Origin of the sequence: Pseudoalteromonas sp. PAR1 (assembly GCF_947311895.1) — a bacterium.
Lineage (GTDB): Bacteria > Pseudomonadota > Gammaproteobacteria > Enterobacterales > Alteromonadaceae > Pseudoalteromonas > Pseudoalteromonas lipolytica_C.
Genome location: NZ_CAMZMY010000016.1, coordinates 57,672 through 115,342, shown reverse-complemented (window position 1 = coordinate 115,342; position 57,671 = coordinate 57,672). Strand labels below are relative to the sequence as shown.

Genomic DNA, 57,671 nt, shown 5'->3' with positions numbered 1-57,671 from the left:
CTGAGAAAACGCTTTATCGTAGCTTTCTTTGGCGCGGTCTAATTGCTTACCAACCCCTTCCATACTGGTTAGAAAACCATTGAGCTTGTTGTAAAAACGCTCTGCTCGGGCGGCTAGCTCTTTTGAGTATTTAGTTTGCTCTTCAAAACGCCACAGTTGTTTTACGATGTTCAAACTGGTTAATAACGTCGTTGGTGTTGCAACTAAGATATTTTTTTCGATAGCCTGCTGATAAATATCACTTTGGTATTTAAGTGCTTCAACAAAAGCCGACTCTATCGGTACAAACATGATCACCACTTCAGGTGAGTTAATACCGGGTAGCCTATCGTAGGCTTTGCTTGCTAACTCGTTAATACGTGATTGCACCGCCGCTACATGCTCTTTAAGCGCTTGCTGTGCTTCAAGCTCAGTATCGGCGTTTACATAGCGTGTATAAGCGTTTAAAGAGGTTTTAGCATCAATAACTAAATGGCGTTGCTGGGGTAAATACACCACAACATCTGGGCGTAGACGACCATCTTCAGTGTTAAACGACACTTCACGTTGATAATCTACACCTGCACGCAGCCCAGCGCTGTCGAGTACATTTTCAAGCATTAACTCTCCCCAATTACCTTGGGTTTTCTTTTGTCCTTGTAATGCAGTGCTCAGCCTATCTGCTTGCTCAGTAATAGCTTGGCTTTTAGCCTGTAAATGCAATAACTCAGTTTTTAGTGCTGCACGTTGTTTAAGATCTTCAACGTGGATCAATTCCATCTTATCGCGAAAGCCTTTTAGCTCACCCTGAACCGGTTTTAATAGTTGTTCGATGCTTTCTTGGTTTAGAGTTTTAAAACGCTGAGACTTCTCTTCAAGGATTTGGTTAGCGAGGTTTTCAAACTCTTTTTTGAGTTGCTCTTTGCTCTCTTTGATATGACTAAGCTGCTCTTTAAAGTGCAGCTCTTTTTGCTCTATCGTACTGCGTAAGGTACTTAATTCAACATCTCGCTGATTAAGAGCCGCTTTAGTTTCAGTGAGTTCGGCTTCAACTCTACGCCAAAATTGGTTGTATTGTTGCGCTTGTTTTTCTTGTTCTACAAAACGGGTTTTAAAATGTTGCGATTCATCACGCTGTTCAGCGTAATCTTGCTGTAACTGTGAATGCGAAAGTTGGCTTTCTTGCAGTTGCAGCTGCTTTTGCTCTAAATTGCTTTGCTGGATTTGATAGCTATTTTGCAGCTCGGTTAACTGATTTTTTAAGCGACTTTTTTGCAAGGCAAAAATAACACCACTTGCAACTGCACCTACAGCACCACCAAGTACCACACTTTGCCAATTAATCTGTGCAATTAGCTCTGTAATCATAACGAAAACTCAATAACTTGAAGACACATCATCATAACGAATTAGTACTCGGCAGAGTAGGGGAGCAGGCATAAAAAAAGCCAGCTCAAGGTGAGCTGGCTCTAACATTACTAAAATTTAGTAACCAAATGGGAAATCAACATAATGCTTATGTAAACTGCAATTTAACAACAAGCATAATAATAGACGCCCCAAAATTTGATTAGTTCAAAAAAACTTTAAAAAAATTTAATTTTTTATCAGAGCAAGCATTTGCTCTTCATCAAACTGAGTAAAACTCATTGATTTTTCGGTAAATAATGCATCAACAAGGGCTTGCTTATGCTGCTGCATTTTAAATACTTTTTGTTCAATTGAGTTAGCCATAATTAATTTATAAACAAACACAGGGTTAGTTTGACCAATACGGTAGGCACGATCTGTCGCTTGTTTCTCAACAGCAGGGTTCCACCAAGGATCAAAATGAATCACAGTATCGGCTTGAGTTAGGTTTAGCCCTGTACCACCGGCTTTAAGACTAATTAAGAATACGGATGTATCACCTTGAGTAAACTCTTCGATAACACGGTCCCGGTGTCTTGTTTGCCCGGTAAGCATACTAAAACTGATGCCTAATTCATTTAATCGCTCAGCAATGACATCAAGCGCCATGGTAAATTGACTAAATATAATCACCTTACGACCTTCACTGAGCATAATTGGTAAATGCTTAGACAACCAATCAAGCTTGGCGCTGCCAGCTTGAGAGCTTGGATCAATCAGTTTTGGATGACAACAAATCTGCCGTAATTTTAATAACGCATCTAAAAACGCAAGTTTACTCTTTTGCACACCTTGCTGAGCAAATAAATCGACAAGCTTTTGCTCAAGAGATTCTGTAATTCCTGTATAGAGTTCTTTTTGTTTTGCCTCAAACTCAAATTCTTTAATTAGCTCAGTTTTTTCTGGTAGCTCTTGAGTAACCTGTGCTTTAGTGCGGCGTAAGATGAATGGCATGATCAAAGACTTCAATTCATCAGCACGCTGTACATCGTTATCACGCTCAATCGGCGTCTGGAAATAATCTTTGTAATGAGCTTGTGAGCCAAGTAAAGAAGGCATGGCAAAATCAAGTAAGGACTTAAGCTCAAAGAGGTTGTTTTCGATAGGTGTGCCACTTAAACATAACTTAAAGTCAGCATTAAGCCGTTTAACTAAGCGCGAAACCTGCGCAGCATCATTTTTAATGTATTGCGCTTCATCAAGAATAATATTTTCAAAATACAGCGGTGAATAAAAAGCGATATCACGTTTAAGTAAAGGGTAGGTCGTTAAAATACAATCTGCCTGTGATAACTGCTGCAATTGCTCGCTACGAGCAGCACCAAACACGGTAGTAATTTTTAAGTTACTCGCAAACTTATTAATTTCACTTTGCCAGTTTCCAACCAAACTGGTAGGGCAAATAATTAAAGTTGGTCCTGCCTGAGGTAATTGCTTTGCGTTTGCCAAAAAGGCAATAACTTGAAGGGTTTTTCCTAGCCCCATGTCATCAGCTAAAATACCACCAAGCTGGTGACGTTTTAAAAAGTTAAGCCAATCAACACCATGTTGTTGATACTCACGCAATTGCACACCCTGGTTTAAGCCTTGAATATCGGACTTTTTAATTAACTGTTGCGAATGACTTAATTCCGCTAAATAGGCATCAAGCGTATCATCAACAATATTCACTTTAATGGCTGTCTGCTCTATTAATTGTGGTAAAAATGACAGCGGCATTAAAATTTCATCACGTGTTTTTATGTGTTCAAAACGTTCACGGTATTCATTTAGTTGCGCTATGGCAGCTTTATTAATAACAGCGAAACGCTTGCCTACATTAAAATAGAAGAACTGCTCACTTTGCCTGTTAAGCGATTGAAAGTTTTTATCATCAGTAGTGAAAAGCTGCTGTGTTTTAACACCAGAGATCACTATTTTACTAACTATTTGGTGACCTTTGCCGCGCTGTACTTGAAGTGAAAGTTGTTTTAAAGCTTTACCTACATTTAGATCGTCGTTAATTTTCCAACCGCGTTTTGACAAGTTTGGAATAATTTCAAACTTTAACCAGTGTTCATGTATAACTGATTGTTTATTAAATATAAAATCAGTTTGTAAAGCCCCTTTACAAAGCTCAAAACCAAGGTTAATTAATTCATTTACAACGGTATTCTCGAATGATTGATTAATAATCTCTGCAGGAGCTTGGCTTAAATCATACAAAGAACGTTGGTAATTAAACTTAAGTGATAACCGAATAGTTCCTTCATCATTATTTAAGCTAATGACAGGAAAAACACTACGCGCATTACAAATTTTATTCTCTTTGTACGCATGAGGGATTACCCCTTCACCAAAATTATCACTTAGCTGCTGATAGACTCGATCAAAGTTTTCACTATGTATTGCAGGCATATTTGCTAGTAAGGCAATTTCATCAGCAGTTAAAGGTGTTCTGATGCGACCAACTTTTAGCTTGTCAGGGTCAAGATAAGTAGGCGGTGTTGTTTTTAATAATAACCAATTATCTTGACCTGCGAGTGTCATACTCAATGAGGTTAGATCTTTATTTTGTTTCCAATCAAACTCTAGAGCTTGCATGGTATCTGCTTTAATAGCTTGGCGAGAACGACCTAAGAATAGACGCTGTGTGGCAATAAGTTGTTGCAGGGCCGCAAACCCCCATTGACCTTTAAGCTCTAACTTACCAAGGGCATTTTGCGAGCGGATCCAACTATAAAGTCGAAAATCAGACTCTAGTAAATCTGTTGGTGTAACAAAGCTATTTAATTGTTGTTCAGTAAGATTGCGGCCAAGGGTATAGTTATGCTCGGGATCGTAATTAGCTATTTTAGGCGTTAATGTTACAACCGATTTTTCAACATCTAAAACAAAAAGTAGAACTTGTTTGGCTGTATCATTCGATGCTTGCTTTAATGTTTTAAGCTCACTAAACCAATCATTAATAATATAATCTTCGCCATAGTTGCCTGAATGTTCAATTTTTAACTTAAGTAAAACTGCAGCGATGTGGCGGCATTTTGTTTTTGAACCACATGTACAGTGTGAATCGACCGAAAAACCAGTTGGTAATTTACTGATCTCGATATGCTGGGTAAATGTATTTCCTTCATTACCAAACATAGATGCATCTATAACACTAAAATCACTATTGTGTTCTAACCAGTTGATTTGACCGTTCTGATGATACTCTTTAGCTTTACTTAACACATGCGGCTTAAATAGCTGTTTGATGAATCGTTCAGAAAGAGGAAACTGGGTTTCTTGTTCTTGTTTGATTTCCTCAAAGATAGCTAATAAGTCATTTTTGGATAAGTTAGCAGACATAAAGTTTTTGGCAGTAAAAACAAAAAATAATTCTGCCAGTATATGATCTATCGGCGATGAGCTAAAGCACTAATAAGCCATTTTGGACTGGTTGGAGCTGATAAGTTGGTAAAAAAGTGTTTTATAAAACAGCAAATCGACTTAAAACACAAAAAGCTGATTTAACAAACAGCAATCGCACAATTTATGAACAACTTATAAACAACGAAGGGGCTTTACAGATCACTTTTTTACTAAGATATGAAAGGAAAACCAAAAAAGAGCTGTAAAGGGGTTATAAGTTAGTAAAATAGTGATCTGAGAGGGTGGGATCTTATGATTATTGCCAAATGAGATCATTATTTTACTAACTAGATAGGAGAACAGATCACGCTTTTACTAACATAAAAAGCGTGATAGATCTTTATTTTACTAACTAATTAAAGCTATTTAATAGCTTTGTTAATTGCTCTAAGCGTTTGTCAGTCATAACTTTATTATCTATTTTCACAGATAGATCACCGCTTTTAATGTTGCGCTGTACAACAACAAATTCACTATCAAGTATTGCTTCACGGCGACTGGCCGATACTGGCTCTGCCGTTAAACGTTTAGTGATAGCTAAAGCGCGTTTGTCATCACTGCTAATAGCCACAAGCTCAGCATCAGAACTGATTTCGTCAACAAGCTGAGTAAACGCTTGCTCGTCTCGCTCTTTAGCTGCTATGAGCTTTTTAGCGACCTCACGACCTACGTGATTTGCAGTAGGGTAAAGGCTTAAAACTGTTGCTGGAAGATTCTCATAAGCTTTGATTGCATCAGCAATTGCAGTGTGAGACACGCCTTCAATAGCAGCAATTTCACGATAAGAGCCTTTTTTACCTTCAGCAATAAGCTCATCACGGGTCTGTTGATATGCTTGACCAAGCTCCCATAAACTCGGGGCAATGTATTGATCTGAAGAAACGGCAAGAATTTTTGCATCTTGATCTGTAAAGTCGGCAGAGCTTAATACTAAGTAATCAGAATTACTTAAAATACAGGCTTTACGACGACGTGAGCCTGCTAATACAAGCATTTCGTCACCTTTATCCCAACATAGGGCAGGGTGCTGGTTACGACCGTCTTCAGCAATTGCAGGTAGAATATCGGCAACTGACTTTTCGTTTAGAAGTGATTGTACTCGGCGGTTTTTACCGTATACCTTTGTTTTAGCTTCAATTTCAGAGCTAGGGATCACTTTACATACCAACGTGATTTGACGGGTAGGATCACTAGGAGCAGGCATACTGATAACATCACCAGCAGATGCTTTTTCAAGCAATGCATCTAAACTGCTGCTTTCAATAGAGGTTGAAAAAGGATCTAAGCTGGTATCATTTTTACGTTTTTTAGCCATCTTTATTATTAACCTTACTTAGCTGTATTTAGTGTTGATTGAGTTGATTGCCAGTTAGATCTGATCAACATTTCAAGTTCATCAACCACATCTTTGATATTTTCTTGAGCACGTAATAGTGACTCGCGACTTGCTAAGCTGTCAGAAGTCTTTTGATCAAAAATGGTATTAAATGATGATGAGCTGGCTGTTATAGCAGAACTATGATTTATAGGGTAACTCATTACTTGACGACCGAAGGCACTACGTACATCTTTTACGATATCACGCTGTGAGTGATTGCCTTTCACATAGTTAGTAACTAAGAACTGCATAAAATCCCATCCCTCGTGACCAAGGGCTGCAACTGTATGGTATATCTCACCTAATCGTTTTAAATATTTATTGTTGGCATCAAAGTCTACTGCTTCTGGATGAACAGGAATAAGCATTGATGTAGAAGCCATTAATGCATTATAAAACATAAAGTTAAGAGAAGGAGCGGTGTCAATTAGAATGATATCAAATTGATCTTTTACTGGCTCAATAACTTTCTCTAATAACTTGTGGTAATGACGTGTTTTATCGTAGCTTGAGCTGTCTTTTAGTAAAGTGGCTGTTTCATGCTCAAAATAAAAGTCATCCATACCTGAAGGTAAGATACGGATATTAGGAATATGAGTAGGTAGAAATGCACTTGTAACTAATTCATCCCACGTTTCATTATCTTCAAGTTCAATACAATCACGCATTAAGTCACCTACAGTGATTGGATCAGGTTCACTTGGTGGGAAAAAGCTTGAAGATGAACCTTGTGGGTCAAGGTCAATGATACCAATGCGATAACGTTTAATATTGGTGGTAGCCAGAGCTGCGGCTATATTAACCATACTAGTTGTTTTACCACATCCACCCTTTAGTGAATTAATAACAATAACTTGTAATTTATCATCTAGATTTCGGTGATCTGGCTTGATATCCATGATATCTGCCATAGCAAAAATATTGACTAACGTATAAGCATAGTGACCATTTGCGCCACGTTTGATGTTCAATTCATCAAAGTCACCATTGTCATGGCGTCTTTTAAGGGTGCGATTATTACAACCTAGTAGATCAGCAGCGGCTTTTTGAGTGTAAGTGCGAAGTTCTTTTTCTTCAGACTTAAGATGGGCACGGTAATGTTGAATACGTCCTTCTAGCGATTTTTCAGCAACTTCTGCTGTCGCTTTTAGTAACCTATAAGTGGCTAGCGCATTATTATTGATAGACATACTTTCTTCCTCAAAGTTATGCTTTAAGTATAATGTCCATTCAAATTGCTGTAAACAAGTATTTAAGGCGACATGCCTTTTATTAATAAGACATTTAATAAAAATTTGTAACTTTACTTATGCTAAGTATAAATAAGTAAGTTTAATATCGGTTAAATATATAGGTATATAAGGTTAAGATGCTAAAATAGTGTAATATCTAGCTGATTTGATTGAATATTTTATAAAATAGCAGATCATAGTTTTACTTGGTTAAGATCAGATCTCTTATTACTCACAGATCAGCTTATTACTAAGTAAAAAATGGGCTTTTTAGTTATGCACAGCTTAATCACTAAATTACTCACAATTATGTCTGTGTAGATCAAAATTTTACTAACTAAATTAGAAAGTTATACACTGGTACCCAGGTAAATTTAAGCATTTAGTTAGTACGGATCTGATCTATAGTTGGTACAGATCAGATCTATGCTAACTTAAACTTGGTTTATCCACATGCGATTTAAAAAATAGAGATTTATGTCGTGTAAATAAGCCTTAAAAAGTAGATTCACCGGACATAAATTGAACTGAGTTAGTAAAATCGCCACCTATGAACTATGACTTAGTAAAAATCTGATCTGAAAATTAGCAATTACGAGAGAGTTAGTATAAATCTGATCCTAAGAAATTAATTGAGATCGGATCAAGTTTTTACTAACTTAAACATTTAACTTTTTAAGTTTTATGTGTTGTTATTAACTGTCGAAGAAAAATTGGAAATAAGAACAATGAGCCGAAAGGTCAACATCTCGGTAGATAACTTACCCGACACATTACGCGGGCAGATCCACGGGGTGGAAAGTGCAATAGATAATGAAAGTCTAGCACTATTTACAGACAACAAAGATGTGCGCGTTTCAATTGAAAATGCTGCTCATGGTTTGAGAGCTTACTCAAATACATTTAATCATTATGATTTATGGGGACGTTTTGTCCGTTCTGGTCATAAAAAGCTTCCGGTTGAAGAAGCACCAAAGAAAACAATCGTTACACGCAGAATCTCTGAAAAAGTAGACGGCATTCTTTATGATGGCGAAATAAAAATTACACCTGCGGTAGTAAGCACTCGTAAAGATGGTGAAGATGTTGAATATCTTGTTTGGCCATCTGACCGAGAAGAAAAAGTCGAGCGAGCTCTGATCCGTTTAGCTTCTAAAGGTAAAATTGTAAAAATTAATTTTAAATCGGGTATTCAATACGCGGTTGTTTTTTCAATGAATGAATTGGCGCAAGAGCTGAAAGCTGTTGGCCAGTCGATGCCATATCCTCAAATTAAAGAATCCTTAGAAGCATTACAAGGTTCTAAACTTTCATTTAGATACTCAGCAACCGACACCCGCAATTCTGATATTGATGATTCATTTTACGAATCGAATATGAACTTTTTATCGTCACTGCACTTTAGTGGCAAGAAAGGTCAAGGTGGTAACGTAAAATGTGTTGCATGTTTAAATGCGTTCGTACATAACATGATCGATAATCTTGAATATAAAGGTTATTACTTTAATAGTGCACAAGAATTAAAGCGTGGTTTATCACGTTGGATGATGCTGCGTTTGTATCATTTATGGCGTTATGCTGCACCGGGTAAAACCTACCATTTTCGACTTTTATCAATTATGGAAAAGTACGGCTCAATCTACTCGACAGATGAAATAACAGAAAACAAATTGAAAGCATTGCGTCGTGATATGACGACAACAATGAAAGATTTGATCGAGAAAGGTGCAATTTCAGAATATAACATTACCAACGTTAAAGATGATAAAACAGGTAATATTATTGATTACACTTACGAGATGCATCCGTCTGACCAATTTTGTGATGAGATTCTTACACTAAATAAGCATAATAAACGAATCGAAATACAAGGTGGCAAACGCATTGTTGAGAATGCTGTTTTAATTGATGAAGATAAAATTGAAGAAATAGTAGAAGACTAATTTTTTTAATACAACTACAAACAAAAGGCCACATAAGTGGCCTTTTTAACATAATCAATCTGTTACTTGTTCTAAGTAAAGTCTATCAACTAAGAAATCATATTCTCTTTTACGAGGGTGGCTTTGTGGTTTTTGATAATCAGATAACGTACCAAGCTTTACATCGGGTTCAGGGTTTATCAATATAAATGGTAGAGCAGCACTAACATGATATCTGTTCTGAGCCGTGTATCTCACATTAACTTGTGGGCTTACCCTTGTTGGTCTACGAATTCGTAATTTCTCTTTATCACCTAAACTTGCAACACGACTTTGTTCTTGTGCAACAAGTGCTTGCCAAGAATGTTGATCGATCATTCTTGGATTTGAATAACTTGCAGACTTTTCTAACATAGCGAGTGCCATTTTTTTCGTTAGTGTTTTAGTTGCATGTTTGTGCATCCAAGTAAAACGAACAGAGTAGGGGGACTCTGTTTCATAGTGAATTTTACGATAGGCAGCTAAAGTAATTAAGTTTGGCACAGCATTATGAACAGCTTCAAAGCGTGCATCATTATTATCGATAGCCAACACACAATTTTTAAAATCAGCTTTGGCTTTATTTATTTGATTGATTCTGGCTGTAATATTTTGTTTATCAACATCTTTAAGCACTAATAAGCCAGGATGTCTTTTAAGTACTCGACTACTTAAGCCCGTCTTTTTATAAAAATCACCAAACGAATTAATGATTTGTTTTTGTGCATCAGCACCTTCAACTTTTATGACAGGTATTGCCGAAGGGACTTTTTTCTCATCGTTTATATCAATATCAGGTAATTGATAATATGACGCTTTATGAAAATCAAGCTGTTTTAATTCATCACAAAATAGGTGGGTTAACTCATTAACTAAATCAAACTGACTGCGAATTTCAAGTTTAGTACTCATAGGAACACATCTTACATATAGATTCCCTAAGTTTAACCTTATCACTTGACCTTTTAAATATTTATTTCACTCAGACGTTGACCTTACATTCTCTTTTAATAAAGTATGATGTGTTCCTTATTTGTAGTGCTTAGCATGTATTTTTATTATTTCAACTTAGTGATAAAAAAGTGTTTTTAACTAGCGTAAAGCTGAGGTTACACTAGTGCTATCTACTAGTAAGATGTGTTCTTATATATTCTGTAATAGAAGTTCGCTATACACAGCAGGTAACTTACTGTTCTATAATGTTTAAATCGTTATTTTTTAATTATTCATAGCTAAAGTATTTATCAAATAACTAAATAATTACAAATAGCTGAATATTGTCCTTGAACTTAGTACCTGCAATAAGTTAGTTTTCGTTAACGGTCTATGTTAGGAATGAGGAAAGAACATGCAATCGTGGAACCCAGACAGCTGGAGAAAACTGCCGATACTTCAGCAGCCAGAGTACCCAGATCAAGAAGCCCTAAAATCAGTTGAGGGGCAATTAAAAAGTGCACCACCTTTAGTTTTTGCTGAAGAGACGCGTAGCTTATATAAACAACTAGAAGCTGTATGTGAGGGCAGAGCCTTCTTATTACAAGGTGGTGATTGTGCGGAGTCATTCAGTGACTTTAACGCAGCGAATATCCGCGACACTTTTAAAACACTTTTACAAATGGCCGTCGTTTTAACTTATGGTGGTAAATGCCCTGTTGTTAAAATTGCACGTATGGCTGGTCAGTATGCTAAGCCACGCTCATCAGATTACGAAACGATTGACGGTGTTTCATTGCCTTCATACCGTGGTGATATCATCAATAACTTTGAATTTACAGAGCAAGCGCGTATTCCAGATCCACAGCGCTTAATGACGGCGTACCATCACAGTGCAGCAACGTTAAATTTATTACGTGCATTTGCCCAAGGTGGATTAGCTGATTTACATCAAGTAAACCGTTGGAACATGGGTTTTGTTGCTGCAAATCCACTTAAAGAGAAATACCAACAGTTAGCAGACAGAATTCAAGATGCCCTTGAATTTATGGAAGTGTGCGGTATCGACTCAACAGTTGCACCAAGCTTAAAAGAAACAGACTTATTTACATCACACGAAGCATTATTATTAGGCTACGAAGAAGCATTAACACGTCGTGACCATCTATCAGGTGACTGGTACGATTGTTCTGCACACTTTGTTTGGATTGGTGAGCGTACACGTCAGTTAGATCACGCACATATCGAGTTCTTTAAAGGTATTAAAAACCCAATCGGTGTGAAAGTTGGCCCTGGTATGGACCCAGACGAGCTAATTAAACTTATAGATGCCGTTAACCCAGATAACATTCCTGGGCGCTTAACATTAATTACCAGAATGGGTGCTGATGTACTTCCAGAGAAACTGCCGGCACTGGTACGCAAAGTACAACAAGAAGGCCGTAAAGTAATTTGGAGCTCTGATCCAATGCATGGTAATACAGAAAAAGCGAGCTCAGGCTACAAAACAAGAAGCTTTAATAATATCCTTCGTGAAATTAGCCAGTTCTTCGCAGTTCATAAAGCTGAGGGTTCATACCCAGGCGGTGTTCACCTTGAAATGACTGGCCAACACGTAACTGAATGTACCGGTGGTGCGTATGGTTTATCTGATGAAGACTTAGCACAACGTTATCGCACACAGTGCGACCCGCGTTTAAATGCTGACCAAGTATTAGAACTTGGTTTCTTAGTCGCAGATTTATTAAAAGACGCACGTAAGTAACTTATAAGTTATACAAAAAAGGCTGCTATTTGCAGCCTTTTTTAATGTCCGATACTAAAGAAAGTTAGTACTTACGTCTTTCAAGACCTGTATCAGATATAATCTTTGCAGATATTTCTTCAACCGAATGATGTGTTGAATTTAAATATTGAATCTTTTGTTTTTTATAAAGCATTTCTACTTCACGAACTTCAATTCGACACTGTTTTAAAGACGCATATTTAGAGTTCGCCATACGACGTTGGCGAATATCAGCAAGGCGAACAGGATCAATTGTTAAACCAAATAGCTTATGTTTGTAGGCCTTTAAACATTCAGGAAGGGTGCCACGCTCTAAATCATCTTCTGTAAGTGGATAGTTGGCTGCTTTTATGCCGTACTGCAAAGCTAGATATAAACTAGTCGGTGTTTTACCACTTCGGCTAACGCCGACAAGAATAATGTCTGCCTCAGAATAATTTTTTATATTAGCGCCATCATCATTGGTCAACGCATAGTTCACCGCATCAATTCTAAAGTCATAGCTTTTCTCATGCATTGAATGTGTTCTATGTACTTTTGGTACAGGGGCAACATTGAGTTCTTGAGCGATTTTATCACTGTATTGCGATAAAAAGTCATAACATACCGCACATGACGATTTTATAATTTCACTTAATTCATGGTTCACAAAAGTGAAAAATACCAAAGGTTGCTCACCATCTCGTTGAGCTGTTGAGTTAATTAAGTTCCTAACTTCGTTTGCTTTTTTTTCTGTTTCAACAAAAGGAATTGTTTTGTGATTAAACTCCACAGGAAACATAGATAAGGTCGCATGACCAAAGACTTCGGAGGTGATAGCTGTTCCATCAGAGATATAAAATGCAGTTCTCATATTTAACCTTTTTATTACCTTTATCTGCAAAATAGGGGCTTCACGGTTTACGTGAGGTCTGTTGCCAGTGTAGAATGACTACGACCTTTTTAGAAGGTTTTCTTTCTTAACTCTCACAGTTAGTACTACAATTTGTTTATGGAGAAAGATCCGTGCAAGAATACGTTCTCTGGTATCAAGAGCTTGGTATGCAAGATGTTCCACGTGTTGGCGGTAAAAACGCTTCACTGGGTGAAATGATCTCAAACCTAGCTAACGCTGGTGTTCAAGTGCCAGGTGGTTTCGCTACAACCGCTGATGCATTCAATGAGTTTCTAGAGCAATCTGGTTTAAACTCAAAAATCCACGATATTTTAGACACATTGGATGTGGATGATGTAAATACACTCGCTAAAGTCGGTGCCGAAATCCGCCAATGGATTATCGACACACCATTCCAACCTAACCTAGACCAAGCCATTCGCGACGCATACAGCCAATTACATGGCGACGCATCTCAAGATGTATCATTTGCAGTTCGCTCATCTGCAACAGCAGAAGACATGCCAGACGCTTCATTTGCAGGACAACAAGAAACGTTTTTAAACGTACGTGGTATTGATTCAGTTATGACTGCAATCAAACACGTGTTTGCCTCACTATTTAATGACCGCGCTATTTCTTACCGTGTTCACCAAGGTTATGATCACCGTGGTGTTGCATTATCAGCTGGTATCCAACGCATGGTTCGTTCAGATAAAGCAGCTTCAGGTGTTATGTTCAGTATTGATACTGAATCTGGCTTTGAAGATGTAGTATTTGTAACGTCAAGCTATGGTCTTGGGGAAATGGTTGTACAGGGTGCTGTAAACCCAGATGAATTCTATGTTCACAAACCAACACTTGCTAACGGTAAACCTGCTGTAGTTCGCCGTAACATTGGTTCTAAAGCAATCCAAATGATTTACTCTGCAGATGAATCACACGGCAAGCAAGTTGAAATTGTTGATGTAGATTCTGCACTATCAAACAAATTCTCAATCACAGACGCTGAAGTTCAAGAACTTGCAAAGCAAGCTGTGATCATTGAAAAACACTACGGTCGTCCAATGGACATCGAGTGGGCAAAAGATGGTAACGACGGCAAGCTTTATATTGTTCAAGCACGCCCAGAAACTGTTCGTTCAAATGAAGACGCTAACGTTATGGAGCGTTTCCAATTAAATGGTACAAGCACAGTTGTTGCTGAAGGCCGTGCAATTGGTCACAAGATTGGTTCAGGTACTGTACGCGTACTCGATTCAATTGATGAAATGGACAAAGTACAACAAGGCGACATTCTAGTTACTGACATGACTGACCCAGACTGGGAGCCAATCATGAAACGTGCCGCTGCGATTGTTACAAACCGTGGTGGACGTACTTGTCACGCGGCAATCATTGCTCGTGAATTAGGTATTCCTGCAGTTGTTGGTTGTGGTAATGCAACTGATTTAATTAAAGCAGGTCAGGATGTAACAGTATCGTGTGCCGAAGGTGACACAGGTTATATCTACGAAGGTATTTTAGATTACGAAGTACTTACTTCACGTGTTGATGAAATGCCAGAATTACCAATGAAAATTATGATGAACGTGGGTAACCCAGATCGTGCATTCGACTTCGCGCGTTTACCACATGCTGGTGTTGGTCTTGCTCGTGTAGAATTCGTAATCAACCGTATGATCGGTGTTCATCCTAAAGCACTTCTTAACTTTGATGCGCAATCTGATGAGCTTAAAGCTGAAATTTCAGAAATGATGGCAGGTTATGAATCGCCAGTTGAATTCTATATTTCTAAGCTTGTGGAAGGTATTGCAACACTAGGTTGTGCATTTGCACCTGAGCGTGTAATCGTTCGTATGTCTGACTTTAAGTCTAACGAATATGCAAACCTTGTTGGCGGCCAGCAATATGAGCCGGAAGAAGAAAACCCAATGATTGGTTTCCGTGGTGCAGCGCGTTATATCTCTGAAGATTTCCGTGACTGTTTCGCGTTAGAGTGTGAAGCAATTAAACGTGTTCGCAACGAAATGGGAATGACTAACATCGAAATCATGATCCCATTTGTCCGTACACTTGAAGAAGGTAAACGCGTTATTGAATTACTTGAAGAGCACGGTCTTAAACGTGGCGAAAATGGTCTTAAAGTAATCATGATGTGTGAATTACCATCAAACGCTTTACTAGCAGATGAGTTCTTAGAGTATTTCGATGGTTTCTCTATCGGTTCAAACGACTTAACTCAGTTAACATTAGGTCTTGACCGTGATTCAGGTTTAATTGCACATCTATTTGATGAGCGTAACCCTGCAATCAAGAAACTATTATCAATGGCTATTCAAACAGCTAAAGCAAAAGGCAAATACGTAGGTATTTGTGGTCAAGGTCCTTCAGATCATGAAGACTTTGCAGCTTGGTTAGTTGAGCAGGGCATTGATTCTGTTTCTCTAAACCCAGATACAGTATTAGAAACTTGGTTATATCTTGCTAAGAAATTAGCCGACTAAGTACTTTATTTAATTAAAATAAAGATTCTGATATAAAAAATGCCAGCACTTAGCTGGCATTTTTGTTACTCAATTAGAAATCAGCGAGCAAGTTTTTTATCAATATAGGCACATGACTTAGTCAGAGCCTTTTGGCACATGGTTAAATAATCACGCGCTTTAGGATAATAAAAAGATAAACAGAAAAGTCCTGCAATAAAGAATATCAGCGACGGTCCGGGAATAATGACAAAAACTAAACCCAATAACATGCACAAGGCACCTAAACTGATTAATGCAATTTTTTTCATCTGACTATCTCATTTGCTGCTTTAATACACAGTATAAAAGTATTACCCCCGAAATCGATAAAAAGAGTGTTACAAACTGTAAAATCTTCAATTTAACTTAGCTACTAGCATGATATAATCTGCAAAATGTCTTAATTTGTCACCGTCATGATAGCAACAATAAGTCAACAACAAGTCGCATCTGAATTAGTCGCTAATTATTTAGAAACGATTAAAAAGCAAGGTTTTAACGGCGATACTGATGCAAGTTTCTCAACGCGTTTGAGCTTATCGACCGATAACAGCGTGTATCAACAAGTACCGCAGGGTGTTATCTTTCCAAAGTCAGCGAAAGATATACAACTGGCTATGCAAATTGCCTCTCGTGATCCTTTTTTATCACTGACTTTTGGCCCGCGTGGCGGTGGTACAGGTACCAATGGTCAATCACTAACTCCTGGCATTGTTGTTGATTTATCACGATACATGCGTGAAATATTAGAAATCAATGTCGAAGAAAACTGGGTTAGAGTACAAACAGGTGTAATAAAAGATCAACTAAACGACTTTTTACGACCTTATGGTTTTTTCTTTGCGCCCGATTTATCTACTAGTAACCGCGCAACAATCGGCGGAATGATAAATACAGATGCATCAGGTCAGGGCTCTTTGGTTTATGGCAAGACCAGTGATCATGTTTTAGGTCTTACAACTTATCTTGTTGATGGCACTGAAATGTCAACAACCCCTATGCCTATAGAAAAAGCTAAAGTAATTGCTGAACAAAACACCACGGTAGGTAAATTATATAAAACAGTTATCGATATTGGCCTTGATAATCGAGACGCTATTTTAGAAAAGTTTCCACGTTTAAATCGCTTTTTAACCGGTTATGATTTAGAACATATTTTTTCTGATGATTTACAGACCTTTGATATGAGCCGATTAATTACTGGTTCTGAAGGTTCGTTAGGTATAGTTACCGAGGCAAAATTAAACATTACACCAATTGCTGAATTTAAGACATTAATCAACATTAAATACGATAGCTTTGATTCTGCTCTTCGTCATTCGCCATTCTTAGTCGCAGCAAATGCGACTTCTGTAGAAACAGTCGATAGCAAAGTACTGAATCTTGCTCGAGAAGATATTATTTGGCATTCAGTATCGGACTTAATAACCGATGTTGAAAACAAAGATATGCAAGGCCTCAACATGGTTGAGTTCAATGCGGTTTCACCAGAAGATATTAAAGATAAAGTTGAGTCCCTATGTAAGTTACTTGATAAATGTGTCGAAGAGCAAACTAATGGGGTGATCGGTTATCAGTTAACCAATGATAAAGCTGATATTTTAAAAATTTATGCAATGCGTAAGAAATCAGTGGGACTTTTAGGCAATGTAAAAGGCAGTCAAAAACCGTTAGCTTTTGCCGAAGATACCGCTGTACCACCTGAAAACTTAGCCGATTTTATTGTAGAGTTTCGCGAACTACTTGATTGCCATAATTTGCAATATGGTATGTTTGGTCATGTTGATGCTGGCGTACTACACGTACGACCGGCACTTGATATGTGTGATCCTGAACAAGAAAAATTGCTTCGCCATATTTCAGATGAAGTAGTTAAACTGACTGCCAAATATGGCGGCTTAATGTGGGGCGAGCACGGTAAAGGATATCGTAGTGAGTATGGCCCTGAATTTTTCGGCGAGCATTTATTTACACAACTAAGAAAAATCAAAGCGGCATTTGATCCAAATAACAGAATAAACCCAGGAAAAATATGTACGCCAATTGAAAGTAAAGACTCACTAGTTTCTGTTGACGATCAAAAACGTGCCTGGTTCGACAAAGAAATTTCTATCGATGTTAAAACAGAATTTAATAACGCTATGACCTGTAACGGTAATGGCCTGTGTTTTAATTACGATGAAAAATCACCAATGTGTCCATCTTATAAAGTAACAGGTGACCGCCGTTATTCTCCAAAAGGTCGCGCAAGTTTAATGCGCGAATGGTTACGACTGCAAGAGTCTGAAAATATTGATTTACTCAATGTTGAAAAAGAATTGATGAATGGTGAAGTAATCACTTGGTGGGAGCGCTATCAACATAGTCGCGATAAGAAAAAAGGCGTTTATGATTTCTCTCACGAAGTGAAAGAATCAATGGACGAATGCTTAGCTTGTAAAGCATGTACTACTGCGTGTCCTATCAAAGTTGATGTTCCAACATTTCGTTCACGCTTTTTAAATTTCTACCATAGTTATTATGCACGTCCTGCAAAAGATTACCTTGTTGCGGGTATCGAACAAACAGCACCGGTTATGGCAAAGTTTGCAAAAGTTATTAATCCGATAGTAAATAGCAAACTTGTATCTGGACTAATTAAAAATTCCATCGGTTATGTTGATACGCCAAGTTTAAGCGTACCGCAACTTACAAAACGTATTTCAAAAGATCAGCAATTCAATTTTGAATTACTAAATTCGCTCACAAAAGAACAACAAGCCGAATATGTACTGATAGTACAAGATCCATTTACTAGTTTTTACGAAGCAGAATTAGTCGAAAGCTTTATTAAAGTAATTAAAGCGTTAGGCAAAAAACCGATGCTATTACCCTTTAAGCCAAATGGTAAAGCACAGCATGTTAAAGGTTTTCTAAATGAATTTAAAACGACAGCAAAAAATGCAGCAGAGTTTTTAAATTCACTCAGTGAAACTAATGCGCCACTTGTCGGACTCGATGCGTCTTTAGTTATGTGTTACCGAGATGAGTATGTATCAATTTTAAAAGAAGACCGTGGTGATTTTAAAGTTGAGCTTGCACATGAATGGCTTCAAACACAAAACTTCAATCAGCTTTCACTTACCACTAAGTCGAATTCTACTTATAAATTATTAAGTCATTGTACTGAAACAACAGCAATGCCAAATGCGTCTAAAGTTTGGCAAACAATTTTTGCTGATTTAAATTTACATCTAGACACAACGAGTACGGGTTGTTGTGGTATGGCTGGAACGTATGGCCACGAAAAACAAAACCAAGAAAATTCACGCGCACTTTATGAAATGAGTTGGCAACCAATTATTTCTAATAATGAGCCTGAAACTATTTTAGCAACAGGTTTCTCATGCCGTAGCCAAGTTAAGCGGTATGAAAAATTCAAACCAAAGCATCCATTGCAATTAATTGCAGAGCTACTTTAAAAAATAGATTTTAATTTAAAGTAAAAAAATTAAAGGCGCTTAATGCGCCTTTATTATTGGTAACTTTTTGCGATGGGCTTGGTGCTCATACCATGAATGAACACGCTAAATAAAATTGTTGTTAAAGTTACTGTAGCAATTTGCTCTTTGTTCGCAATTGCAGTGTCCATCACCATTAAAGTGAATACGATAGATGCTAATCCTCGCGGACCAAACCAAGCAAACGTGAACTTGTCTTTTAAATTTAAATTAGTAAACATCAGCGAAAGTAATACCGGCACAATTCTAAAAACTGTCACACTTAATAATGCATAAAATACAATTGGCCAAGTAATATCATTCACAATTAAGTGACCACAAACAAAACCGAATAAACACCATATAAGTAATGCTACAAATTCAGCGATATGTTCAGAATCTTTAACTAATGTTGAACGAATTTTTTTAGGTGCTAAGTAATCAAATAAAAGCCCCGCTACAAATACGGCTATAAACCCACTGCCATGCAGGTTTTGTGTCAAAGAAAAAATGGCCATGACCAAGCCAATTAATAAAAATGGGCTGCTATTATTTGCAAAATAATGACGTGCTAATGCTATTTTTAATAATGGAATAAATATGGCCATCGACACGCCGGCAATAACAAGCGCCACGCCTAACTCTCGTGTAAAAACAAATAGAGTATCAAGCGTTGTTACAGCACTTTCTGGATTTTGAGCTAACAAAAGAAGAACTAAAAATATTGGAACACAAAGCCCGTCGTTTAAACCGCTTTCTGTATTTATTCCTTCTCGAACTTTTTCAGGTACAGAAGTACATTCTAAAATGCCTTTACTAAGCGCCGCATCAGTGGGCGTTAAAATAATAGCGATCAAGGCAGATTGAAAAAGTGACAACTCAGAAAAGAAAAATAATCCGCCAGCAACACCCAATATTAGTGTCATTGGTAAAGCAACAAACAGTAATAGGCTAGGGTATTGAAAGCTATGTTTCAATACAGGCAATTTTGATTTCGCAGCATCGGTAAATAAAAAAATACTTAGGGTTAATTCAACCAAAGGCAAGATGTCACTAAGTCCTGCTTCTCCTAACTTAAATTCGCTCGGCAAAAAATAAGTCATTGCGATACCAACAAAAACAAAAAACATTGGACCAGTAATTTCAGTTCGCTCTAGCTGACGAATTGTCAGAGAATAAAATAACAGGGCTAAACCAACAATCGCTAGTATTGTATATTCCATTAAACTTTCCTTTTTATTCCAGACTTTGCGCGTTCTTTTATATTTGTTTGAATATAAATTTGGTCTGTTGTGGCAATTTTGGCATGGCCTAAATCTTCAGATAAATGTTTAAGCGGCCTTGTTTGTGCATCGTGTGTTGCACCGGTATGCCGTAACCAGTGTGCCGTCGCTGCTTCAAGTTGCTCAGCATCATCTTTAAAGCCATCATCTAATAAAGATTGTTTTGCTAAATCAAAACTTTGTTGAACTAAACGACGAATTTGCCGAACAGTCATACCACCTTTACCACGAATTTTATGAACTAATGGCTCCGATTCATCAACTCGGGGCAGGGCAGGTAAACCACGGTAAAGCCTATAACGTTTTAAATAAGTGATAAAATCTTCACTTAAAGTTACATCACGTAATTTATTACCTTTACCCATAATTCTTAAAAACCAAAAGCCGTCATTGTCTTGCCAAAAATGCGACATAACCGGCGACCACTGTGGCCTTTCTGATAACTCAGAAATTCGTAAATACAATCCTTTTAAGCAAGCGAGTGTGAATAAATTTCTTTCTAAATCAGGTTGTTGTTCACATAAATCTCGGGTAACACCAAATACATACTCCCATTGAATATCACTGAGCGTATCTGGAATTTTAATTTGTGATTGCACAACTAAGTAAGGGCTATTCTTTTTAACAACCGGTACAAAATTAGCAAAGGTTTTTTCTTCTAAAATTGCAAACTTATAAAAAACATTGAGTGCTGTAAACATAGCGGCGAGTGTTTGTTGGCTAGCTATATTTTCTTTATTTATGAAGGGGCGCCAATTTGAATTTAATCGCCTAATACCTTGCTCATCTTTATAACGCCATTGCACCGAATCTGATAACCAAGCAGAGTCGGGATCAACCATAAAATCTACATAAGCTTCGATATCATCTCGTTTCAGATCAAATACTGATTTTTCAGCAACTAACCATGACCATAAACAAAAACGTTCAAGCTCATTTCGAAAGCGATTAAACGTTGCTTCAGATTTCCTGCCATAAACGTATAAGAATTGATAAACGAAACTTAAGTCATTTTTTGATTCAGCAACAGTCAATCCAACCTGATGTATAAATGTATCAAGTTCAGGATATTCTGTTGCGAGAGTATCATCTTCAAGATGGGCGATTTGGTAGCGAAGTTGTTTGAGTGTATCAACGAGAGCAACGAGCATAATATATAAATATCTTGTAAAATAACTAGTTATAAGATTACCATAAAGTCCGATACTGTCTAGTATTGGACTTAACATATCTGAAAATTAGTCTATTATATAGGTATCATTTTGCCATACGAGTATTCAAGGAATTAAGTATGAAAAAGTTATTAATCATTACCTCTGTTATTTTAACAACGCTTTTAACGGGTTGTGCAACAACAGGTAGTGCATCACCACAAGAAAAACGTGCATTAGTTCAAAGCATGAGAACTAATACACTTAACAAATTATATGCAGAAAAACCTGATGTTAAACAACAAATTGCAAATTCTGCGGGTTATGCTGTTTTTGATAACGCAAATGTAAATGTTGTTTTAGCGAGTTTCGGTGGCGGCTATGGTGTTGTAAAAAATAACCTAACAGGCCAATCAACTTACATGAATATGGGCGAAGCTGGTTTAGGTCTTGGTTTAGGAGTAAAAGACTTTAATGTAGTAATGGTCTTTCATAACCAGTCTGCATTAAATCGCTTCATTGAACATGGCTGGACCTTTGGTGGTAACGCTGATGCAGCCGCAAAATATGAAGATAAAGGTGGAGCATTAGTTGCGGAAGCTATTGCTGATCAAGTTACTGTCTATTCATTAACCGAAAATGGCCTTGCTTTGCAAGCTGTACTAAAAGGCACAAAATTTTGGGTAGATTCTGAACTGAATTAACTAAGTAAAGACCCTTCTAAAAGTGGGCTAGTTAGTAACCTAACGTCCACTTTTTATAATTCTAGCTTATTTAACATAACGTAATTTATGGGCTATCTACGATACCGCAAAGGCGGGGTCGCTACTTGACCAGTAAGACTCGCAGCTGCAAGGATTCCCGCAATACACGCAGCGCTAATCTTTTTTACAATATCAGACCAGATCTTACCTTCTTCCTTCGATTTTGATTTTTCGATAGCAAGTTTTAGTAAAGCTTCTTTTTGATCCATACCAACAGCATTGGCCATTGCGATGCACTGGTTCGCAGTTAAATGACGGTTACCTTTTTTAATTTGAGACATATTACCTGAGTTAAATTCAGTAAAATCTGAAATAACTTGTTTATCCTGAGTGTAACCTTTAACTTCTTTATATTTTTCAATTAGTTCGTAACTAAAATTCATAGCGTTCTCCTCACTTACTTAATTATAACTGTCATTCTTGATAAATAAAAAGTTGACGACTGTCAAAAGTGAATGTTAGATTTACCAACATTCAAGATTGACAGTTTGTCATTTTAACAAGGAATACGGATATGAGTTTCACAAAATCACAATTCATCTCAGTTTTGGGGATCTTTGCCGTATATTTCCTTTCTTTGGATTTCACTTCATTTGAAATCATCAATACTTTTTCATTTATTTTATTAGTTATCTCTATTTGTTTTGTAGTTGTTTGGCAATTACTAAAGTTTTGGGTAAATAAAACTTCAAAGATCGGAGATAAAAAGTAATGAAATTCTATCTCCAATACATTGCTGGCATTGAGGAATACGCGTTAGGTTTCAATAAAATTGAACACCCGCTTATGTATTCGTCACGTGCTGAAGCTATGGCTTTTTGCATAGACTATGCAAGTGGAGAACCTTTCGAAATCATCGATGTTGATGATTCAAACTGGCAAGAACTGTTCGACTCTGGAGCATTTGACTATGACCCAGACTTCTAAACAGTTAACCAAAATCGACTATTTAACCGTTGTTTTTTGCCCTGACGAAATTGCCCGTCTTCGCTTTGACGCCAAAATTGCGTTTGGAAAAGGTGACTTTGCCTCCTACAAAGAAGCCTATAACGCAATGCTTTGTGCTGAATTATTTGACCAACAAGCCACTGATGATTTAGACGTAGAAGTTAACGAATCGGTTGTTTATGACTCTGATTATTACTATGACCAGCTGTTCGAAAACAACCCTCGTTACCGTAATTACGACTCTGTTGATGCTATTCCAAGTGAAGAACGGGCGCACTTTTTCAAGAACGTTGTACGTAAAACCAAACGTTACAAAACACTTAACTCATTGATTGAAGGTGATATTACCAAATTTATGCACCTTCTAAATACTGAGGTTGCCACAGCTGCTGACCGCTTAACATCGGATGATTTAAGCTGGTCTTATCGCCACAACTCAGGTGGCATGTTCACCTATGAAAAGTCAGCCACCCTTTACCGTCATGATGTAAATTCGGGCGTTGTTGCTTGGGGTGCAAACAATGGCGGCGTGATGGTTTCATTCTCGGGTGCCGGCTGTGCGGGTCTCGATATTCCAAAACTTCACGCCATGCTTAAGAAAATGCCGAACGTAAAAATCACCCGCTTAGACATTGCCTATGATGACTATGACGGCGAAAAATCCGTTCTAAATTACTTCCAAAATCTAGAAGAAGGCGGCTTCTGTAAAACCAATCAAGCGCCCTCTTTCTCATGGATTCAAACTGGCGAACTGCAAAAATTATCTAATGAGCAACAAGCGCTCTGGAAGAAAAAACACGGCTGGCAAAAGCGTTATGACTGCGTGGCCAATGGCGGTAACACCCTTTACGTAGGAAGTCGCAAAAATGGAAAAATGGCGCGTATTTATGAAAAAGGCAAGCAAATGCAAAGTCAGTCTCAACCTAATTGGGTGCGTGCTGAGCTTGAGCTTAGGTCTATTGACCGTGTTATCTCCTTGGATGCACTTCTCAATACCGATGCCGTTTTTGCTGCTGCATACCCTGCTTTTGAGTTTGTTAGCGCTAAACGTCTTGAGATTAAAACCACTACACGTAAACCAAAAGTAAGTGGGATTTTTGTTGCTGAACGACTTGAACGTTATTGCGCACAGTCTTACGGCAAGTACTTAAATTTCTTACGTCACGTTAAAGAACTGACTGATAACGAAATCATTAACCAATTAACCAAAGGCCTTAACCCGTGGGATATCCCCGACTCTATCAATCAGGCCTGTATATCACCACCTAATCAAACGGAGTTAGCCCCATGAAAGTAACCCTATTATCTGCCGCAAACGGTAAAGGTATTTCTCAAAAAACTGGCGCACCTAAGCACTATGCGTTTTCGTCTATCAGTTACTTAGTACCTGAAAAAGACTTTATCCAAGGTGACCATCAAATTCAGAAATGCGGCTTTGAACCAAAGTCTTTAAACATCCTTGATGAACAGTCTTTGTATCAAAAGTTTAAAAACATCTTAGACCAGCACGGTATTTGTGAGGTTGATTTAACACTTCAACCTGACCCTGAAAACATGTCTCGTAACGTTGTATCAGATGTTAAATTTGCAGGCTAATCATGGGTGAAAACAAATACATTGCTATTTGTCCCGTTGCGCCTGTAGAGAAACAGTGTCCGGTGGAATTGGAAGTTGTGGAAACACCTCTTCCCGTTCCACTTGATTGGGACACCTTCAAAACTGAAGTTGCCCCGTCAATCATCGTCGTTCTTCTCACTGCTTATGGTTGGAAGAAATTAAACAAAATGGTTTGGAATAGATAAGGAACTTAACCATGAAAAACATCTTTAAAAATAGACTTTTAAAAGCGGGTGTTATCACTTCGCTTGTCGCTGCATCTGGCTCAGCCTTTGCTGAAGCTGCACCTGAAGTAACAGCTGCAACAACTCAGTTTCAAACTTTCTTCACTGATAACGCAAACTTAATCGGCGGTGTATTTCTTACTGCTGGTTTCGTAGCTATCGGCTGGAAGTGGTTGAAAGGCACAATCTTTAGCTAATGTTCATCACATTAGACACAGTGCTAATCGTCTCTGGACTTTTAGCACTTTATATCCTTTTCGATGATTAAAAATTAAGGCGCAATGATGCGAATACTAATATTTATATTGGCGCTAATGAGCGCCTTTTTTGTTTCTGCTGACGATTTAGACTTAGTTCCTGCAAAGTCTATATATATAAAAGGTTCCTGTACTTACAATTATAAGCTTATAGGTCAGGATGTTTCTCTTTCTGAATGTGGCGATTTGGTTATCCCTTATGTAAATTTTGATATATTTGTGTATTCAAATCCATCACTTGATGCAAGCAATTCATTGACATTTGATAGGACAAATACCAACACTGGAGAAACTACATCAGGACATAGTACTGCTGGTCGGTATAATCCATCTGAAACAGATTATGTGTGCCCTCCTGATGGGAATCCGCTTTATACCCAGAAAGTTGGCGAGAACCAATGCGGAAAACCTCGAGACTGCCCAGCGGGTTATCACTCTAAAAAAGTATCCCAGCAACTTGGTTCCTCTGAATGCGTACCAAAAGAATGTCCTCCAGCTGGTAGTAGTGAAAGTTTATTTTCTTCACCAACAATTGGTGGTGCGCCTTTCGATGGTGGTGGTCTTTATTGCAATGATGGCTGCGCTTATAACGTTAACGCATCACAAATTTCATTAGCTAAATTTGCAATGGGTGTCAGTCAAGGTGTGGCCTGTGGTGATAAACCTTATGACAATAAAAAATTAGCAGATGATGCTGATGCAGATAAATGCACTACTTCTACAGATGGAAGTGTGAACGTTTTACAATGTCCTGACCATCATCAACCAGACCCTGAAGATGACCCTTTAGATAATTCAGATTCTAAAGTAGATGATTCAAAAACCCCTGATAAATCTAAAGAAACATGTGCCGAAGGTGACACCAGTTGTAACCTTAAAAATGTAGAAACTGAAATCGAAAACAGTATTAACAACCTGATTGATAATGACAAAGAACTACATAACAAAAAAATAGATGCTGATACAAAAAATGCTAAAGCCTTTTTAAATGTTATGGAAAGTATCGATACAGCCATTCTCCTACAAACCAGCCAAGATGAACGTTTACATGCTGTAACGGTCGGTAAATTCAATGAGTTAATTGATGCTGTTAATGGTATTGAAACTGGCGGTGGCGGCGGTGGTGGTAATGGTACTGGTAACGGCAATATAGGCGGTCAAGATTGTGAAGGTACTATAGAAGAATGTGCGGGTATTGGCTCTGGTGATGGTGTCGAACTTCCCCAAGAAACAAGAAACTTAGAGCAGTATGCACAGAAATATAATAACTGGCTACCAAGTGCTGAGTTACCACCTGAAAAATGTATCACACTAACGAACGGTAAATCGCTGTGTTTTAGTTTTGAGTATTTCATTGTTTTCTTCCAAGCAATCTCTGGGTTAATCGTACTTAGCTCTTTAATTCATAGCGCTTCAATAATTGTGAGGTCAGTATAATGCCGTTTCTAATTCAAGCTTTTTTTACCGCACTTGCAACCCTACTCCCTAGCCTCGTTTCTAAGGTTCTTGTTGGTCTTGGCTTTGGATATGTTACCTACGAGCTAGGCTCTTTTGGCATCGATTACATATTTAATTTGATAGTAACTAATGCGGCCACCTTACCAATTGAAGTAATTGCCGTTTTTAACTATGCAAAATTAGATCAAGCAATCGGCTTTATGCTTGGTGCTTATGCAGCTGCACTCACTATTCGTGGTTTAACGTCGGGCGGCTCAGTAACTAAGATGAAATTAGGAGCACCTAACCAATGATTTATTTACGAACAGGTGTGCCAGGTGCAGGCAAAACGTTAAATACACTTAAAGAAATTTGCCAAGACCCTTCTGTAACGCAAAAAGAAAAATTCTATAACAACATTAAGTGTTTTCTGCTTGATTTAGATTTTTTGAATAGTTTTGCAGGTTGGTTCTATGGTTCGTTCTATCCAACAGTCCAACAAACCAAAAAAGGATCGCGTTATTCTAAGATAATTAAAAAAGCCCATGAGCAAGATAGATTAATCGAGTTAACTGACGTTCCTTGGTTAGCACCGTCTTTTAAACAATATGATGAGCAGGCTGCAATTTCTCTTTTCGTTAATTGGTGTCGTCGTTGTTACCCAAAACAAAACTTATCAGGGCTAAACACTTATATAGAAGAAGCTGAACAACCAACTATTGAATCGATAAAACTACTTAACTACCACTGGACGAAAGTAGACGACCCGACCCAATGGTATGATTTACCTAATGGCTCGATTAGTGTGTTTGATGAATGTCAGGATTACTTTTCACCAATGGCCAATAGTGCAAAGCGCCCTATTCACTACACGAAGTTTCAAACGCATAGACATTCAGGTGTTGATATTCACCTAATAACCCAGCATTACACATTTTTAGATAACGTTATCCAGAAGTGCACTAACTCACACATTCATTATTTTAGGCCAATGGGCGGGTCTGCAATTACGCGCTTTCAAAGAGATAAACAATTCAATACCGATTACAAAGGCGATTTAGATAAATGTGCATCTAAGCTAATGCGCCGTGATGCTAACTTTTACGGTGTCTATTGGTCTGCTGATGAACACACAGCAAAGTTTAAACTACCGCCGAAGGCGGGTTTATTTCTTCTTGCTATACCATTATTTATTTATGTCTTTTATAGCTTGCTCGGCAGTCTAGGACTTACTGACTCTGACGAACCTGACACGGCCAGTACACCAGAAGCAAAAACAGTCGAAGTAAAACAACAACCAATAGTAAAACCAAAATTAGATTTAACGTATAAGCCACAGAAGTTTGAACATCCATTAAATGAAATATGTGATGACTATGAATATGGTGGATATGTTCTAAAGAAAAAAAACGGTGTAGTGACTGTAGAGCATTACATTAACTGCGTTACTGGTAAGAACGTTGAAAGACAAAACACAACTATTTTAGGTAATGATGAAAATCAAACCGAGAAATCAGAAGTTATTAATGAGCCTGAAGTAATAACACTTAGCTCGAACTACTTAGAAAAAATCGGTTACTCAATTTACCTAACAGAAGATTTACCAATCTTAAAATTTTCTGACAAAAACATTTTCCTAAGACAGTTTTAACTAAGCAACACAAAGGCAGAAAGGCGAGCTTCGAGCCTCTGCCTTGTGTGCTTAAAACAATGCATTATTTCATTCACGTTAAAACAACCCATTTCCCCTGCTTCTTCATTTCTCTGAGGATGGCGTAGCCATGTTATACATTCCAGAAAATCAACATTTCATCGAGAATCCGTTTCCATTTTACATACAGTTTATTAGGGTCGGGTATCAATTCAGTGAGAAAGCCAATCGCACTCACTGCCCTAGTCTGTTTTCAATAAAAGTTGATTGCCTTCTGATAAACCTAGCTGAGTTAAGGACGGCACAGCAGCCAAGGGAAACACCCTCCCCCCATATACTAATAGGGGGGGAGCGAAACCACTTACACCGATACCGAGTGTGCATTGTGATTTTTAATAAAGGAGTAAATCACAATGGGCAACTTTAAATTGCAGTTCGTTACGCTATTCGGATATGACTATGCAAAAGGAGCTAAAGAACTCGGAGTAAGTGAACGTCAAGTAAGGAGATATGTAAAAGCGAATAAAGCCAGCAAACCTGTCGAAAAACTGATTTGGATAATGTATCGCGGCTACTTACCAGATACTGGCCCGTGGGCAGAATGCAGTATTTCATATCACAACAACGTTATGACTACACCGTGGGGTAAGGTAAAACCATCTGACGTACAATTTGTGCATCGTTACAAATGGTCAGCTAAGGAACATGAGAGTATGTACAAAAAACTTAAATCTGAAACAAAAGTCCAAGACAAATATTTATTTGATCTTCAGGAACAATTATTAGATATTGTAGGTGAAATATCGAGAAAAACAGCTACTTAAACCAATACATGCTTACTTAATCCTCAGATAGAGCCTATGCCAATTTTTAACTTCAAAAATGAATACGATGATGTATTAGAGTATATGAAATCAAATGATTTTTATTTTGAGAATGTTACTTTTCTTGAATCGTTTGATTTTATTCCTAGCAACTTAGAACAAAATTTAACTTTTAAAAATTGTTCATTTAAAACTAAAGAGTTAGATTTGGGTGATGAAGAAAAAATCTCATCTGAATTTAAAAGAAGAGATATATATTTTAATACTTGTTCTTTTCGTTCTGTTCGTTTCAGAGACTTATCAAAAATAAATGATGTTACTTTTTCATCATCTAAAATTATAGAGTTAAATATAGGGTATGGCTCTAAACTGCCATCCACACTTGATATCGTGGGAGATAATGCAGTAGTGAACACTTTACGCATTATTGACACACATTTAAATACGAAAATTATTTTGAGGCTTCAACGTTTAGACTACCTAGAAATTTCTCGTGTTCATAACTCAGGTTTTTTAAGTGTCGTTTCCTATACTGGAACTAGAATTTTATACATAGAAGAATTTCTCAATTTTGATTATTTTGAGATGGATGGAATGAAAAATAAATCTAAGCTATCTGGTCGATTCTATATGGGTCACAATAGTTTTGGAAATGCTAACTTTAACGAATCAGATTTTTCATCTTATAATAGGTTTATTTATCTGAATAATAACATTTCAGAGCTAACCTGTACCGACTCAAAATGGAAATCTAATAACCTAAACATGACAAACAGTGAGGTATTAGAGTATTTTAGAGATATAAAGAATCTTCTTACTAATGGTTCTGCAGAATATCAAAAGTTTAACAGGTCATTTTTAGACAGTTTATTTAAGTACTCGAATTACCAAGATAAGATGATCTTAATATTTAGTAAGCTCATTTCAAATCATTGCACTAGTTGGTTGTTACCTATAATTTGGCTCTTTATTATAAATGTACTAACAATTCATTTCATGAATTTGTCACTTTCTAATAAATTAGTAACCTTTCAAGACATTACTGTATTGTTGAACCCCTTACATCTCAATAAGCATTATTCTTTATGGGGACAACTGGAGAGTCAGATAACGAATCAATTTGTATTAATAGACATCATATCAAGAGCTTTCAATGCTGCTGTAATTTACCATTTAGTTAAAACCTTTAGAAGATTTCATACAAGCTAACGTCAAACTGTCAAACCTGACAATCACGTTAAACACTTAATAAAAAAGGGCTTTTAGCCCTTTTCTTCATTGTTACGTACCGTAATTTATGGGATGTTATTGATGTTTTAATTTTTAAGTATAATTATTCCATCAACCAAGCAATCAACATCATCTACATTTTTAATGTGTTGATCATTTCATCTGTGTTCATAGATGAAATATCTATGTTTTTATCAACCCTTTAAAAACTAAATTTTAAGCAATCTATTATCTCGCATAAGTTAAGGTAAGAATGCCTTTGCTGTTTATTACACTGTATTGAGTTTTTTAAAGCAATACAGCTTTAAAAATGCTACAAAAATAGCGCTAAATGTCAGCGACGCTTTCAAGATTTCACCAATCCTTTTAAATGATTTCTTATAAAAATCATGATAGCAATGTATAAACAAAGATCAAATCCAAAATAAATACTATAAGAAAGTTCATATTTTATAAATTTCCAAACTTTTATATTTCTGATTTATCACCCTGCTTTTAAAGTTTTATTGATTTTAATACTTGCTATAAATAAAAGTATATATATGCGATTTCTAAGATATTTCAGATTTTCTAATTTTCAGCGAATACCCATTAAAAACTCAGCCTTTTGCTTTTAATATGTATTACAACCTTAATCTCGATTTTATAAATATTACTATCCATTTTTTAGTATTTTCAACAGGAGCTCATATGAGAAAAATTTTCTTACTAATTCTAATTGCTTTTGGAGCTTGGGCATTCTATGCAAATAATTACGGGGAAACTTCTGCTGTCGACACAATACAGCAGCAAATCATTGAGCCAATTCAAAATAAATATACGCATAAAAGACAAACTGATATTTCACAAGAACCTATCTATGCATGTGATGGAAGGAAATACTGCAGTCAAATGAACTCTCTAGAAGAAGCTGTTTTTTTTATGCGTAACTGCCCTGATACAAATTTAGATAAAAATTTTGATGGCATTCCATGTCAGGATGAACCAAGGTTACATAACCGCTAGTATTTAAATATAATTAATCTTGCTACACCAACGGCTCTTGTTGGTGTAGTTAAATAACCATCTCCGAGCATTTAAATTCTAGTCATTTAATCTACCAAAAATTCCAGAATCCAATGTTAAATAAAGCTAAAATTTACTTAAACACGCTTGACACCTTTGATTTAAGTAAATCACTTTTCAATTTGTAATTTTTTTAATGTTGTGTGATTTATATTAATCTAAATAATTCAACAAATGAGAAATTTCCTACTTCTTTCGAATCAATTTACCGCTACATTATGTAATTAAATTCAACAACTTGCTTTAAATTGAGTTTTTAGTAATTAATTAAAATCTCAAATCTTAGTGTAGTTTCTTGTACAAATACCTCCTCTATTTCTGATTTGGGTAATTTAAACGTGAAAATTGATAAAACAAACAATAAAGAAGTTAAATTTTCAGATTCTGACATTTTGCTTTCAACTACCGATTTAGATAGTTACATAACATATGCAAACCAAGAGTTTTGTAATATTTCAGGTTTTACATTAGCTGAAATGGTTAATCAGCCCCATAACCTAGTACGCCACAGCGACATGCCTAAACTTGCATTTGCTGATTTATGGCAACACCTACATAACGGTAGATCTTGGATGGGCCCTGTTAAGAATCGCTGTAAAGATGGTAATTACTATTGGGTTAATGCATTTGTTACCCCCATCAAAGACGCGAGCGGCCAAACTGTAGAATACCAATCTGTACGTACAAAACTTAATGATGATGTTTTAGCTAGAGCAACTGAAGAATACGAAAAGATTAATAAGGTTTCTAACTCAAAAGCACTGAAACAGCCTTTTGATTCAACTTTATATTTATCATGGTCTTTATTTTTAACTTTAATTCTTTCTTTTGTGCTTTTATTTACAAGTGGGTTTTCTGCAGTATCTTTATTATTACTTTGCAGTTTAGTTTCAATAAATCTAGGTTTGTTTTTTTGGCGAATGAAATATAAAGCGCTCATACAAAAAGCAAAAAGTATTTACGATAACCCTCTCATGGCTTATTTATATTCTGGTAGTAATGATGAAATTGGTTTTTTACACTTAGCTCTTGAAATGCAACAAGCAAAGTTAAAAGCTGTTGTTGGTCGAGTTAACGATGTGACCATGGGTGTAAATAACAATGCCCAGCAATGCGCTGATTCTGGGTTAGCTGTAACAGAACTTTTGACCAAACAAACTGATGAAGTTGCGCAAATTGTTGTTGCTACAGAGCAAATGACTGCTTCAATCAATGAACTTTCATCGAGTACTTCAGCGTCTACTCAAGCTGCGAAGCATCTAAAAAATCAACAGAACAAGGAGTAACTTCTGTTCACCAAACTATTGATTCAATTAGTGAATTAGACAAAAAATTACACATTGCAAGTGAACAAGTGGTCGACCTTATTGAGGGAAATAAACATATTGTTGCAATTTTGAATGAGATTAATGCAATTGCTGATCAAACAAATTTATTAGCACTTAATGCAGCAATAGAAGCAGCAAGAGCAGGTGAACATGGACGCGGGTTTGCTGTTGTCGCAGGTGAAGTACGTGCCCTTGCCTATCGGACTCAACAATCAACAGAAGAAATTAAAACTGTCCTCAATCATTTAACTGAGGCTTCGCAACAAGCACAGCATGCGATGTCTGATGGCCTTGCTTTGTCAGCTAAAAGTGTTGAACTTGCTCATCAAAGTGGTGAGAGCTTAGAGCATATCAAAGCACAATCAGTGAAACTGAGTGAACTTAACAGCATTATTGCACACGCAATGACTGAGCAACTAACAGCAAGTCAGCTGATTGCAACAAACATAACCTCAGCACAAGAATTTACTCTTGAATGCACTGAGCTTGGCCATACTTCGCAACAACTCTGTGCAGCATTATTGAACAAGGTTAATGAACAAACAGCGCTAGTTAATCAGTTTAAGTAATAATTTGAATTTTTGGCTCTATAGGGTGCTCACAAAGCTTAACGAAGGCTTCGCCAAGGCGCTCTGTTTCGCTGAGCACTTGTCGCCAGTATTTAATACGTGTGTCAGCATCGAGTTCGGTGAAGTCAGTTCTATCGGGGATCTTGCCATAAGGTAATGACGCAATAAACTCAGCTGATGGGGTGATCATAACTACTTTGTCATAGTTTTTTGGTGTAATTCCGCGCTTTAAACTTTTATCAAACCACCCTGCTTTTGGTTTGTTATTAAAGTGCGGATACAAGATAAGCCCATCATTATGAATATTTAAATCAAAGTGATAATCGATGATACCACCATCACGATACATCCCTGGTGGTGTTCCTGTTATATTTTTAATACCTTGCATCACTAACGGAATAGAGCCTGAAGCAAGTAAAGCATCTGCTAAATTATCTTCGTTTAGCTCAATAGTATGGGTATTGAAGGTATTGTTATCTGAAAATGATAACTGGCTATCTGAAGGTTGAAACACATAACGCTCATACTGTTTGTTTAAAAAGCGTCTGTTTAACCTATTTGCTAAGTAACTTTTAGATAAACCCATTAACTGCATCAGTTTGTTTTCTGAGGCTACAAACCCATTCGATTTTGCAACAATAAAGTGGGCTTTAAAAACGGGGTTATCTATGATTTCTTGAATGCCGTTTTCAGCAAAAACAGTGCTTAATAACTCTCGTGCTTTTGTCGTTATTTCTTCAGGCTTTGCTTTATTTGATGAATAACGTGTTTCAGAGTATGACTTTGCTAATCGCGATATTGCTGCAACGGGGTCATTTTGAGCAAAACACGCAGCTCTAAATGCGCCAGCGCTTGACCCTAATAAGTTTAATGTTGTGTTTCGCTCTTTAAAAAACTCACCAAACAAATATTTATCAAGACCAAATAATGTAAACCATTTTGGACCACCACTCGCCCCTAAAAATGTGCTAAATAGGTCTGGTGTCATTCCTTGTTCTTTAATCGCTTTTGCTGCGCTTGGGCCTACGTAAATATCTATCATGTGCAACTGCTTTTTGGTTATTGTTATCGGTTATTTTCGCCAAATGCCCAGTTCCGTTTGTCCTTGTACTTTTACTTTATCAGAATCAAAACTAGGCTCTTGTCCTGCTTCTCGTTGACTATGGTAGTCTTTAGTAACAGATAAGATAGTTGGCGTTAAGCGTATGATAGCGATAACGTTCACCACTGTCATTAGGCCAAGTGCTATATCAGCGAGATCCCATACTTGTTTAATGGTCGCCGAGGCGCCCCAAATCATCATTGATAAATATAAACTGGTATAAATACCTCGACCAAGTTTATTATCTAGCTTAAATAAATGCAGGTTACTCTCTGCATAGGCATAGTTTGCAACCACTGAAGTAAACGCAAATAAACAAATCGCAGCCGCTACAAAGTAAATGCCACCAGCGGCCATGTGTGCTGTCATCGCAGATTGAGTTAAACGTATTCCTTCCATTTCGCCGCTTATATCAATATCAGCTAATAGAATAATGACGGCTGTACAACTACACAGCACAATAGTGTCGAAAAACACCCCTAGCATTTGAATGTAGCCTTGAGTGACCGGGTGATTGGGTACTGGTGATGCACAGCCTGATGCGTGTGGCACACTACCGGCACCCGCTTCATTCGAATAAAGCCCGCGCTGAATACCGTTTTTAATTGCTGCGCCCATAGCTCCTGCGCCTGCTTCTTGTAAGCCAAAAGCCGACAGTAAAATATCTTCAATCATGGCAGGGACTTTGCCGATATTTAGTAAAGTAATTATGATGGCGGCTAGAACAAATAAAATCCCCATCACTGGCACGATACGTTCAGCAAAACGGGCTATAGCTTTAAAGCCACCTAAAATAATTGAGCCTGCCAGTATTGTGATCACAATACCTGAATACAATGTTGGAATTTCGAATGCGTAATTGAGGGCATCAGTTATGGTATTTGTTTGCATGGCACTAAAGGTAAAGCCATAACCAAGAAACAGGCAAAAAGCAAAACACACCGCCAGTGCTCTGCTGCCTAGCCCTTGCTGGATATAATAAGCAGGCCCACCCCTAAACTCACCGTTGGCATCCCTGACTTTATACACTTGCCCGAGTACGCTTTCTGCAAAGCCAGTAGCCATGCCCAAAATGGCAATGACCCACATCCAAAATATTGCGCCACTGCCACCTAACGAAATTGCTACGGCAACGCCTGCAAGGTTTCCTGTGCCTACTCGTGCAGAAAGGCCAGTACATAAAGCTTGAAATGAACTGATTGAGTTTTTATCGGTGCTGCTACTCGACTTTAACAAGCTAAACATATGGCGAAACTTAACCAATTGAATTGCTTTTAAGCGTACCGAAAACCAAATTCCAGCAAACAGTAGAATATAAATAAGAATTTGGCCTTCTCCCCAGAGAAGACCATTTATTGTCGATACCGCAGTGTTAAACATGGCAAGCCTTTATTGTTCTTTTAGATAAAAAATCACAAAAAGTGAATAGCTAACCACTTTAACTTTATTTACGAATATCTCAAGTAGGCAATGGGATTAATTAACTGTGCATGCTACCGACTAATTTAGCAGTTGCTGCTGTAAAAAGGCACGACCTGCCGCTAAGCCTAATTTGTGATCAAAGCGCAGATCTGAATCTGTACTACCCAGCAACTTACTGCGTAGTTTATCACCTGCAAAAATTTGCGTGATCCGCGCATCACTTGGTGGGTTAGCGATAAAGTCGAGTTCGTCTTGATAAGCTTGTTCATGCTGAACTAAGTAATCGATTGTTTTAGGGCAATAGCCAGAAACGCGAACAAATGATTTAAATTTATTCACCCACTCCGACTGAATTTGAAAATCTTGGTCAACGGTACGAATTACTACAATGTCCCGTGCACCACGATTATAAGCTTCTTTAACTGGCAAAGGTGCTGCTAAGCCGCCATCTAAATACATATCATGAACTAAATCAGTATTCGAACTTTGAATAATAGCATCATTAGCCGCTTTGGTTGTCATCCAAGGCGTTAAGTTCACACCATCTTTATACAAAAACGGTAAAGCGCTTGATGCCTTTAACAGTGCTAACCATTGCGTATCTTCTCCATTTGGGCTCAAGTAATACGGTTTACGATCTGCTGCATTTGTGGTTGTGATCAATAGTTCGCGATTACCTAAACTTTGAGTCGCGGTTTTAAAATCAAGGGCACGGTTTACTTCTTTGGTTTTTTCAAAATACCAATCAAGATCAACGATGCTTTTTCCGATAAGACCTCGGCCAAGTTGAAAGAAACGCTTATGGCGCGAAAGACCTCTAATTAAACGCTTTGCGTAGCCCTTTTGACGCGCTAAATAACTCGTTAAATTTTGTGAACCAGCTGATGTACCAATGAATAAATCGAATGGATCGTAATTATTTTCTAACCATGCATCGAGTACACCTGCGGTAAAAATCCCACGTTGCCCACCACCCTCAGCGATTAATGCTGTTTTTGTTTGTGGCTCTACTGCGGCAATTGTTTGAGATTTCACGGTGCACCTTCCTAGGGTTATGATTAATAAATGTATTGTATTAAGTTAAATTCAATCCTTAAAACGGAATAATTAAATTACTTCAATCTAAAAAACCGTTTATTAAATAAGTAACAAGTTTTTTAAAGGCGCGTAATCGACTAATCACGCGCTCAAGTAGTGCAATAGCTGTTTATTTCATAATACTTGCTAGTATTTCCAGCGCATGCTGCCTGTCACTCAATTCATACAGGTCATTAGTAAAAATGAACTCATCAACCTGTAGCGTTTGTTTAATCATACTCAACTTATGCTTAACGCTCGCTTGACCGCCAACAACTGAAAGCCCTAAAAAGCTCTCTACTTGCATTTTTTCTTGTGCTGTCCATAACCCTTCCATAGTTTGAACTGGCTCTTTTAGCCAAAGTGGCTTGCCACGCATAAGTGCCAAAATACGTTGTTTTGCTGTGGTTGCTAAAAACTGTGCTTGTTCGTCTGTGTCTGCTGCAACAACAGGTAAGCCAAGCATCACATATGGCTTATCTAACACGTCAGATGGTTGAAATTCTCTGCGATATAATGCAATGGCATCTTCAACAAAGCGCGGTGCAAAATGCCCTGCAAATGCATATGGCAAGCCTTTTTTAGCTGCAAGCTGTGCACTATAAAGGCTTGAGCCTAGTAACCAGATTGGTACATTAGTGTCTTCACCTGGGATTGCGCGTACTGGAGAGTCACCTTTATATGGGCCAAGTAAACCTTGCAGCTCTGTCACTTCATTTGCAAAGTGTTCTGCCCTTTGCTCGTCTCTGCGCAGTGCGCGGCTGGTAATTGGATCACTACCAGGAGCACGGCCTAGACCTAAATCAATCCTTCCCGGATATAAGCTTTCAAGGGTGCCAAATTGCTCAGCAACCACCAGCGGTGGATGGTTAGGTAGCATCACCCCACCCGCACCTACGCGGATATTCTGAGTTTTACCTGCTATATGGCCGATCAGTACTGAGGTGGCTGCACACACAATACCACGCATATTATGGTGCTCTGCCATCCAAAACCGATTAAAGCCAAGCTTATCAGCTGTTTGCGCATAGGTAACACTGTTAGCGAGTGTTTGCGAAACTGTTTCGTGCTCTTTCATTGGGCTTAATTCAAGCAATGAAAAAGGTGTATTTGTAAGGTCTGACATTCGCTCTCCAAAATTTAACTCTTTATAATTAGTTAATGAGAGCGAATGGCTATTTTTCAAATGCTAATTAGGCACGGCTTTGTTGCTGTTTTTCCACCTTTAGGCCATCAGCATCAATACCATGCTTCCAATAGGCCGATGCAACAATGTGTTCATGGTCAATCGCAAAACTGCTTGTTACTAAACGGCGAATTGCTTTTACCAAGTTTGCTTCTAGTGCCATAAACACCATAGGTTGCGTGTTATAGCCAGCACATAAGCGTGTTACTTGGTCGAGTAGATCGGTTTCTGGCTCATCTGTAACTAGCCATTCAACACTATGTTGGCTGTGTGCTTTAATTTGCTCAAGTTCAATGATGTCGGCTTTATCCGCAACATGAATAATGACATCGACAGTGGCATCTTGCGGCAGCGCTTGTAAATAGCCATTGATTGCATTTACAGAGGTTAAATCTGCCAGCATTAAATAATGTGTTTGCGTGAAGTCTGTGAGTTTTTTAGGGCCCGGGCCTGCTATACCTACCTCGTCGCCAACTCTCGCATTTTGTGCCCAGTTAGTTGCCACACCTTGATGTTGGTTAACCACAAAGTCGAGGGTAATTGCACCGTTAGCAGGGTTAATTTCGCGAATCGTGTAAGAGCGCATTAATGCTGGGTGTTCAGCGTGTAAATCAAGTTCAACCTTAGATTCACCGGCATGAGGAAGTAGTACCTTTACGTACGCACCTTTTGCGTCTTGTGGAAAATCGGCAAACTCGTCTGAGCCAACGACAATTCTTTGTAGATGCGGGGAAATACGTGTAGTACTTATTACGTTTGCACGACGAACTTTTCTAGCCATGTTGGTCTCCTAGCTGGTTAAATTGCACAACGCCCCAATAGTTGATATAGTCAACTATACGCTTTTGATTGACTTTGTCAACTAACTCCGCCAACTGAACTTAGGTGAACCATGCCACAAACCTCGCTTTCTTCTGCTTTATTTACACTGGCACAAAGTTATCGCGTCACTGTACGCGAAGCCATTAACGCCAACGAGCTTGGTCTTAATGCGCTGCATGTACGCTGTTTACATATCATTTCCGAAACACAGCACTGTACCGCGAATGATATTGTTACCAAAACAGGACGTGATAAAGCACAAATAGCACGCTTAGTAAAAGAGCTTATAAAACTTGAACTGGTTTCTAAATGTGCTGACGAAAATGATAAGCGCTGTTTAATTTTATCGTTTACTGAACAAGGTAACGTTCTGTTCTCGCGCTTAGAAGTCGCTGAGCAAGAGGTTGATGCCAAACTTTGCCAAGGCTTAACTGATCAGCAAGTACGTGATTTTATCGCTATTGCCACAACCATGATCGAAAATATCAATCACAACACGCCGTGATCTTATTGGCAAGATAACCACAAACCACTATACTGTACAAACATACAGTATAGTGGTTTTGTTATGCGCGTTATTCCTATTTATATCGAAGCTGGCGTGTGTGGTTTTGAATCACCAGCAGCACAATACAAAGAGCTTGGCCTATCATTAGATCAGCTGTTGATTAAACACCCTGATGCAACCTTTATTGGTATTGCCTCTGGCGAATCAATGCAAGGTGTGGGGATTTTTGATGGTGACTTATTACTGGTTGATCGCGCCGAAGACGTTAAAAATGGCGATGTCATCGTGGCGAATCTAAATGGTTTATTTGTTTGTAAACTACTAGATAAACACAATGCACAGTTATTATCAGCCTCGCCTAAATACCCTGCAGTGCAACTACGTCAATCTGATGAATTTCAATTAGAAGGCGTGGTCACCCGCTCAATTCGCTTACATCGCAGTAGTAAAGAGCTATTAGCATGTACGCCTTAGTCGATGCGGTGGCCTTTTATGCCAGTGCCGAAAAAGTATTTGATCCAGCTATTCGCAGTAAACCTGTAGTGGTACTCACCAACAATGATGGCTGTATTTGTGCTGTGTGTCCTATTGCACGAAAGCTAGCTATTCCAAAGTTTCAGCCCTATTTTCAGGTAAAACAATTACTCGAAGATAACCAAGTGGTGATCCGCTCATCTAACTATGAGCTGTATGCGGATTTAAGCGAACGGATGATGAACGTGATTGGCCGCTTTTGCGATAATCAGCACATATACTCTATTGATGAGTCGTTTTTAAACTTTACAGGTTTCAACAAGCTTGTTAATGATTGGCATAGTTATGGTCATCATATTCGCCGTACCGTATGGCGCGAAACAAAACTGCCTGTTGGAGTGGGTTTTGGCCCAACGGCAACCCTTGCTAAAGCCGCCAATCATGCAGCAAAAAAACTATCGGGCTTTGATGGCGTAGCAGTGATTGATTCAGAAGCGTCACGAATAGCCATTTTAAAAGCCATGGATGTACAAGATGTTTGGGGGGTTGGTCGACGCTTAGCTAAAAAGCTCAAAGCGATGAATATCAATACTGCTTTTGATTTAGCCGAACAAGAGCCTCGAAAAATGAAACGCCTGTTCAGTATTGTACTCGAGCGTACAGTAAACGAGTTACGTGGTAAAAGCTGTTTAGCATGGGATGACGTGCGCCAAGATAAAAAAGAGATATTTTCGACCCGTAGTTTTGGGGAACGTATCACCGATGCCACAGCGCTAAAAACCGCACTTATTAATCACGCCGTTATTGTTGCCCGTAAGTTACGCACACAAGGGTCACTCACACAACGTTTATTAATGTTTGTCGCCAGCTCACCTCATCAAGATGGCTATTATAAAAAGTCCTATATTTATGAGTTTAGTGTTGCCACAGCCGACAGCCGTGTATTTGCTAACGCTATCAGCGAAGTCTTTAAACACTTATATAAACCCGGCGTACCCTTTTACAAATGTGGTATCGGTGCGCTAGAGTTATCGAGCCAAATGTTTCAGCAGCCTGATTTATTTCAAGCACCTATCGATAACCCAAGCCTAATGAAATGTTTAGACAAAATAAATGCTCGTTACGGTGTTGGGACGCTTGCCCTTGCAAGCGAAACCACAACCACTCGTTGGCATATGAAGCGAGAGTATTTATCACCGCACTACACTACTCGCTGGCATAACCTACCAAAAATACACTGCTAAAAGTAATGGAAAAGCTGCAATTTAAATTGCTGTTCAGAACGCTGCCAATCTTGATAAATAGCTGAGCTTCTAAGCCCCCAATTCTGAGCCAACGCTATTTGCCAATGAGCAGAAAACGTTAGCTGATAATCAACACTTGGTTCATTCATCAGCCAAAAAGCCTGACCACTCAAAGCAAGCTTTTGTGAATCGGTAACTTGCCAAATAACACCTGCTTCGCTTCCTAGCCCAAACGACACAGAATCTATCAAATCACCTGATTGAACAACTGATGAGCCAAGCAAATAGCTTTGCAAGTGTGATGCATCACCAAAAGACTTGCCATAGCCCCCTTGTAAAAACAAACGACCTTCTCGCTTCGTCTGTGTTGGTTGACGGTCAAACCCAGCACGAACATTCCATGACCAAGAATTAAATAAGCCATTGTCAGGTGCTAATGACATTGCATCAATTAAAAGCAAACGCTCGAGATGAAGATTCTCGTTACTATCTTGGTTTACCTCTAAGTCAAAAAAACTAATTTGCGCACCAGGAATAAAACCACCGGGATTATCAAGTAAATCATGATAAGCAACACGATATGTTAAACCGAACCGACTAGCGGTATGCTCATAATCATTAAATATTACACCAACACGACTAGAGCCATGACCATTATCAGGACTCACTCGAGGCTTTGGCGCAGGCTTGAAAGGCGAAACTACATGGAATTGACTGCGTTGATGCAACAGCTTTGTTAATCGAGGAGCAATTGCATCACGTGCTAATCCTTGATCATAGTATTGGTAATTTAACCACTCATACGCCATCTCAAGGACAGGCACAGCCTGCTCAGGTGCGAGCGATAATTCATCTAACGCTACTCCATCACGCAGTAAACGAGCAAGGTAAACCTGCTGCTCTGTGAGTTGGCTTTCATAATTGATCAATTTCGTGCCCGATGCAGCACGGTATCGAGGCGGCTGTAATAATCCATGTTGCTTAAGAGCTGCAACCGTATCTGATGGGATCGCATGCGAAGAAAATGGAGCAGTTAAAGATAAATTATCTCGTGCAAGTTGCAGTAATGCTAACAGCTGATACGAGCAGTTTTCATCAACAAAAAAATAATCAAACGTGGCCCACTGCATTTCCCATAAATGTAATAACACACGCTGAATTTCTTGATCAGATAATGAGAGTTTATATTCCCATATATCACGAGATTCTAAGTCATTATATTCACGGACTTTGCGATAATACGGCATTAAAGTGAACTTACCTGGATATTGACCAATAATACCTTTTAAAGCATATAAAGCGGCATTATCAGTAACATCAGGCTCTGCAGCAAAGTTAACAGCAAAAGCGATGAGCTCTCTACTGCGGGTTTGGTCCTTCGCATCAATACGTAATAGAGTATGACCAAACATCGAGGACGGATCATTCATAAACGCGGTCGGGAAGACTAGAGTCATACCTTTTGGGTTGATAAGCTGTTGCCATGTTTCAATTTCAGGGCAAGAAAGTGCAGGCCAATTTGTAAAGAAATGTTCTTTTAGCCAGTTATAGCGAGCAGGAAAACGGCACTTTGCTTGGTTATCATCATCGCTTTTAAACGCCGCTATGGTCGCTAAAAGCTCTGCATGAGGGTCTGTTTTTCCCACCTCAGAAAAGAAAAATTCTGAGCTATCCACTTCACTTTCATACATAGAAAAAAAAGGCTGATTATAATGACCCAGCTTAAGCCAATAAGGATGGTGAGCTATTTCGAGTGTCGGTGTTGTTGAATATGCTAAACAGCTGAATAACAAACAAGAAGAAAGTAAAATACCACGCATAATAGAATAAAAGCCCATTAAGGGCTTTATATTTAAAAAGTACACGCTAGATTAAGATAGTGTGTAAGTAGCAAGTTGCGCATCGCTAGCAACAAGCGTATTAAGGTTCTCTAAAACTAATTGAGATGTCACATTTTCTGATGTGAATACGTTAGTAAACTGTGTCTGTACTAACTTATTAAATGCTGCTTTATCTTGCGCTTGAACGCCCCATACTTCAGCCAGCGTATCAAGTGTTTCACCTTCGCCACGTGACATATCACGTGCAAGTTGTTCCATATTGCCATCAATGAATGTCGCAACCTTAGTTGAAGCTGTCACTGTACCATTACCGTTACAGCCTAAAGTACCAAATGTAATACCAAATGTTTGGTTACCTGAAATACCATTTGTCGTTGCACCAAGAACTTTAACAACTTTACCTTGTTGACCAGCAAATAACATTGAACCTAAACCACAACCGATGTCTTGATCAGCCATTGCATTTGAAAGTGGAAGTAGAGAAAGTGCAGAAATAGCAATAATTTTTTTCATATCCTGAATCCTTTAAGATAAATCGTTATTCGAATTAATAACGCATTATTAGCTTAGCTAGATTCAGATTAAGGACAAACTCTTTTTTAAAAAAAAGTAAAATTAGTTACATTAAATGTTCAAAAATCAACCAATCTAGCATTTAATAGACTACACAAGTCATGGGGCTTAAGCGCAATTTCAAGGCCTCGCTTACCGGCTGAGACATAGATAGTATCGAAATTTATTGCAGATTGATGAATAAAAGTAGGTAAACGCTTCTTTTGGCCAAGCGGACTGACTCCCCCCAAAATATAACCAGTTGTGTTTTCTACTTTCTGCTGAGGGGCCATAGTTACTTTCTTTACTTTTGCTGCCTTAGCAAGCATCTTCATATTTACCTGTTGACTCACAGGGACTACTGCAACCAAAAGCTGTTGTTCGGCATTTTCAAGGACTAAAGTTTTAAACACTTGCTCAGCGGGCAAGTTAAGCTTTTCAACCGCTTCAAGGCCAAATTGGGTATGTGCAGGATCGTGATGATAACTCAGCACATCATAAAAAATACCTTTGTTTTTTAATAAATTGATTGCAGGTGTCATTAAAAGTTCCTTTAACAATAAAGCGCCTGAACTTTATCAAAGCTTTGGGCACTTGGCATAGTAAGAAAATACAGGCTTTGCATAGTAAATATCCCGAAAAACCACACTGATAAGCTACACTTAAAGTATGAGCAATTGATAAAGCGTGGCAACTATGTCAAAACACATTAGTCTCTATTTGGCGAAACAATGTTTTATCATCATCACACTCTTGTATTCAATTAATTTTGTTTGCAATGAATACATAGCATGGACCGCGTTTATAGATTGCCAAAGTAAATGCAAAACACTAGGAATAGAAAAAGGTCAGATCCAAGAAACAACCTTTAAGGACGATGTCATATTATGCCGATGCCTAGCTGAAAATGATTACTACGTAGTACTAAACTGAATCTGAAAATACCCACTAGGAATTAAAAAAATATAACGTATTATGAATTCAGTATTAGTTAAGGAAAGGAAACTACATGTTTTTAGACTACTTTGCACTAGCCATGCTAGTGTTTGTGACCGTCGTAATATTTTATGGTGTGATAGCCATTCACGATATTCCCTACGAAATTGCCAAAAAACGTAATCACCCCCACCAAGATGCCATCCATTATGCAGGCTGGGTTAGCCTATTTACCCTACACGTACTATGGCCATTTTTATGGGTTTGGGCCACCTTGTGGCGTGATGACCGCGGCTGGGGTTTTAACCAAATTCAAAAGGAACAAGAAGACTTAGCTGAGAAAGTGGCTAGCCTGACAGCCACAGTGGCAGCACTACAAGCACAAATTAATGCTCAATCGAATAATAAAGAGAAATAGAATATGGATTTGTTATTAATACTTACATATACAGCATTGTGCATTGGCATCTTCAAACTCTTTAAAATCCCCCTTAACAAATGGACAGTACCAACCGCTGTTCTTGGTGGTGTAGTACTGATCGGCGCATTAATTCTATTAATGAACTATAACCACCCACATTCAAATATGGCGAGTAGTGCGTATGTTACAACGCCGATTGTGCCAAATGTGCGTGGTACAGTAGAAGAAGTTGCGGTAAAGCCGAATCAACCAGTTAAAAAGGGCGACTTATTGTTTCGCCTAGACGACACCTTATATCGAGCAAAACTAAATCAAGCTATTGCAGCTTTACAAGATGCAAAACAATCGGTACTTGGTTTAGAAGCTGCCTATAAATCAGCACAAGCCAGTGCGCTGATGGCTAAAGCTGAATATGACCGTAGTAAGAAAGAATACGAACGCTATGAAAAAGGCGCAAAAAGCGGCGCCTATTCAAAAGGTCAAGTTGATAATAAATTAGGGGTGTATTTAGCGGCAAAAGCAAGTTACGAAGCAGCACAAGCCGAAGAGTTACGTCAGAAACTAGCATTTGAGTCAGAAATTAACGGCGAACAAACAAAAATAGCCGCCGCTCGCGCTAATTTAGAGCAAGCCCAATTTAACTTAGACAGCACTAGTGTGCATGCACCCACCGACGGCTATGTCACACAACTGACATTACGTCCGGGGATGATTGCCGTGCCTATGCCACTGCGACCAGTAATGACCTTTGTGCATAAAGAAGACACTGTTTATGTTGCGGCATTTCGACAAAATTCATTATTAAGACTCGAACCTGGTTATAAAGCTGACTTTATCTTTAAAGCAATTCCAGGCAAAACCTTCGCTGGCGAAGTAATCGATGTGTTACCCGCAATTGGTGAGGGACAAGTACAAGCACAAGGCACACTGATGGGCACTGAATTTTTTGCCCGTCAAGGCCGCGCAATTGTTACTTTAAAAATCACTGACGACATGAGTGAATATCATCTGCCACAAGGAACAAGCACTGAAGTAGCTGTTTATTCAGAACATTTTGAACATGTTTCTGTGATGCGTAAGGTGTTGATCAGAATGAAAAGCTGGCAAAACTACTTATTCTTAGATCACTAAACTCAAAATTGAAGCGTAAAAAAAGGCGCTGATTAGCGCCTTTTTACTATCTAACTCAAGTTACTTAACTAGGAGTTACTTAGTTAGATCATCGAAGAATTTCTTCACACCGTCAAAGAAACCTTTTTCTTTTGGACGGTTTTTAGAGCCATCTTTACCCATGCTTTGCTCAAGCTCTTCAAGCAATTCACGTTGACGGTCATTTAAGTTCACCGGTGTTTCAATAACCACTTTACAGATTAAGTCGCCTTGTGCGCCGCTACGAACAGACTTAACGCCTTTACCACGCATACGGAACATTTTGCCTGTTTGGCTTTCTGAAGGGATCTTCAGTTTTGCGCGACCATCCAAAGTTGGTACTTCAATTTCGCCACCCAGTGCAGCTGTTGTAAAGCCAATAGGTACTTCACAGTACAGATTGTTACCATCACGTTGGAAGATTGGGTGCTCACGTACTGACACTTGTACATATAAGTCACCTGCCGGTGCGCCATGCATCCCCGCTTCACCTTCACCTGATAAGCGAATACGGTCACCTGTATCAACACCTGCTGGGATCTTAACTGATAAGGTCTTCGTTTTTTCTACGCGACCTTGACCATGACAGCTGTCACATGGGTCAGAAATAATTTGACCTGTGCCCTGACACGTAGGACATGTTTGCTGAACCGCGAAGAAACCTTGGCGCATTTGTACTTGGCCAGCACCGTGACACGTAGTACAGGTTTTTGGTTTAGAACCCGCTTTTGCACCGCTACCGTCACATGGTTTACAGCTAACCCAAGTTGGCACTTTAATTTCAACATCTTTACCACGAACCGCCTCTTCCAGGCTTAAGTCCATGTTGTAACGTAAGTCAGACCCACGTTGTTGGCGCGATTGTCGACGACCACCGCCACCAAAGATATCTCCAAACACATCACCAAAAATATCGCCAAAATCACCATGACCGCCGCCGAAGCCACCGCCATGACCACCACCACCTTGTTCAAAGGCTGCATGGCCGTATTGATCATACATCTGACGTTTTTGTGGATCAGTTAGTACTTCATAGGCATCTTTTACTTCCTTGAATTTAGTTTCAAGGTCTTTATCACCTGCGGTACGGTCTGGATGATATTTCATCGCTAAGCGCTTATACGCTTTTTTTATGTCTCGTTCGCTGGCATCTTTGCTCACGCCGAGAACTTCATAATAATCGCTTTTTGACATATCTATCACACTACTCTTTTTACTGCAGTTACACTGCGTAAGGTAAGTCGAACGACTTTACCGTTCATATACATGCAAAAGGCGCGTCAAGCGAAATCGCTGGCGCGCCTCAATCATTTCATCCTAACTTAATTGGCTAAACAAAGCAGCCATTATTGCGTTAGGCAGAAGCGAAACGAGCAATTACTTGTCGTCTTTCACTTCTTCGAACTCTGCATCAACAACATCGTCGTCTTGTTTTGCAGAAGATTGCTGTGCACCTGCATCAGCACTACCTTGCTGTTGTTGTGCTTTCGCTTGCGCAATTTCCATTAGCTTTTGTGATTTTTCAGCAAGAGCTTGTGTTTTCGCTTCAATCTCTTCTTTGTTATCACTCTTAATCGCCGCTTCTAGCTCAGTAAGCGCAGCTTCGATTGCTTCTTTATCTTCTGCAGGTAATGCATCACCCGCTTCTTCGATTTGCTTACGTGTACCGTGAACCATTGCATCAGCTTGGTTACGTGTAGCTACTAGCTCTTCGAATTTTTTATCTTCTTCAGCGTGTGCTTCGGCATCACGAACCATTTTTTCTACTTCTTCATCACTTAGACCTGAAGAAGCTTGAATCGTGATCTTCTGCTCTTTACCTGTATCTTTATCTTTAGCAGATACGTGTAAGATACCGTCCGCGTCTACGTCGAATGTTACTTCGATTTGAGGTGTACCACGTTGCGCTGGGCGGATACCTTCTAGGTTAAATTGACCTAGAGATTTGTTATCGCTTGCACGCTTACGCTCACCTTGTAGTACGTGAATCGTTACAGCTGATTGGTTGTCTTCAGCTGTTGAGAATACTTGCGATTTCTTAGTAGGAATCGTCGTGTTTTTCTCAATTAGTGCTGTCATTACTTGACCCATAGTCTCGATACCTAGTGATAACGGAGATACGTCAAGTAGTAGTACGTCTTTAACGTCACCAGCAAGTACACCACCTTGAATCGCTGCACCTACTGCAACTGCTTCATCTGGGTTAACATCTTTACGTGGCTCTTTACCAAAGAACTCAGCAACTGTTTTTTGTACTAGAGGCATACGTGTTTGACCACCAACAAGGATGATGTCATTTACGTCGCTTACTGATAAATCAGCATCAGCTAGTGCACGCTTAAGTGGCTCGATTGACTTAGTTACTAAGTCTTCAACAAGAGACTCAAGTTTTGCACGAGTAACTTTAACGTTCATGTGCTTAGGACCAGTTGCGTCAGCAGTCACGTACGGTAAGTTAACTTCTGTTTGCTGTGCAGAAGACAGTTCAATCTTCGCTTTTTCAGCAGCTTCTTTAACACGTTGCATTGCAAGTGGGTCGTTCTTAAGGTCGATACCTTGATCTTTCTTGAACTCTTCAACTAAGTAGTTGATAACACGGTTATCGAAGTCTTCACCACCTAAGTGAGTGTCACCGTTAGTTGCAAGAACTTCAAACGTGTGCTCGCCTTCTACTTCGTCAATCTCGATGATAGAGATATCGAAAGTACCACCACCTAAGTCGTAAACAGCAACAACGTTTTCACCTTTGTTTTTGTCCATACCGTATGCAAGTGCAGCGGCTGTTGGCTCATTGATGATACGTTTAACTTCAAGACCAGCAATACGACCAGCATCTTTAGTAGCTTGACGTTGTGAGTCATTGAAATAAGCAGGTACTGTGATTACTGCTTCTGTTACTGGCTCACCTAAGAAGTCTTCTGCTGTTTTTTTCATTTTTTTCAGCACTTCTGCTGAAATTTGTGGTGCAGCACGTTTTTCGCCACGCGCTTCAACCCATGCATCACCGTTATCAGCTTTTACAATTTTAAAAGGCATGATACCGATATCGCGTTGTACTTCTTCGTCTTCAAAACGACGACCAATTAGACGCTTGATGGCAAATAATGTGTTAGTTGGGTTAGTTACTGCTTGGCGTTTTGCAGGTTGACCAACTAATGTTTCACCGTCTTGCGTGTATGCAATGATCGATGGTGTTGTGCGATCGCCTTCCGCGTTTTCGATAACGCGTGCTTTATCACCGTCTAGTACTGCTACACAAGAGTTAGTAGTACCTAAATCGATTCCAATAATTCTACCCATGAATCTTCTCCAACTTCAAAATTCGTTAAAACGTTCGATGACTAGTAAATAGGGGTGCAGGAAACTGAATTCAACTGTAAAAATGAAAAAAATTTACTTTTTTTTGAAATATTTTCCAAATGGGTATTTTTTCCTCAAAAAGAGGGGGTTTTTAACACTTCTAGTAATACAAACAAACTGGTCTGATGACTTTAGCTGTGCTATAACCTTGTCCATAGCAATAAATGTTAAGGAAAATTATGCATTTTGATCAATTACTCGCCATAGCAACAGAACTTGGCAAAGACAAAACAAAAGTAATGCAGTTTCCAGAAAACTGGTGCCAAGGTCGCACTGCGTTTGGTGGTTTATCAGCAGCTTTATTATATCAAGCAATTCGTCAACATATCGACAACTCTCGTCGTTTACTATCTTTAAGCACTAACTTTGTTGGTCCGTTAATCGCTGACTGCGACTTTTCAATCGATGTTGAAGTTTTACGCGAAGGTAAAAACAGTGCGCAAGTACTTGCTAAAGTAATTCAAAATGGCGATGTTTGTGTTATCACACAAGCCTGTTTTGGCGCTAATAGAGAATCAGCAGTACGCGTAGATGTGTCAAAAAGCATGCAGCTTAAACCAGTAGACGAACGTTTTACTCTGCCTTATAAAGAAGGTTTAATGCCGGCATTTTTCCAGCACGTCGCACTATGCTTACAAGACGGAAATATGCCATTTTCTGGCGCTGACACATCACATTTAGGCGGCTGGATGAAATTTAAACATAAACCAGAACACATGAGCGAAGCGCATATCATTGCCCTTACGGATGCATGGCCGCCTACCCTATTACAAATGTATAAACAGCCAGCCCCAGCCAGTAGCATGTCGTGGTATATCGAGTTTGTTGAAGAGCCAAACATCGCTGATGATGCTTGGATTGGCTATGAAGCTGTTACACATCATAGTAAAGATGGTTACGGTCTTGAAGATGGCTGTATTTGGAGTGATGATGGCAAGCTCATCGCACTAAGCCGCCAAACTGTTGCTTTATTTGCGTAATTCATGGCTGCTTATTTGCGCATATTCAGTGCCATCAAGGCGAATTATCGCTTGATATTCGCCAGATTCTACAATTTGGCCTAGACCTGTGTTAAAGGTATCCTTTAAAACTTCACTATTGAAAAATGCAGGTCGAGGTGCTTCATTAAATATTGGATGCACGACGAAAGGTTTTATTTCGGCTGTCTGCTTATATTGCTCAAGATAATATAAAAAAACACGTCTTTCGAGAATGATAACGTCAACCCATCCCTTCATTAAATGGTCAACTTGTGCTTCTTGGTTTACTACCTCATCATAAGAACGAAGTATACGTGTCACCGATTTGAAAGGTGCTTCAATAAAATTGGTCGCATTTTGAAAACCCAGCACACTTTTACCAGCTAAATCATAAATGCTGTCTATTTTTAAATTTTGTTCAGCCAAACTTATCGCTACATTTTGATAGCGTAATAGTGGTTCACTTTGGTAAATATTAGTACTCGCTCCAGAAGCGAAATTTAAAGCTATATCAACTTTTCCTTGCAGCAACTGCTGCTCTACACGCTTGTTTGGCATGTATTGCACAACAATGTTACTGATCCCTTGAGATTTAAACGCTGCTTTTAATATTTCTAATTGAATACCACTGTCGTTATCTTTAATAACATAAGGAGGGAGATAAGAACTGGCTGCAACAACAATAGGGTCTTCTCCAGCTTCCTCTGATAAACATAGCCCCTTACAACTTACAAACAACAAAAGGATAAAAAAATGTTTCACTACACACCTTAATAGACAGTTGCATAGTTAATCTATGCGCCTTGCGTAAATTCTAGCCTATTTTAGGAAAGGGTGCATTTGAATTTATCGAGTTATTGATGCAAACTAAACTAAGTTCTTGTTTATGAGACCCTAAGTTTGCAAACAGCCTGTCCTAGCTGCGACCTTGTCGTTGAGATCCCACATTTAAGTGCGAAACAAGTAGCGGTTTGTCCTCATTGCAAAACCAAACTGTCTTCTTCGCAAGCAAATCAAGATAGTGCTGTCGTAGCGCTGAGCTTAAGTGCGATCTTAATGCTGTTAAGTAGCATGTTTTACCCGTTTTTATCTTTTTCAAGCAGTGGCATCACCCAAACTATAACCTTACCTGATGCGGCACGTATTCTGTTTAACTACGACAATGACTTTTTAGGATTATTCATAGATATCAGCATCATAGGCTTACCTATGTTACTGCTTGTGCTGATAATCCCATTACATTTAGGGTTACTTAAGATACTCCCTTATCAATGGGGGAAAAGGCTCTTAAAAACAACATTTGCACTGCAGCCTTGGATTATGTCAGAAATATTTTTAATTGGTGTCATGGTCAGTATGGTAAAAATAATGTCGATGGCTGACATTGAATTTGGTGTGAGCTTTTGGGCTTATGGCGCATTTGTTATTAGTTATATTGCCACTACTGCTAAGCTCAATAAACAAAATCTATGGTATCAACTCAAAGAGCCTGTTTTTATAGAGCAAATCAAGCCGAATACTCGTGCAATCGACCAAGGCCTTAGGGCTTGTCATGTATGTGGTCAACTATGCGACAGTGAAATCTGTTCTCGGTGTGAATCAAAAACATACTCTCGTAACCCTTTTAGTGTACAAAAAGCGGCAGCATGGCTGATCACTTCCGTTGCCTGCTATATACCTGCAAATATTTACCCAATCATGTACACCACTAGCCTAGGTGATGAAACCCCCTCAACCATAATTGGTGGGGTGATGATCTTGTGGAATAGTGGTTCTTATCCTATCGCAATGATCATCTTTTTAGCGAGTGTTGTCGTACCACTTGCAAAAGCTCTCATTTTGAGTTTTTTATGCTTTATGGTGATGCAGCCGGCAAACAGACAAACCAAAAGCTACACACGAATTTATCAATTAACTGAATTTATTGGAAAATGGTCAATGATCGATGTATTTGTTGTGGCAATTTTAGTAGCCTTAGTACAGTTAGGAAATTTGATGTCAGTAACGCCTGGTATAGGTACTATATTCTTTACAACAATGGTGATTTGCCAGATGCTGGCAGCCCATGCATTTGATCCACGTTTATTGTGGGATTCCCCTAATAACTTAAATAAAGTAAAACAAGAGACCTTGGCATGAGCGAAAAAGCAAATATAAAAACAGCGCCAAACATATCGGCAATCTGGATTATTCCTGTAATCGCTTTATTCATCGGCGCATGGATGCTGTATCAATACCAAGCAAATAAAGGTACAACAATCTTTATCAAAATGCCCCATGCTGAAGGTATTATCGCAGGCAAAACAGAAATAAAGGTACGCAGTGTAAAAATCGGTCAAATTGACCATGTAAGACTCTCAGATGAACAAGATAGTGTAATTGCACGAGCACAAATAGATAAACACTATGAAGACCTTTTAACGGATGATGCGAAAATTTGGGTTGTTAAACCTCGCATTGATGATACCGGTATTAGTGGGATGAGTACCCTATTGTCGGGTGTTTATCTGGAGTTTGCTCCAGGCGAAAGTAAAGAAACATCCGAGCGATTTGAACTACAAGATGAACCTGCGCTAATTGCCAATGATGTAAAAGGAGGTCGCTTTATCCTCCATGGCTATAACGCTGAAGTGCTCGATGTGAGTACAGGTATCTATTTTAAGGATTACAAAATAGGGCAAATAGAAACGGCTACTTTTGATTGGAAAAATCAAGCCATGAAATATGGTATTTTCATTAATGAGCCTTATCAAAACCTGATCACGCTTAATTCTATCTTTTGGGTTAACTCAGGTATACAAATTGATTTGTCTGCCGATGGTATTAATGTCAATACGGGCTCTTTGAGTAAGTTACTTAAAGGAGGGATTTCTGTTGGTATTCCTGAGCAACAGAAACCAGGGGAAATTGCCACAAATGGCCATAGCTTCTCACTAAGTAATAGCTACAAAGCTGCTCTTGAAGAGCGATTTTATGACTTTGATTATTATCTAATTGACTTTGAACAATCAATTCGTGGATTACGTCCTGGTGCGCCAGTTGAATATCGAGGGATGCGCATCGGTACTGTTGTTGAAGCACCTGCAAATGTCATTATAAATGGCAAACCAGCCCACTTTAGAGTCGATAACACTGCAGTGCCAGCGCTGATTAAAATTGAGTATGGAAGACTCTACCATGATAATGTTGCAGCCAGAGAGTTCTGGCAGTCAAGTTTAGATGGCTGGATTAAAAGTGGTTTAAGAGCCTCATTAAAGCCAGGAAACTTATTAACAGGTGCAGTGTATGTGGACTTGGACATTTATGATAATGCTGAACCTGCAGAATTAACAACTATTGCTGACTATACAGTATTCCCGAGTGTTTCAAGTGGAATTACCGTCATTGCTGATCAAGTCTCTGATGTATTAAATAAAGTCAATAATCTCAAAATCGAAGACAGTTTGGCACAAATGCAAACGACCTTTGCAGAATACCAAGCACTTGCACATGACATGCGTGAATTGCTTAATAAACAAGATACTCAAGACTTACCGGGTGATATTAATCGCAACTTTGCTGAGATGACCAAAAGCATGCAACAGTTCGATAAGACAATGAAGCAATTTGAAAAAACTATGGCAAGTTACGAACAAGGATCAACATTCCATGAGCAATTACAAACAACCTTGTCTGAATTTAAACGTTTAAGTGAAGAGCTACAGCCACTTACACGTGGTTTAAACCAGCAACCGAATATGTTGATCTTTGATAAAGAGCTACCTGCTGATCCAACGCCGAGGAAACAATAATGAACTTTAAACTCTGTGCTTCAATTGCATCAGTGCTGTTACTTTCGGCCTGTAGTCAAACTTCATTCTCAACCATTGAGTATTATCAATTTTCGCAGCCGATAGTGGCAATGCAACGCTTAGCGGAGAATACCCAAGCTCAGCTCAGAATTAACACAGTAAAGTTACGTGGTGCGCTAAATAATCGTGGTATCGCCATGGTGCTTGATAACAACAGAGTGAATGCTGCTAACTATCATTTATGGAGTGAATCTCCTGATTTGATGTTAACTGCCAGTGCTCATCAACAACTTTACACTGAGCTTGCTAATTGGATGGTAATAAAAGGCTTACCTGTAATAACCGATTTAGACCAGCAAAGCTTTTATGAATTAGAGTATGAGCTACATCACTTTAACGGTGATGAGCAAGGTAATGCCAACATTGCAGGGCTTTGGCGCTTGTACTATACAACTCCTGAATCTGGCAGAAAGTTGAAGGCGGTCAATTACTTCAATGAGCTTACACCTTTACAAGCAAGTGATTACGAGGGACTTGTAGCCACACTTGAGTCAACTTGGCTAAAGGTTAACAAACAAGTTGCAAACGAAGTGTCAAAGCTTGCTATTTAATAAGAGTTTAAGTGGCTGATTGTCATCGTTAATGATGACATCGCCTATAAACTCAAAGCCTAGTTTTTGTAGTACCTTTTGCGAGCCAATATTTGTTTGCGAGGTTATTGCTGCAAGCACTCCAAGATCTAATACGTGTTTTTTGGCCATCAACAACCTAGCTGCCAACGTAATAATGCCCTTGCCTTCATAGTTGGCTAACAACGCGAACCCTAAATCAGGAATAGCTAATGCATCACGCTGAAACAGCCCCACCATACCAACCGGTGTACCATCAGCTAAACAGACAATATAACTACCAAAGCCATATTGCTGGTGACTATTTATAAACGTTTGTTGAATATAATGCTCTGCTTGTGCTGGTGTATTTATATTTTTATTTCCGATATGCTCTAAAAATGTTGCTTGGTTCAAAAGCTCAACAATAAATGCCGCATCATCAGCCTGGCCAGCTCGTAAATATATATCTGTCATATATTAAAATACCTTACTTACCACATCATTGGTAAAATTAAGACAATCTAAAACACGCTCTTTTTGCACTGCTGAGAGCTCGTCAATGGCGAAATAAGCATACTCAGTATGCTCATTACTCAACACAAGCTGGGCATCATTAGGCAGATATGCTCGAAAAATAAACGCATGAGAATTAAATGCAGTGTGATAATAAACACCACTTAAATAAGCGATATCTACCTCACAATTAAGCTCTTCTTGGCATTCGCGAAGTAACGCTTGGTGAATTGTTTCGCCTTTATCTAAAGCCCCGCCAGGTAACCCCCAACTTTTTTGACCATAATTAGCTTTAAGTAATAGCACTTGACCTTGGTTGTTAGTTATAACCGCGTGACTACTGAGTCTGTATGTATCTGAAAATGCCATAAACCCTTGCTTAATTAAATTAAAAAAGTAACACCGTTGAAGAGTGTAAAATAATTACCATCGCAATAAAAATTCTTATTGACTAAATTTATATTCAAGATTATTTTTCTTTCGATGTTTTGGGCAAAACAAAAGCAGTATACCCTCTATACTGTCTGGCGCCAGCCAACGCAGGCACTTTCCCTACTGGGTCCATAAAAGTGTGTTCGCGTAAAGCAGTTACTTGAGTCGATAGACTTCGGATTTCTGTAAGCAATCTCGCATTGCTTAACTGTGTGAAAAATATAATGCAAGAACCTTCTGCGTTAAGTTTACTACCGCCAGTATTGGTGGTTGTTTTGGCCGTGTTTTTACGCCGCCCTATTTTATCTTTACTTGTTGGAGCTTTGTTTGGTTTAGCCATGCTTGGGCCAACAGCTATACTGTCAAACTTTGCTGATATATCGTTAAAAGTGATGCAGGATGAAACCATTGCCTGGCTAATTTTAGTCTGTGGCGGGTTTGGTGCCTTGATTGCCTTATTGGTAAGAACCGGTGGAGCAAGTGCATTTGCTGAATTAGCGTTGAAGTTTGCCAAAGGTCAACGCTCATCTTTGCTAATGACCTTTGTGTTAGGTGTGATTATTTTTATCGATGATTACCTCAATGCATTAACGGTTGGTGAAACCATGAAGCGTATCACCGATAAGTTTAAAATTAGCCGCGAAATGCTAGCTTATGTTGTTGACTCAACTGCCGCACCTATCTGTGTGCTTGTACCACTCTCTACATGGGCGGTATTTTTTGGTGGCCTATTAGTCGATAATAATGTTGCAGCAGAAGGCCAAGGTATTGCCGTATACATCGAAGCAATCCCTTATATGTTGTACGCATGGTTTGCCGTACTTGTTGTATTGCTTGTCAGCTTAAATATGATCCCTGCTTTTGGGCCGATGAAAAAGGCACAACTACGTGCAATGAATAATCAAATCGAGATCTCAAATAGCCAATACACCGATGTACAAACAGCGGATGAATACGCAGTTAAAGCCGCAGAAGAGAACTTTGAAACAGCAGCATCCAATGGCAAACTCTATAACTTTTTAGTGCCGATTATTTTACTTGTTGCGTTTACTGTTTATTTCGACATTGACGTATATAAAGGATTGCTTGCAACCTTTGCTGTGGTGTTACCGTTCTATATGTTGCAAAAACTAATGACATTGTCAGAACTAGTGGAGCGTATGTTAGATGGTTTTAAAAGTATGATCCCAGCAATTGGTACTGTCGTTGCGGCCTTTATATTTAAAGATGTTTGTGACCAATTAATGCTTCCGCAATATGTCATTAATACTTTAAGCCCTTACATGACAGCACAGTACCTACCTGCCGTGGTGTTTTTAGCAATGGCAGTACTTGCTTTTGCAACGGGTTCTAGCTGGGGGATTTTCGCAGTAACTATTCCAATTGTGATGCCACTGGCTTATGCAATTGATGCCAACATTCCTCTTGTAATTGGTGCTTTGTTGTCGGCGTCATCGTTTGGTAGTCAAGCATGCTTTTATTCTGACTCCACAGTACTTGCTGCACAAGGCTCAGGGTGTGACTTAGTCAGCCATGCGGTTACTCAATTACCTTACACCTTACTGGCGGCAACCGCTGCATTTATAGGGTTTTTGCTCATCGCCTAAATTAAAAAGCCCAAGCAATTGCTTGGGCTTTTGTTTATCAACTAATAAGTTACTTTTGGAATTTAATTCCTTTGTAATAAGTTTCTAAGTTTTCAACTTTTGTTTGGTTTTTAAGATCTGCAAATGGCTTATCAGCGAACTTGCTACCACGCATTTGAATGTTCAAGCGTGGTGCTTCACTGTTCAGCATAGTTTTCTTGTAATAATCTTTCAAATCAGCCAAGGTTACTTTTTCAACTTCAGCAATAAGCTTTTCTTTAGAGTCAAAGTTAAAGTTTTCACGATACCAATCTGTGATAAGTGGTGACATTTCATCACTTAGATTCTTAGGTTGTTCTTTTA

The 57,671-nt window shown here is 38.6% G+C and carries 52 protein-coding genes (2 of these 52 cut by a window edge); 28 read left to right on the top strand and 24 right to left on the bottom strand.

Translation table 11 applies throughout. The features are described from left to right. The 4 genes from rmuC to QL229_RS14170 form a co-directional block, all read right to left on the bottom strand. Nucleotides 1-1,347 carry the 5' portion of a DNA recombination protein RmuC gene (rmuC, locus tag QL229_RS14185; protein ID WP_138556530.1) on the bottom strand. 120 nt of this gene lie to the left of the window's left edge, so 1,347 of the gene's 1,467 nt are visible here — the first part of the coding sequence; it begins with the start codon at nt 1,345-1,347; its stop codon lies beyond the left edge, outside the window. A 228-nt stretch (nt 1,348-1,575) separates the two neighbouring features. Continuing rightward, nucleotides 1,576-4,719 (bottom strand): DEAD/DEAH box helicase, encoded by a 3,144-nt coding sequence (locus QL229_RS14180; RefSeq protein WP_138556531.1) that lies wholly within the window; start codon nt 4,717-4,719, stop codon nt 1,576-1,578. 415 nt (nt 4,720-5,134) lie between these two features. Further along, complete coding sequence (locus QL229_RS14175; RefSeq protein ID WP_135926632.1) at nt 5,135-6,097, bottom strand: transcriptional regulator; 963 nt, start codon at nt 6,095-6,097, stop codon at nt 5,135-5,137. 14 nt (nt 6,098-6,111) lie between these two features. Further along, nucleotides 6,112-7,350, bottom strand: coding sequence for an AAA family ATPase (locus tag QL229_RS14170; protein ID WP_281547099.1), 1,239 nt, complete (start codon nt 7,348-7,350; stop codon nt 6,112-6,114). 770 nt (nt 7,351-8,120) lie between these two features. Here QL229_RS14170 and QL229_RS14165 point away from each other — a divergent pair. Further along, on the top strand, nt 8,121-9,335 hold the full coding sequence (locus tag QL229_RS14165) for a hypothetical protein (protein WP_063703764.1): 1,215 nt from the start codon (nt 8,121-8,123) through the stop codon (nt 9,333-9,335). Between the two features lie 54 nt (nt 9,336-9,389). Here QL229_RS14165 and QL229_RS14160 read toward each other — a convergent pair whose 3' ends face one another. Then, entirely contained in the window at nt 9,390-10,265 is an 876-nt protein-coding gene (locus QL229_RS14160; protein ID WP_138556532.1) for a DNA replication terminus site-binding protein, read from the bottom strand. 436 nt (nt 10,266-10,701) lie between these two features. Here QL229_RS14160 and QL229_RS14155 point away from each other — a divergent pair, with 436 nt between their 5' ends. After that, on the top strand, nt 10,702-12,051 hold the full coding sequence (locus QL229_RS14155) for a 3-deoxy-7-phosphoheptulonate synthase class II (RefSeq protein WP_135926629.1): 1,350 nt from the start codon (nt 10,702-10,704) through the stop codon (nt 12,049-12,051). A 64-nt stretch (nt 12,052-12,115) separates the two neighbouring features. Here the strand turns inward: QL229_RS14155 and QL229_RS14150 are convergent, their stop codons facing one another. Beyond that, nucleotides 12,116-12,925 (bottom strand): pyruvate, water dikinase regulatory protein, encoded by an 810-nt coding sequence (locus QL229_RS14150; protein ID WP_135926628.1) that lies wholly within the window; start codon nt 12,923-12,925, stop codon nt 12,116-12,118. A 152-nt stretch (nt 12,926-13,077) separates the two neighbouring features. Between QL229_RS14150 and ppsA the strand changes: the two genes are divergently transcribed. Beyond that, nucleotides 13,078-15,453, top strand: coding sequence for a phosphoenolpyruvate synthase (ppsA, locus tag QL229_RS14145; protein WP_138556533.1), 2,376 nt, complete (start codon nt 13,078-13,080; stop codon nt 15,451-15,453). Between the two features lie 80 nt (nt 15,454-15,533). On the opposite strand, the gene QL229_RS14140 is transcribed toward ppsA, so the two are convergent. Next, the gene (locus QL229_RS14140) at nt 15,534-15,743 is read right to left on the bottom strand and encodes a PGPGW domain-containing protein (protein WP_138556534.1); all 210 of its coding nucleotides are present in this window, start codon (nt 15,741-15,743) and stop codon (nt 15,534-15,536) included. A 147-nt stretch (nt 15,744-15,890) separates the two neighbouring features. Here QL229_RS14140 and QL229_RS14135 point away from each other — a divergent pair, with 147 nt between their 5' ends. Continuing rightward, nucleotides 15,891-18,935, top strand: a complete 3,045-nt coding sequence (locus QL229_RS14135) for an FAD-binding and (Fe-S)-binding domain-containing protein (RefSeq protein WP_138556535.1) — start codon at nt 15,891-15,893, stop codon at nt 18,933-18,935. Between the two features lie 53 nt (nt 18,936-18,988). On the opposite strand, the gene QL229_RS14130 is transcribed toward QL229_RS14135, so the two are convergent. Together QL229_RS14130 and QL229_RS14125 are read right to left on the bottom strand one after the other, a co-directional pair. After that, the gene (locus QL229_RS14130; RefSeq protein ID WP_138556536.1) at nt 18,989-20,176 is read right to left on the bottom strand and encodes a cation:proton antiporter; all 1,188 of its coding nucleotides are present in this window, start codon (nt 20,174-20,176) and stop codon (nt 18,989-18,991) included. Then, nucleotides 20,176-21,387, bottom strand: coding sequence for a tyrosine-type recombinase/integrase (locus QL229_RS14125; protein WP_135926623.1), 1,212 nt, complete (start codon nt 21,385-21,387; stop codon nt 20,176-20,178). The genes QL229_RS14130 and QL229_RS14125 overlap by 1 nt, the downstream gene beginning before the upstream one ends. Nucleotides 21,388-21,527: 140 nt before the next feature. On the opposite strand from QL229_RS14125, the gene QL229_RS14120 reads away from it, so the two are divergent. Then, the gene (locus QL229_RS14120) at nt 21,528-22,091 is read left to right on the top strand and encodes a YSC84-related protein (protein WP_135926622.1); all 564 of its coding nucleotides are present in this window, start codon (nt 21,528-21,530) and stop codon (nt 22,089-22,091) included. Nucleotides 22,092-22,183: 92 nt separating this feature from the next. Here QL229_RS14120 and QL229_RS14115 read toward each other — a convergent pair whose 3' ends face one another. Continuing rightward, nucleotides 22,184-22,534 carry a DUF3693 domain-containing protein gene (locus tag QL229_RS14115; RefSeq protein WP_281547098.1) on the bottom strand — a complete coding sequence of 117 codons (351 nt, stop codon included), beginning with the start codon at nt 22,532-22,534 and terminating at the stop codon, nt 22,184-22,186. A 328-nt stretch (nt 22,535-22,862) separates the two neighbouring features. Here QL229_RS14115 and QL229_RS14110 point away from each other — a divergent pair, with 328 nt between their 5' ends. The 13 genes from QL229_RS14110 (at nt 22,863) to QL229_RS14050 (ending at nt 33,301) form a co-directional block, all read left to right on the top strand. After that, entirely contained in the window at nt 22,863-23,078 is a 216-nt protein-coding gene (locus QL229_RS14110; RefSeq protein WP_138624732.1) for a hypothetical protein, read from the top strand. After that, nucleotides 23,062-24,390 (top strand): replication initiation factor domain-containing protein, encoded by a 1,329-nt coding sequence (locus tag QL229_RS14105; protein ID WP_281547097.1) that lies wholly within the window; start codon nt 23,062-23,064, stop codon nt 24,388-24,390. Before QL229_RS14110 ends, QL229_RS14105 begins: the two co-directional genes overlap by 17 nt. Continuing rightward, nucleotides 24,387-24,695, top strand: coding sequence for a hypothetical protein (locus QL229_RS14100; protein WP_281547096.1), 309 nt, complete (start codon nt 24,387-24,389; stop codon nt 24,693-24,695). The genes QL229_RS14105 and QL229_RS14100 overlap by 4 nt, the downstream gene beginning before the upstream one ends. Nucleotides 24,696-24,697: 2 nt before the next feature. Then, nucleotides 24,698-24,901: a hypothetical protein gene (locus QL229_RS14095; protein ID WP_281547095.1), complete on the top strand. Its 204-nt coding sequence runs from the start codon at nt 24,698-24,700 to the stop codon at nt 24,899-24,901. Nucleotides 24,902-24,912: 11 nt separating this feature from the next. Then, entirely contained in the window at nt 24,913-25,137 is a 225-nt protein-coding gene (locus QL229_RS14090; protein ID WP_281547094.1) for a hypothetical protein, read from the top strand. 87 nt (nt 25,138-25,224) lie between these two features. Beyond that, the gene (locus tag QL229_RS14085; RefSeq protein WP_281547093.1) at nt 25,225-26,634 is read left to right on the top strand and encodes a hypothetical protein; all 1,410 of its coding nucleotides are present in this window, start codon (nt 25,225-25,227) and stop codon (nt 26,632-26,634) included. Beyond that, nucleotides 26,634-26,948, top strand: a complete 315-nt coding sequence (locus QL229_RS14080) for a DUF2523 family protein (RefSeq protein ID WP_281547092.1) — start codon at nt 26,634-26,636, stop codon at nt 26,946-26,948. Before QL229_RS14085 ends, QL229_RS14080 begins: the two co-directional genes overlap by 1 nt. Then, the gene (locus tag QL229_RS14075; protein WP_281547091.1) at nt 26,945-28,285 is read left to right on the top strand and encodes a zonular occludens toxin domain-containing protein; all 1,341 of its coding nucleotides are present in this window, start codon (nt 26,945-26,947) and stop codon (nt 28,283-28,285) included. Before QL229_RS14080 ends, QL229_RS14075 begins: the two co-directional genes overlap by 4 nt. Nucleotides 28,286-28,698: 413 nt before the next feature. Then, nucleotides 28,699-29,109 carry a hypothetical protein gene (locus QL229_RS14070; protein WP_281547090.1) on the top strand — a complete coding sequence of 137 codons (411 nt, stop codon included), beginning with the start codon at nt 28,699-28,701 and terminating at the stop codon, nt 29,107-29,109. 36 nt (nt 29,110-29,145) lie between these two features. Further along, nucleotides 29,146-30,318, top strand: coding sequence for a hypothetical protein (locus tag QL229_RS14065; RefSeq protein WP_281547089.1), 1,173 nt, complete (start codon nt 29,146-29,148; stop codon nt 30,316-30,318). A gap of 711 nt (nt 30,319-31,029) precedes the next feature. After that, on the top strand, nt 31,030-31,344 hold the full coding sequence (locus tag QL229_RS14060) for an excalibur calcium-binding domain-containing protein (protein ID WP_212748187.1): 315 nt from the start codon (nt 31,030-31,032) through the stop codon (nt 31,342-31,344). Nucleotides 31,345-31,742: 398 nt separating this feature from the next. Next, the gene (locus tag QL229_RS14055) at nt 31,743-32,690 is read left to right on the top strand and encodes a PAS domain-containing methyl-accepting chemotaxis protein (RefSeq protein ID WP_281547088.1); all 948 of its coding nucleotides are present in this window, start codon (nt 31,743-31,745) and stop codon (nt 32,688-32,690) included. Beyond that, entirely contained in the window at nt 32,627-33,301 is a 675-nt protein-coding gene (locus tag QL229_RS14050; RefSeq protein WP_348649198.1) for a methyl-accepting chemotaxis protein, read from the top strand. Before QL229_RS14055 ends, QL229_RS14050 begins: the two co-directional genes overlap by 64 nt. Here QL229_RS14050 and QL229_RS14045 read toward each other — a convergent pair. The 5 genes from QL229_RS14045 to QL229_RS14025 all read right to left on the bottom strand — a co-directional run bounded on the left by QL229_RS14045 (nt 33,294) and on the right by QL229_RS14025 (nt 38,869). Beyond that, on the bottom strand, nt 33,294-34,343 hold the full coding sequence (locus tag QL229_RS14045) for a patatin-like phospholipase family protein (protein ID WP_138556538.1): 1,050 nt from the start codon (nt 34,341-34,343) through the stop codon (nt 33,294-33,296). The two genes, QL229_RS14050 and QL229_RS14045, sit on opposite strands and share 8 nt — an antisense overlap. A 30-nt stretch (nt 34,344-34,373) precedes the next feature. Further along, complete coding sequence (locus QL229_RS14040; RefSeq protein WP_138556539.1) at nt 34,374-35,783, bottom strand: alanine/glycine:cation symporter family protein; 1,410 nt, start codon at nt 35,781-35,783, stop codon at nt 34,374-34,376. Nucleotides 35,784-35,903: 120 nt separating this feature from the next. Continuing rightward, nucleotides 35,904-36,860 carry a patatin family protein gene (locus tag QL229_RS14035; protein WP_135926606.1) on the bottom strand — a complete coding sequence of 319 codons (957 nt, stop codon included), beginning with the start codon at nt 36,858-36,860 and terminating at the stop codon, nt 35,904-35,906. A gap of 172 nt (nt 36,861-37,032) precedes the next feature. Then, the gene (locus QL229_RS14030; RefSeq protein ID WP_138556540.1) at nt 37,033-38,028 is read right to left on the bottom strand and encodes an LLM class flavin-dependent oxidoreductase; all 996 of its coding nucleotides are present in this window, start codon (nt 38,026-38,028) and stop codon (nt 37,033-37,035) included. Between the two features lie 67 nt (nt 38,029-38,095). Next, the gene (locus tag QL229_RS14025) at nt 38,096-38,869 is read right to left on the bottom strand and encodes a siderophore-interacting protein (protein WP_138556541.1); all 774 of its coding nucleotides are present in this window, start codon (nt 38,867-38,869) and stop codon (nt 38,096-38,098) included. 111 nt (nt 38,870-38,980) lie between these two features. Between QL229_RS14025 and QL229_RS14020 the strand changes: the two genes are divergently transcribed. The 3 genes from QL229_RS14020 (at nt 38,981) to QL229_RS14010 (ending at nt 41,136) form a co-directional block, all read left to right on the top strand. Further along, nucleotides 38,981-39,415, top strand: coding sequence for a MarR family transcriptional regulator (locus tag QL229_RS14020; RefSeq protein WP_138556542.1), 435 nt, complete (start codon nt 38,981-38,983; stop codon nt 39,413-39,415). A gap of 63 nt (nt 39,416-39,478) precedes the next feature. Then, complete coding sequence (gene umuD, locus QL229_RS14015) at nt 39,479-39,892, top strand: translesion error-prone DNA polymerase V autoproteolytic subunit (RefSeq protein ID WP_054552219.1); 414 nt, start codon at nt 39,479-39,481, stop codon at nt 39,890-39,892. After that, nucleotides 39,880-41,136: a Y-family DNA polymerase gene (locus QL229_RS14010; RefSeq protein ID WP_138556543.1), complete on the top strand. Its 1,257-nt coding sequence runs from the start codon at nt 39,880-39,882 to the stop codon at nt 41,134-41,136. The genes umuD and QL229_RS14010 overlap by 13 nt, the downstream gene beginning before the upstream one ends. Here QL229_RS14010 and QL229_RS14005 read toward each other — a convergent pair. The 3 genes from QL229_RS14005 to ybaK all read right to left on the bottom strand — a co-directional run bounded on the left by QL229_RS14005 (nt 41,133) and on the right by ybaK (nt 44,071). Continuing rightward, nucleotides 41,133-42,974 carry a DUF4105 domain-containing protein gene (locus tag QL229_RS14005; protein WP_249930176.1) on the bottom strand — a complete coding sequence of 614 codons (1,842 nt, stop codon included), beginning with the start codon at nt 42,972-42,974 and terminating at the stop codon, nt 41,133-41,135. The two genes, QL229_RS14010 and QL229_RS14005, sit on opposite strands and share 4 nt — an antisense overlap. A 33-nt stretch (nt 42,975-43,007) precedes the next feature. Next, nucleotides 43,008-43,490, bottom strand: coding sequence for a DUF3015 domain-containing protein (locus QL229_RS14000; protein WP_135926601.1), 483 nt, complete (start codon nt 43,488-43,490; stop codon nt 43,008-43,010). Nucleotides 43,491-43,609: 119 nt separating this feature from the next. Further along, a complete protein-coding gene (gene ybaK / locus QL229_RS13995) occupies nt 43,610-44,071 on the bottom strand; it encodes a Cys-tRNA(Pro) deacylase (protein WP_135926600.1) in 462 nt (153 codons plus the stop codon). A gap of 467 nt (nt 44,072-44,538) precedes the next feature. Here ybaK and QL229_RS13990 point away from each other — a divergent pair, with 467 nt between their 5' ends. Continuing rightward, complete coding sequence (locus QL229_RS13990) at nt 44,539-44,883, top strand: DUF3302 domain-containing protein (RefSeq protein WP_135926599.1); 345 nt, start codon at nt 44,539-44,541, stop codon at nt 44,881-44,883. A 3-nt stretch (nt 44,884-44,886) separates the two neighbouring features. Beyond that, the gene (locus tag QL229_RS13985) at nt 44,887-46,017 is read left to right on the top strand and encodes an HlyD family secretion protein (RefSeq protein WP_138556544.1); all 1,131 of its coding nucleotides are present in this window, start codon (nt 44,887-44,889) and stop codon (nt 46,015-46,017) included. 75 nt (nt 46,018-46,092) lie between these two features. Here the strand turns inward: QL229_RS13985 and dnaJ are convergent, their stop codons facing one another. Next, the gene (gene dnaJ / locus QL229_RS13980; protein WP_135926597.1) at nt 46,093-47,229 is read right to left on the bottom strand and encodes a molecular chaperone DnaJ; all 1,137 of its coding nucleotides are present in this window, start codon (nt 47,227-47,229) and stop codon (nt 46,093-46,095) included. Between the two features lie 183 nt (nt 47,230-47,412). After that, nucleotides 47,413-49,335 carry a molecular chaperone DnaK gene (gene dnaK / locus QL229_RS13975; RefSeq protein ID WP_135926596.1) on the bottom strand — a complete coding sequence of 641 codons (1,923 nt, stop codon included), beginning with the start codon at nt 49,333-49,335 and terminating at the stop codon, nt 47,413-47,415. 239 nt (nt 49,336-49,574) lie between these two features. Between dnaK and QL229_RS13970 the strand changes: the two genes are divergently transcribed. Beyond that, complete coding sequence (locus QL229_RS13970; protein ID WP_138556545.1) at nt 49,575-50,375, top strand: thioesterase family protein; 801 nt, start codon at nt 49,575-49,577, stop codon at nt 50,373-50,375. Here QL229_RS13970 and QL229_RS13965 read toward each other — a convergent pair. Then, nucleotides 50,364-51,137 carry a transporter substrate-binding domain-containing protein gene (locus QL229_RS13965; RefSeq protein WP_249930177.1) on the bottom strand — a complete coding sequence of 258 codons (774 nt, stop codon included), beginning with the start codon at nt 51,135-51,137 and terminating at the stop codon, nt 50,364-50,366. The two genes, QL229_RS13970 and QL229_RS13965, sit on opposite strands and share 12 nt — an antisense overlap. A gap of 138 nt (nt 51,138-51,275) precedes the next feature. On the opposite strand from QL229_RS13965, the gene QL229_RS13960 reads away from it, so the two are divergent. From QL229_RS13960 to QL229_RS13950, 3 genes are read left to right on the top strand one after another with little or no spacing between them, the layout of a single operon-like run. Continuing rightward, entirely contained in the window at nt 51,276-52,514 is a 1,239-nt protein-coding gene (locus QL229_RS13960; RefSeq protein ID WP_138556546.1) for a paraquat-inducible protein A, read from the top strand. Then, nucleotides 52,511-54,166, top strand: coding sequence for an intermembrane transport protein PqiB (pqiB, locus tag QL229_RS13955; RefSeq protein ID WP_135926593.1), 1,656 nt, complete (start codon nt 52,511-52,513; stop codon nt 54,164-54,166). The genes QL229_RS13960 and pqiB overlap by 4 nt, the downstream gene beginning before the upstream one ends. Then, complete coding sequence (locus QL229_RS13950) at nt 54,166-54,777, top strand: PqiC family protein (protein WP_138556547.1); 612 nt, start codon at nt 54,166-54,168, stop codon at nt 54,775-54,777. The genes pqiB and QL229_RS13950 overlap by 1 nt, the downstream gene beginning before the upstream one ends. On the opposite strand, the gene QL229_RS13945 is transcribed toward QL229_RS13950, so the two are convergent. Both QL229_RS13945 and QL229_RS13940 read right to left on the bottom strand, forming a co-directional pair. Beyond that, a complete protein-coding gene (locus QL229_RS13945; RefSeq protein ID WP_138556548.1) occupies nt 54,760-55,251 on the bottom strand; it encodes a GNAT family N-acetyltransferase in 492 nt (163 codons plus the stop codon). The genes QL229_RS13950 and QL229_RS13945 overlap by 18 nt on opposite strands. A 3-nt stretch (nt 55,252-55,254) precedes the next feature. Next, on the bottom strand, nt 55,255-55,659 hold the full coding sequence (locus QL229_RS13940) for an NUDIX domain-containing protein (protein WP_138556549.1): 405 nt from the start codon (nt 55,657-55,659) through the stop codon (nt 55,255-55,257). A 287-nt stretch (nt 55,660-55,946) separates the two neighbouring features. Here QL229_RS13940 and QL229_RS13935 point away from each other — a divergent pair, with 287 nt between their 5' ends. Continuing rightward, a complete protein-coding gene (locus QL229_RS13935; protein WP_138556550.1) occupies nt 55,947-57,329 on the top strand; it encodes a Na+/H+ antiporter NhaC family protein in 1,383 nt (460 codons plus the stop codon). A gap of 49 nt (nt 57,330-57,378) precedes the next feature. On the opposite strand, the gene QL229_RS13930 is transcribed toward QL229_RS13935, so the two are convergent. Next, nucleotides 57,379-57,671: the 3' end of an insulinase family protein gene (locus QL229_RS13930; protein WP_135926588.1), read on the bottom strand. 2,593 nt of this gene lie beyond the right edge of the window; 293 of the gene's 2,886 nt are visible here — the last part of the coding sequence; its start codon lies beyond the right edge, outside the window; it ends in the stop codon at nt 57,379-57,381.

What these genes read in the sequence shown, in the direction of transcription:
- QL229_RS14140 (WP_138556534.1), bottom strand. Translation starts at nt 15,743, where the DNA reads ATGAAAAAAATTGCATTAATCAGTTTAGGTGCCTTGTGCATGTTATTG.
- QL229_RS14080 (WP_281547092.1), top strand. Translation starts at nt 26,634, where the DNA reads ATGCCGTTTCTAATTCAAGCTTTTTTTACCGCACTTGCAACCCTACTC.
- QL229_RS14125 (WP_135926623.1), bottom strand. Translation starts at nt 21,387, where the DNA reads ATGCTCGTTGCTCTCGTTGATACACTCAAACAACTTCGCTACCAAATC.
- dnaJ (WP_135926597.1), bottom strand. Translation starts at nt 47,229, where the DNA reads ATGTCAAAAAGCGATTATTATGAAGTTCTCGGCGTGAGCAAAGATGCC.
- QL229_RS14165 (WP_063703764.1), top strand. Translation starts at nt 8,121, where the DNA reads ATGAGCCGAAAGGTCAACATCTCGGTAGATAACTTACCCGACACATTA.
- QL229_RS13940 (WP_138556549.1), bottom strand. Translation starts at nt 55,659, where the DNA reads ATGGCATTTTCAGATACATACAGACTCAGTAGTCACGCGGTTATAACT.
- QL229_RS14060 (WP_212748187.1), top strand. Translation starts at nt 31,030, where the DNA reads ATGAGAAAAATTTTCTTACTAATTCTAATTGCTTTTGGAGCTTGGGCA.
- QL229_RS14100 (WP_281547096.1), top strand. Translation starts at nt 24,387, where the DNA reads ATGAAAGTAACCCTATTATCTGCCGCAAACGGTAAAGGTATTTCTCAA.
- QL229_RS14075 (WP_281547091.1), top strand. Translation starts at nt 26,945, where the DNA reads ATGATTTATTTACGAACAGGTGTGCCAGGTGCAGGCAAAACGTTAAAT.
- QL229_RS14070 (WP_281547090.1), top strand. Translation starts at nt 28,699, where the DNA reads ATGGGCAACTTTAAATTGCAGTTCGTTACGCTATTCGGATATGACTAT.
- ybaK (WP_135926600.1), bottom strand. Translation starts at nt 44,071, where the DNA reads ATGACACCTGCAATCAATTTATTAAAAAACAAAGGTATTTTTTATGAT.
- QL229_RS13935 (WP_138556550.1), top strand. Translation starts at nt 55,947, where the DNA reads ATGCAAGAACCTTCTGCGTTAAGTTTACTACCGCCAGTATTGGTGGTT.
- umuD (WP_054552219.1), top strand. Translation starts at nt 39,479, where the DNA reads ATGCGCGTTATTCCTATTTATATCGAAGCTGGCGTGTGTGGTTTTGAA.
- QL229_RS14065 (WP_281547089.1), top strand. Translation starts at nt 29,146, where the DNA reads ATGCCAATTTTTAACTTCAAAAATGAATACGATGATGTATTAGAGTAT.
- QL229_RS14130 (WP_138556536.1), bottom strand. Translation starts at nt 20,176, where the DNA reads ATGGAATATACAATACTAGCGATTGTTGGTTTAGCCCTGTTATTTTAT.
- QL229_RS14120 (WP_135926622.1), top strand. Translation starts at nt 21,528, where the DNA reads ATGAAAAAGTTATTAATCATTACCTCTGTTATTTTAACAACGCTTTTA.
- QL229_RS14105 (WP_281547097.1), top strand. Translation starts at nt 23,062, where the DNA reads ATGACCCAGACTTCTAAACAGTTAACCAAAATCGACTATTTAACCGTT.
- QL229_RS14085 (WP_281547093.1), top strand. Translation starts at nt 25,225, where the DNA reads ATGCGAATACTAATATTTATATTGGCGCTAATGAGCGCCTTTTTTGTT.
- QL229_RS14180 (WP_138556531.1), bottom strand. Translation starts at nt 4,719, where the DNA reads ATGTCTGCTAACTTATCCAAAAATGACTTATTAGCTATCTTTGAGGAA.
- QL229_RS14090 (WP_281547094.1), top strand. Translation starts at nt 24,913, where the DNA reads ATGAAAAACATCTTTAAAAATAGACTTTTAAAAGCGGGTGTTATCACT.
- QL229_RS13985 (WP_138556544.1), top strand. Translation starts at nt 44,887, where the DNA reads ATGGATTTGTTATTAATACTTACATATACAGCATTGTGCATTGGCATC.
- pqiB (WP_135926593.1), top strand. Translation starts at nt 52,511, where the DNA reads ATGAGCGAAAAAGCAAATATAAAAACAGCGCCAAACATATCGGCAATC.
- QL229_RS14005 (WP_249930176.1), bottom strand. Translation starts at nt 42,974, where the DNA reads ATGGGCTTTTATTCTATTATGCGTGGTATTTTACTTTCTTCTTGTTTG.
- QL229_RS14030 (WP_138556540.1), bottom strand. Translation starts at nt 38,028, where the DNA reads ATGTCAGACCTTACAAATACACCTTTTTCATTGCTTGAATTAAGCCCA.
- QL229_RS14045 (WP_138556538.1), bottom strand. Translation starts at nt 34,343, where the DNA reads ATGATAGATATTTACGTAGGCCCAAGCGCAGCAAAAGCGATTAAAGAA.
- QL229_RS14150 (WP_135926628.1), bottom strand. Translation starts at nt 12,925, where the DNA reads ATGAGAACTGCATTTTATATCTCTGATGGAACAGCTATCACCTCCGAA.
- QL229_RS14175 (WP_135926632.1), bottom strand. Translation starts at nt 6,097, where the DNA reads ATGGCTAAAAAACGTAAAAATGATACCAGCTTAGATCCTTTTTCAACC.
- QL229_RS14020 (WP_138556542.1), top strand. Translation starts at nt 38,981, where the DNA reads ATGCCACAAACCTCGCTTTCTTCTGCTTTATTTACACTGGCACAAAGT.
- QL229_RS14155 (WP_135926629.1), top strand. Translation starts at nt 10,702, where the DNA reads ATGCAATCGTGGAACCCAGACAGCTGGAGAAAACTGCCGATACTTCAG.
- QL229_RS14110 (WP_138624732.1), top strand. Translation starts at nt 22,863, where the DNA reads ATGAAATTCTATCTCCAATACATTGCTGGCATTGAGGAATACGCGTTA.
- QL229_RS14000 (WP_135926601.1), bottom strand. Translation starts at nt 43,490, where the DNA reads ATGAAAAAAATTATTGCTATTTCTGCACTTTCTCTACTTCCACTTTCA.
- QL229_RS14170 (WP_281547099.1), bottom strand. Translation starts at nt 7,350, where the DNA reads ATGTCTATCAATAATAATGCGCTAGCCACTTATAGGTTACTAAAAGCG.
- QL229_RS13970 (WP_138556545.1), top strand. Translation starts at nt 49,575, where the DNA reads ATGCATTTTGATCAATTACTCGCCATAGCAACAGAACTTGGCAAAGAC.
- QL229_RS14025 (WP_138556541.1), bottom strand. Translation starts at nt 38,869, where the DNA reads ATGGCTAGAAAAGTTCGTCGTGCAAACGTAATAAGTACTACACGTATT.
- dnaK (WP_135926596.1), bottom strand. Translation starts at nt 49,335, where the DNA reads ATGGGTAGAATTATTGGAATCGATTTAGGTACTACTAACTCTTGTGTA.
- QL229_RS14115 (WP_281547098.1), bottom strand. Translation starts at nt 22,534, where the DNA reads ATGAATTTTAGTTACGAACTAATTGAAAAATATAAAGAAGTTAAAGGT.
- QL229_RS13945 (WP_138556548.1), bottom strand. Translation starts at nt 55,251, where the DNA reads ATGACAGATATATATTTACGAGCTGGCCAGGCTGATGATGCGGCATTT.
- QL229_RS13950 (WP_138556547.1), top strand. Translation starts at nt 54,166, where the DNA reads ATGAACTTTAAACTCTGTGCTTCAATTGCATCAGTGCTGTTACTTTCG.
- QL229_RS13990 (WP_135926599.1), top strand. Translation starts at nt 44,539, where the DNA reads ATGTTTTTAGACTACTTTGCACTAGCCATGCTAGTGTTTGTGACCGTC.
- QL229_RS14160 (WP_138556532.1), bottom strand. Translation starts at nt 10,265, where the DNA reads ATGAGTACTAAACTTGAAATTCGCAGTCAGTTTGATTTAGTTAATGAG.
- QL229_RS14095 (WP_281547095.1), top strand. Translation starts at nt 24,698, where the DNA reads ATGGGTGAAAACAAATACATTGCTATTTGTCCCGTTGCGCCTGTAGAG.
- QL229_RS14040 (WP_138556539.1), bottom strand. Translation starts at nt 35,783, where the DNA reads ATGTTTAACACTGCGGTATCGACAATAAATGGTCTTCTCTGGGGAGAA.
- QL229_RS14135 (WP_138556535.1), top strand. Translation starts at nt 15,891, where the DNA reads ATGATAGCAACAATAAGTCAACAACAAGTCGCATCTGAATTAGTCGCT.
- QL229_RS14010 (WP_138556543.1), top strand. Translation starts at nt 39,880, where the DNA reads ATGTACGCCTTAGTCGATGCGGTGGCCTTTTATGCCAGTGCCGAAAAA.